We start from the raw sequence: 57671 nt of genomic DNA on the forward strand, positions 1-57671 counted from the left end.
TAGGTTTACCACATAACTTCGGTTCAAGTAATGCTTATCCTGTAGATTCTTTGAGATCTGCGGAGTTCACTAAGCGAATGGGTACGGCTCCATCTCTAATGGATTATGCTCGTTTCAATTACATAGCACAACCGGAAGATAAAGGAGTTGCTTTAATGCCAGAAGTGGGAGTGTATGATAAATACTCAATCGCATGGGGTTATAGACCAATTTTAGATGCAAATAGCCCAGAGGCTGAGTTACCAACTTTAAGAAAGTGGATTGAAGACAAAAATAGCGACCCACTTTATAGATACGGACGTCAAGGTAATAGCAATGATTACACTGCTCAAAGTGAAGACTTAGGTGATGACGCTATGAAAGCGAGTGATTACGGGATCAAAAACCTGAAAATAATCATGAACAACCTTAAAAAATGGACTTATGTACAAGGTTCTGATTATACCGAATTGGAAGAAATGTACGGAGAGGTTCAGTCTCAGTTCAACCGTTACATGGGTCATGTAGGACGTTATGTTGGTGGTGTAAAAGAAGATTACAAAACAGTTGACCAAGAAGGTGCTGTTTATACTCATGCTCCAAAAGCCAAACAAAAAGAAGCTGTTAAGTTCTTAAACGATCAATTGTTCAATACTCCAAAATGGATCCTTGACAATGAAATTTTGAACAGACTTCAAGATGATGGTGCTGTTACTGCCATGAAATCTATGCAAGTGAGAACTTTAAACTCTGTTTTAGAGCCAAGAAAACTTGGTAGAGTTATTGAAAACGAAGCTTTAAACGGAAACGCTGCTTACGGAATGCTTGAATTATTCAGCGATGTAAGAAACGGTATTTGGTCTGAATTGTCAGCTGGTAAGACAATTGATACGTACAGAAGAAACTTGCAAAGTGGCTATATCGACAGAATGGCAACATTAATGAACGATGCTACTCAATCTGATATTTCATCAGTAGCAAGAGCTGAGCTGAAAACTTTACAGTCTAGAATTAAAGCTGCTATTCCAAGAACTTCTGATAGAATGTCTAAAATACATTTAGAAGATGCATTGGAAAAAGTGAATACTATTCTTGATCCAAAGTAACTCAAGAAAAATAACTGATGTGAATAGGGCTGCCTTTTGGTAGCCCTATTTTTTTTTAAAGCAGTCGCTTGTGCTTTATATTGAACTGCATAAGCTCACCATCTCTACGAATAATCAACTTAAGTCGCTCGCCAGGGGTTCGTTTCAAAACTGAAACAACTTCATCCAACTTATAAAAGAATGCAGGGTTATTATTCATTGCAATAATTTCGTCCCCTATCTCCAAGCCCGCTTTATCTGCTGGTGAGTCTGCAATAATATCATTTACATAATATTCATTAAGTCGCTCCCCGAAGGCCATTACATTCATACCAACAGTATTGAATTGAAACCTATCACGAATGTTATTGTTTGGCTTTAAATACATGTACCCTTCGGAGTAGTTGAAGATTACGTGGAATCTAGAGAGCACATCGGAACCAATGGTTCCATATCGGATATCCTCCTTTTCTATTTCACTATCCGGTTTAGACAACCCCCAATCGTCTGGGTAAGAGGTCAACACTTTTTTAAATTTGTATTTACCCAGCCTGATTTTCTTTACCCTACCTATTTTTCCTTTTACAATTCCTGCAAGGCCTCTTCCAATAGTGTGGTCAAGCGTTCTCTCAGGCAAAACAATGTCTTCATTAGAACCCGCATCTAGAAAAAGTGCACTGCTAGCCCCTGTATCAATAAGCAATTTTACAGTGATCGCCTTTTCTCCCTTTTGTTTTACTGTAACATTTACGTACGGACGAAAATTCTCAATTGTGATAGGAATTTTTTTGTATTTCTTAGGTCGTTTAAAGTCCTCTGGATGGGTCAGGTTAATTCTTCTTTCTGCATAATCGATATCCACAACAAAGCGATTGAAGATTTCTGAACCCAGGATTCCATGGGCTTCGACCCCAAGCACATTTTCTATATCCACGAAATTACTTTGAAGGACTAACATAGATTGGTCCTTCCCATGTACTCCAGCAAAATTCACCCTGATGTCATTCGCTACCCAAAGATCCGTAACCTTATTGCCATCCGCAGCATAAATTGGAATTGTTCTGGCATTCATTAAGTTATTTTCCCCAATGATCAGTTTATCAAAAATCATCCCCGATTCGGAACCGGTGTCCAAAATGAAATTGAAGGGGCCTTGCTCATTTATTTTGATCGGAACGATCATCAGATTACTTTCATTTCTGAAAGACAAGGAAACCCTGCTAGCCCCGTTTTCTAGGCCGAAACCAATTGAATTCTGGGCATTGAGATTTGTAATATGGAAGAGAAAGACGGAGAAAAGTATAATTGGCAGATATTTCATATGAGTGGGTGTCTTGTGTTCTGAATGAATCAATTAAATAACACTCTGAAAAACGTAAACCCTTACCAAAGTATAAGAGTTGAGTTTTCTCAATCTCTAAACCACTTTTTATATATTGGTTTTCTATATATAAATTGGAAGTAAACTAAAGGGTATAAAACATAGTTCAGAAGTATGAATGGTGTTGAATATTCAATGTCATCAACAATCAATGATCCCGAATCCATACGCTTAATTATGTGCCTATGCTTCCATTTCCTTATGAAAGTAGGAAGCCTTCTGCCAACATCAACAAATTCAAAGAGCTCCTCAGAGTCGGTTTGATCTACAATTTCACTCACCCACTCTTGTTTGAATATACCAAAATTAAGTGAGAGCGCGACAATATCTCCTGGCTCACAACCATCATATCGGTTTAACTCAACTTTTGGAAAAGGAGGGCTCAAGCTAATAAAGAGCCTTTCATTAAATCCATTCTTTACTTTCGTCAAGTCTTGCTCTACCTTGGTGGAAATTTTGATTTTCATAACCGATTAACTACTCTTTCGTCCAAAAGTTTGTCGCATTCCCTTATTTGGAACTACAGCCTATTCTTCCTATTTTTCATAATATTTACTCTACTCAACCCATTGTAATGTCTCTACTAACGAGATGCTATTCTAAAGCTCCTCTTCTAAGCTGGCTTTTACTTATATTTCTATGTACCCCCTTAGGAGCGCAGCAAAGTGATTTTAATAAAATAAAAACCCCTTTTGTACTTAAGAACTCTTGGACTGACAAGCTAAATGAAAAGCTCAAAGAAGATCGACAAAATCCATCTTCCATGAATGCTAAGAGTTTAGAATATATTCAATCGGTACTGCCTCAAATTGAAGAAGAAAAAGATTATGAATCACTCTCTTATCTTTTGGAGCGAAATGCCGCAATATTATGGATTTTAAGAAGGGATTCTTTGGCCCTAGTTTCCGTGACAAAATCAATTGAGACTGCAAAGAAACATTTACCCACTAATCACTTTTTACTTTCGAGAGCATATTTTAGAAGAGGCTATATAGAGCACAAAATTGCCGACTTCTACGCGGCTGGCTCTGATTTAGATTCTGCTCAAGCCATTTATAAGTCCTCCAATAACTATGATTCTGCTCTTTATCATGATTTAATTGAGTATAAATACTATGCCTACAGTTATGGTGAAATGAATTTAGACACTTTAACTAAGTATTTAGATGAACGAATGGAGGAGCGTTTAAGTAAACCTAAAACAAAGCCTGATGATATTCTATACTTAATGAACGACTATGCGAAAGTGTATATGCAAAAGGGGGATTATGCGCAAGCTTTAGCCTACGCGATTGAAGAGGTGGCCTATTCTAAAGAGAAGTACGATTCGGTACTAAAGTCGCGATATATAGACTCTAGATTTAATTTGGGAAATGTACTTTATAGAATGAAGGACTTCGAAAGAGGCTTAAGGGTGTGTAACGAATTACTTAATGAAACTGAAAACATTACTAAGTTCTTTGGAGTACTTTCTCCTGAAGAAACTCAAAGTGTTAAAGGTAAAATTATTGGAATGAAATCGCTCAGGGCAGCGATTCTCTTGGGGTTAAGAAAATATGAAGAGTCTATTAAAAGTCTACAAGAAATCATTGACACAAATTCTGGAGAGTCTCGGTTCATTATTCAACAAAAAATTAATATTGCCAATGGACTTCTAAGTCTAGAAAAATATGATGAGGCGAAAGCCTTGATCGAAAATATATTGACTGAGCTAAGGCCCACCTTTCCTAATAAGCAGGCTGAATCCCTGTTTAGTGTAGCAGGTTCGTTATATAATGAGCTAGACAAATCTGATCTTTCATTTGACTACTATGATTCTGCCGTAAGAAATAGTATTCCAGAATACTATAAGTCTGACATTCTCAAGTTTCCGGAAATTAAGAATCAAAAAATAACCATTGATGCAATGGCATCCTTACGTGACAAAGCCAGATCACTTATACGGTATTACAACCAAAGCCTACAGGATAGCTTAAGTGTCCTGTTGGCCGCGAGTTCTTATGCTAGTAACACACACAACCTTTTGATGGGCAGTAGGCAAGAGTTAATGAGAACCGAGGGCAAGCTATTTCTATCAGAGAACTTTAAGTCATTGTATGAAGCAGGGATTGAGGCCTCATATTTAATGTTCAATCTGGGGAGTAAAAAAATTGGCTTTGAAAATGCCTCTGAGTTTTTCAGGTTAAGTAAAGCAGTATTGTTCTTGGAGCAATCAGGTGAGTTCGGAAAAATTCAGAATTCAAATGTGCCGCAATACCTAAGGAGTGAATTTTACCAATTAAAAACTGAAATAGAGAGCCTAAATATCACCTTCTATTCCATTCTAGACAAATCTTCGCCTACCAGTGATTCGGTAGGTAGAATCAATAATAGGTTACTCAATGCGAGTGAAAAACTGAAAGAGTTAAAAGACAGTGTTTCTCTCTTTTTGGTTGATCAGTCCGATGACGACAACCTTGTGTTCAAAAATCAGCCGCTTGACAAAATAGGCCGTAATAAGGCTGTAATTGAGTTCTTTGTAGGAGAAAACCAAGTTTTTATACTGGGAAAGTCAGCCAACAAGCAGGTTTTTGAGCGTGTGAATATTGACGAAAGGTTCAAAAATTCCTTTAATGATTTAATCGTAGAGGTTGGTAATAGGCCTCAACTGGCCGATTATGAAAACAATCTTAAGGCTTTTAATACGAACTCCTACTATATCTATAGCCTATTGCTGAAACCGATAATTGATCAGTTTGATGGCGCAATAAACGATCTCACTATTATTCCAGATGAGTATTTGTCACGACTTCCATTTGAAACCCTTATTACTTCTAAAGCCGAAAATCCAAGGTCGTTTAAAAACTTGCCTTATCTCATTAACGACTACACTATTAATTATCAGCTTTCCTCAAATCGGGATTTTGACAAAGCGGTGGCTAAAAAAGCGACAAAAAACCTAATTGGAATAGGTTATAGTCAGGGAGATAATGATTCAGGATTTGCAGCATTACCAGGAACTGATAGAGAAATTAAGTTTCTACAATCTAAAATTGAAGGCGACTATTACCTCGGAAATGAAGGCTCTAAAAGTGTTTTCTTAAAAACAGCAAAAGACTATGATGTGCTTCATTTGGCCATTCATGGAGTAGCCGACAGTACTGGAAAATATGAATCGAAACTGATTTTTAACGGCATTGACAATATCTTAAAAACTGGTGATCTTTATTTGGCTGGACTACAGGCCAGATTGGCCATTCTAAGCGCATGTGAAAGTGGAGTAGGAGAAATTAATAGAGGAGAGGGAGCTTTTAGTATTGCCCGAGGTTTTGCCCTTGTGGGTGTTCCTTCCATTGTAATGAGCCTTTGGAGTGTAAATGATAAAGTCACTTCCGAATTAATGGTAAATACGCATAAGCTGCTAAATGAAAAAATTCCTATTAATATGGCCATTGCTCAAACCAAACGAGACTATCTACAAAATTCTGATAATTACACTGCACACCCATATTATTGGGCCGCATTCATATCATTGGGCTCCCCAATCACTATTGAAGGTAGAAACCCTATCTGGATGAAGATAGTAATCATCGGCTCTATAGTGATCTTAATACTTCTTCTTTTAATGTTTTGGAGAAAGAAAAAAGCAAATCAACCATCTGGCTTTTAGTTTAGACTGAAGGTATAACAAAGAAAAAGCCCAGAGCACGATATGCGCTCTGGGCTTTTCAATTCCTATTTGAGGTAGTCTAATTTCCTCCGTTGGCTTTTTGCATTGGGTTAGAACCAGTGGCTTGGCCTCTGGCACCAGCACCTCCGCCTCTAAACATCTCGAAGCGAGAAGGCTTGTTTACTCTTGGGAAGTAATTGTTGTCTTCATTAGTATCCGCTGTCTCACGTTTAGGGTCAATACGAATCTGAACCACTTCTTTATCTTTCATAAAGGCCTTGGTCACTTTGTCTTCGTTCTTTCTCCAGATGTAAGCAGGAATTCTCTCTATTTCAGTCGTGCCATCAGCGTAAGTCCATTCAATAATGATTGGCATCACTAAGCCTCCTTGGTTAGAAAAATCTATTTGATAGAAGTTCTTGTTACTACCCAACATGGCTCTTTCTTGATCGCTTAACGAAGCACTGAATCTCTGATATGCATTTTTAGCCTCTTCAGTCACTTTAAATTCGTCATAAGAATAATAGAAGTCCTGAAGCCCTTTGTCCTTCTCAGCATAGTAAATCATGCCTTCTTCCTTATTCTTATCCTTTCTGATGTCATAATCCGCTTCTGCTGCTTCTGCCTTCATTCTTGGATATTCAACTGCAGGGTTTTTTGTATCCAATTTGTACCATTGTACATCGTCAATCGCGATATCCGTATTGTCAATAGTGAAGTACCAGCCTCTTATAAACCAATCCAAATCTACTGCCGAAGCATCTTCTAAGGTTCTAAAGAGATCGTCTGGAGTTGGGTGTTTAAATGCCCAACGTTGCGCATACTCTTTAAAGGCAAAGTCGAAAAGCTCACGGCCCATAATGGTTTCTCTCAATATATTTAAGCCTGTAGCCGCTTTCGCGTAAGCATTATTACCAAACCCAATAATGTTTTCTGAGTTGGTCATAATTGGCTCTAATTGATCTTTAGGCAATCCCATATAAGGAGCAATTTTATGTGCTGGCCCTCTTCTTGAAGGATAGTTTTCATCAAACTCTTGCTCGGTGAGGTACTGCATAAAAGTGTTAAGTCCTTCATCCATCCATGTCCACTGACGCTCATCAGAGTTCACAATCATTGGGAAGAAGTTGTGGCCTACTTCGTGAATAATCACACCAATTGCACCCCATTTAGTCGACTCTGGATAAGTGCCATCAGGCAAAGTCCTACCATAGTTAAAGCAAATCATTGGGTACTCCATTCCATTCGAAGCCTCTACTGAAATCGCTACTGGATAAGGATAAGGAATAGTGTATTTAGAGTAAGTTTTTAAAGTATGTGCTACTGCTTTGGTTGAATAGGGAGCATAAATACCATAAGCTTCTTTCGCATAATACGACATCGCCATTGGCTTATCACTTCTGCCTTCAATAGTTACGGCCATCGCATCCCAAACAAATTTTCTAGAAGAAGTCCATGCAAAGTCACGAACGTTTTCAGCTTTGAAATTCCAAGTTTTCTTGCCGGTTGGTTTTCCTTTTTCAGCTGCTTTAGCCTCTGCCAAAGTCACAATTTCAACGGGTTCAACTTCTGATTTTTTTGCTTGCTCCCATCTTTTTCTTTGCTCAGCAGTGAGCACAGTGTTAGGGTTTTGAAGCACACCTGTTGATCCTACAACATGGTCGTTTGGTACCGTCATTTTCACATCGAAATCTCCGAAGGTCAAAGCAAACTCTCCACGTCCTGTGAATTGTTTGTTGTTCCAACCTTGAAAATCAGAATAAACGGCCATTCTCGGGTACCAGCCTGTAATGGTATACATGTAGTTTCCATCTTCAGGGAAATACTCATAACCACCTCTAGCGCCCGACTCATCTCTTGGCGTTGTATTGTACCACCACTTAATTCCAAATGTCATTTTATCACCTGCTTTTAAGGGCGAAGGGAGATCAATTCGCATCATGGTCTCATTGATGGTATAGGTCATGTTTCCACCTTTGGCATCTTTCACTTCGGTAATGTGAAAACCCCAGTCATTATCGTGACCGTTTAACGCTTTAATCTGATCATAGCTCATTCTGTTTCGGATAGCGCTTTCTTCCCACTTATACACGGGGTTATCGGGCTGTCTTACATTCTCGTCTAAAGAAATCCACAGGTACTCAAGTGGGTCAGGAGAGTTGTTGTAATAGGTAATTTTTTCAGAACCTGTCAGTCGCTGATTGGTATCATCCAATTCAGCTTCAATAACGTAATCTGCCTTTTGTTGCCAATATTCATGGCCTGGGGCTCCAGATGCGGTACGGTATACACTTGGGTCACGGAGCATTCGCTCCAATTGCTCAAAACGTTTACCGTGGTTGCTATTGATCACTTGGGCCAAAGATTGGCCTGAAATGAAAACAACCGCTGTTACTACGAAAAGTAATCGTTTCATATTCATTCGTTTGTTTGATTTTTATGATTTACTCGATCCCCTTTTCCTCAAAAGAAGACTTTTCCTATTTGAAAAATAGAAGAAACGGGGATTCAATTTATAAAAGGAATTCTAGAATTGATAGAGATAGTTTAATCTCTTTCCTGTTAAAACAAATAAGGTGCCTACCAAAACTTCATCTCAATCATCATGGTGATTGCAATACCAGCGATGGCCGAAGAAACCACCAAATTCCAATCTCTTCTCGAGACACTAAAAAGGCCGGTAAAGACTGCTGAAATAATCATGAAAAGGGCCACGATTATCACCTGACCCAACTCAAGCCCTATATTAAAGGCCAATAACTGGGTAATGATACTTTCATTTTTACCCAAGAGACTCTTCAAGTAATTTGAAAAACCCAAGCCGTGGATCAAACCAAAAAACAGTGCAAAAAAGTAATTAAGGTTTAATACCGAAGGCTTAACCGAGTTTTGCTTTCGAATAATATTGCTGAAAGCAGTAATGAAAATCGTAACGGGAATTAAAAACTCGATAATATCGGTACGAAAATTGACTAGTTCGAAAGTGCTTAAAGCGAGTGTAATCGAATGACCAATGGTAAAAGCAGTGACTAAAATCAGTACTTTTTTCCAATCTTGCGCCATGTAAATGGCACAAAGCGCGATCACAAAAAGTATGTGGTCGAAACCATAGATGTCGAGGATGTGTTCGTGTCCTAGTTGGAAATAAAGCTTAAACTGATCCATTCTTGTATTTTGATGACTTGCTGACAGATTTTCACTTAGCTTTGCAATAATAAAACTTAATTTTTGAAGCACATACAAATAGCGTAATCCATGCCTCATAAGCTTTTATATACGGTGATAATTGGACTCTTTTGGAATTTACATCCTTTTCATGTGAGTGTGTGTGATATGGAGTACAACAAAGAAGCAAAGGCACTTCAAATCAGCCAACGTATATTTATGGACGATCTCGCCACGGGACTTCAAGGCTTCCATAAAATGGATTACATCGATACCTACAAACCTAAAGATCCAAAAAAGCTAGACAGCTTGATTAACGAATACATTCAGGCCAAGCTTTTTATTACCATTGACGGCAAAAAAGCCAAGCTCGACTATATCGGTAGCGAGTTAGAAGGAGATGCCCGTTGGTGCTATATCGAAGTAAAAAACATAAGCTCCATTTCTGAGTTAGACATTTCGAACGTTGTATTATTTGAGTCCTTTCCAGAGCAAGAAAACATTATTCACCTGAAAGTGAACGAGCAGCTAAAAAGCTATAAACTCAACAAAAAGGAAATTTCACATCTCTTTAAATTTGCCCAATGAAACCTTTAGGTTTTTTATCAATACTACTTTTACTTACCGCTTGTGAGTTTGGAAAAAAGGAAAGCGTAACCACTGCCGAAGTGGTTCAAGCTATTCCGAAAGCTACTTTTGTCAATTACGAGCTCAATAAGATTTCAGAGAAAAAAGGGCCCTGCGTAGCCGATGGAAAGGGGGAGAAATGCTTGAGTATAGAAATTCAGTACCCTACTCTTGATAGCGGAGCCTCTGCCACTGTGCTCGATTCAATCAACCGACAAATACAGCATGACATTTTGAATTACGCTTTTATCAGCGAACCTAAGGATGACTTCAAATTGCTGATTGAGGAAATGAGCCAAGAGTACAAAAAGATTTTGGATGAAAACAAAGACTATAAAACGGGTTGGCTTTTAGAAATTAGCTCTGATATCATTCATCAAGATTCAAGTTTTATCAGTACAGCCACTACAATTTTCACCTTCACGGGTGGTGCGCATCCAAACTCAATGCAGGTGTACCGTAGCTATGATTTAACTACGGGCAAAGTGTTAGAACTAGGTGATATCCTTGTGGAAGGGTATGAGGAAGAATTAAATAAGTTGGCTGAAATTGAATTCAGAATGGACAAGCAAATTCCACCAAGTGAGCCCTTGGATGAGCAAGGCTACTTCTTCGAGGATGGTAAGTTCCAACTCAACACCAACTTTGCTATTATGAACAAAAGCTTATTGTTCTATTACAACGCTTATGAAATTGGGCCATACGCCATGGGCCCCACCGAGCTAGAGCTCAAGTTAACAGACTATGTAAGCCTAATTAAACCCTCTGGAGTAATTGGCGATCTGAAAAATTAATTGTGTTGCACGTAGTGCTCCCACTTTTCGAGTACCGCTTTAAAGTCTTCGGGCAATTCTGAATTGAACTGCTCAAACTGACCCGTTACCGGATGAACAAAACCCAACGATTTGGCATGCAGGGCTTGTCTCGGCATAATTTTAAAGCAGTTGTCTACGAAAGATTTGTACTTAGAAAAACGAGTACCTTTCAATACTTTATCTCCACCGTAAGCGGCATCATTAAAAAGTGGATGCCCAAGGTATTTCAAATGCGCTCGAATTTGGTGCGTTCTTCCTGTTTCCAGATTACACTGAATCAAAGTCACATAACGCAGCCTCTTTAAAATCTTGTAATGCGTTACCGCATGGCGGCCACGGCTTCCATCTTCAATGGCTACGGTGATCCTGCGGTCTTTTTCACTACGACCAAGGTTCACATCAATAGTGCCCATTTCTTCACTGGGTTCGCCCCAAACTAAAGCATAATAAGTACGCTCTATGGAGTGATCGAAAAACTGTTTGGCCAAACCAGCCATGGCTTTTTCGCTTTTAGCGATCACCAATAAGCCAGAAGTATCTTTATCGATTCGGTGTACAAGGCCCGGCCTGCCTTCATTATTCTGCATGGTAGGCAGGTTCTGAAAATGGTAAGTCAGTGCATTTACCAAAGTGCCCGACCAATTGTTATAAGCAGGATGCACCACCATGCCTGCTTCTTTATTTACGATCATCAAGTGATCATCTTCAAAAACGATATTGATTGGAATATCCTCTGCAACAAGTTCGGTGTCGCGCGGAGGTTCTGGTAACGCCACTACGATTTCATCGCCCGGATGTACCTTATAATTAGGTTTTACCGCTTCGCCATTGACGAGTACAAAGCCATCTTTAATGCCTTGTTGCACCTTGTTTCGGGTCACGTTGGGCAGTCTGTCCATCAAGAATTTGTCGATGCGATAAGGCACTTGGCCTTTGTCGGCCACAATTCTATGGTGTTCAAAAAGTTCGTCTTGTTCGTCTATGTCTTCCGCGTAATTCTTCATGTATTCCTATCTGGCTACAAACTTCCGCTATTAAGGCTTATAAAGCAAGGTGGCCTTTGGCCATTAGTTGAACAGTTATTAGGGATGAGGAAATCAGGGAGCTGAAAGTTTATAATTACTCATACCCCGTTCCTTTCAGGTTATACTTCTTTTTGAATTCTTGAATTTCCTCGTAATCTAGACTCTTACCTAAATAGGTTCTTCCAAGTTCTTGAACAAACAAGCCTTGCTGGTAATAATACTCAAGGACTTCAATTATGTCATGAACGTGGTTGCTGTTTAGAATCATAAAATTATAGGAAAGGGTCTCCGCTTTCGTTTGGAGGGTTATCTCATTTTCAATACCTGACATATAGTAGTAAAGTGTGTACCTACTATGTACTTTCTGATCTTTGTAACGATTAAACCCAATCTTCAATGATTGAATTTCGGAAATTGGGAATGACCTACCTAAGAGTGTAATTTGGGATTCTTCCAGAATTATTTCTCCTAAATGTGTACCAAGGACTGGCCTTTCCCCAGTATCTAAATACTGACTAAATAACGCAGACATTCCACCAAAAAAGATCAACCAATTAAAATCCTGCTCTTGAATTAACATGATTAGGTAACCAATAGCAGCTATTAGAATGGAAATAACTCGGCCATAAGTCCTTTTGGATGGTCTTTTCCAATAAGGAGCTTCGTAAATACTGGATTCGAATTTTGCCAATTGCGAATGATTAAAAACGAATATAATCAAAGCGGGCAAACTAATAACCCTCCTTTAGCCTAGAAGGATGCTGAGACACTCGGAAGTTTCAGGGTTTGCCTTTTTCCAACCTAAACAAAGGCACTAATGCCAGTAATGTCTCTGCCTACAATCAGCGAGTTCACTTCTTTGGTACCTTCATAAGTATAGAGTGCTTCGGCATCTGCCACAAAACGGGCAATATTGTACTCCAGCAAAATTCCATTTCCGCCAAAAATCTCACGCGCATGACCGACAATTTCTCGGGTGTGTTTTGTACAGGCTACCTTGGCCAAGGATGCCTGCTGGTCAGTCATGGTGCCTTCATCCTGTAATTTTGAAAGGTGAAAAGCCATGCTCTGAATGGCGGTTAAATCGGTAAGCATTTGCACCAATAAGTCTTGCACCAGCTGGAAACTCGCAATGGGTTTTCCGAATTGGTAACGTTGGGTAGAATATTCTAAAGCACATTCATAAGCACCTCTGGCGCAACCCACCGCCTGCCAAGCCACACCAGCTCGAGTAGCCTTTAATACTTTGGAAGTGTCCTTAAACGAGTTGCATTCTTGCAGTCTGTTTTCTTCGGAAATCTCGCAGTTAGTCAAAGTAATCAGCGCATTCTGAACGGTGCGTAAGGCCATTTTATCTTCTTGTTTTTCGGCCTTAAAACCCTTGGTTCCTTTTTCTACAATAAAGCCTTTTACCTGATTATCGTCCAGATCCCTCGCCCAAATAATGGTCAAGTCAGCGAAAGTAGCATTGCCGATCCATTTCTTTTGACCGTTCAGCAGCCAGCTATCTCCGTCTCTTTTGCAGGTCGTTTCCAGTCCGCCCGCCACAGCCGAACCAACGTTGGGTTCTGTCAAACCAAAGGCGCCAATTTTCTCCATCTTTTGCATGGCTGGCAACCATTTCCATTTTTGTGCTTCACTTCCGCAGAAGTAAATACTGCCCATGGCCAAGCCACTTTGCACCCCAAAAAAGGTGGAAATTGACGTATCAACCCTGGCCATTTCCATCGTAATAAAACCTTCGAGCAAATAACTTCCCATAGGGCTGTCGTAACCTTCATAAGTCAGACCAGCAATGTTGAGTTCTGCCATTTTTGGAATCAGCTCCATCGGAAATCTGGCTTTGTTCCAGCAGTCGTTAGCGATGGGCTTTACATGCTCGTTCATGAATTCACGTACTTTCAGCTGAATTTCTCTTTCTTCTGGAGAAAGAAAACGGCTGAGGTTGTAATAGTCGCCATTGATTTCTGGAGGAACAAATTCCTTATTCTTCGACTTGATGATTTTCATGATTTGGTAAAGCTCGGTTTGATTGAGTTTACCTAGGGCTTCAAGCGTTTCGGAGATATCGAGTTGCGAAACCACTTTACCAAATTTGCGCAGGCTGGAGAAAACAGACATAGTTTATAGTTTAGCTTATAAACTGGGTTTCTGATTTAAGGTTTAGGTAGTTAAAAATACCCGTCACCCTGAACTTGTTTCAGGGTCTGTTTGACCCTTCTTCTAATGTTTTTATTTTGGATTGATATTCAGTTAGGCAGTCTTGGAAAATGGGCAATAGGTTTTTTAATTGTTCCTCCATTGGCTTTTTGGACAAAGCCAGATATCTCTGTTGTGTAAGACTACTTTGAATTTTATCAGATGAACAAATGCAATAATCGTTGGTAAATTCAGGATATTTTTTGGCCATATCTCCTGAGTCAGAAATACATCTATCAATCAAAATTTGTCGACTGCCAGAAGCCCATTCTTTTGTATCTGATTCGGTCAAATTAGTCAGTCCATAATAGACCCCTAAACTAGAGACTATACAGATAAGTACAATTACCCAGTGCTTTCCTGACATGAAATTTTTGTTTTCGATATCTGATTTCACGCTTTTCCTGTTTTCCTGATCAACCGATTTCCTGATCCCTGATCAACTCTTAACTAATTTCCCAATAACTACCCCAATTCCTCTTTCAAAAACTTAGCGGTATAGCCTTTCGTGCTTTTGGCTACTTTTTCGGGCGTGCCTTCGGCTATAATCATTCCACCTTTGTCACCGCCTTCTGGACCTAAGTCAATTACATGGTCTGCGACTTTCACCACATCCATATTGTGTTCAATCACCAAAACCGTATTGCCTTTGTCTACCAATCGGTTCAGTACATCCAGCAAATGCTGAATGTCTTGGAAGTGAAGTCCAGTGGTTGGTTCATCCAAAATATAGAGCGTTTTTCCTGTGTCCTTTTTGGAAAGTTCTGTGGCCAATTTCACGCGTTGCGCTTCACCGCCCGAAAGCGTAGTGGCATGCTGGCCAAGCGAAATGTAGCCCAAACCAACATCGTTCAATGTTTGTATTTTGCGGAGGATTTTCGGCATGTGATCGAAAAATTCTACCGCTTGTTCCACCGTCATATCGAGTACATCAGAAATCGATTTTCCTTTGTAACGCACTTCCAAAGTTTCGCGGTTATAGCGTTTTCCTTTACAGGTTTCGCAAGGCACGTGAACGTTCGGCAGAAAGTCCATTTCAATCAACTTCATTCCAGCACCCTCACAGGTTTCGCAACGGCCACCCTTTACATTGAAAGAGAAACGCCCGGGCTTATAGCCTCTAATTTTCGCTTCTGGCAATTCGGTAAACAGTGAACGAATATCGCTGAAAACGCCAGTATAAGTGGCAGGGTTTGAGCGTGGTGTTCTACCAATTGGTGACTGATCTACTTCAATTACTTTATCAATGTTTTTGATGCCATCGAAGCTATCGTACTCCAAAGGTGTTTTTCTAGAACGGAAGAAATACTGGTTTAGCAGAGGAAAAAGTGTGTCGTGAATCAGGGTTGATTTTCCACTTCCAGAAACGCCTGTAATGCAAATCATTTTACCCAAATCCAGTTTGAGCGTTACGTTTTTAAGGTTGTTTCCTTTCGCGCCCTTAAGCACTAATTTTTCTCCGTTGCCTTCTCTTCTTTCTTTCGGAACCTCAATTTTCTTGATTCCTTTCAAGTAATCGGCCGTGGTGCTGCCTTGCGTTAAAAAGTCATCTGGTACGCCTGCTGCCACTACGTGTCCGCCATGACGACCCGCGCCTGGGCCAATATCGATGATGTAATCCGAAGCCAACATCATGTCTTTGTCATGTTCTACCACGATAATCGTGTTGCCAATATCACGCAAATCCTTCAGCGCTTTGATCAGCTTCACATTGTCTCTTTGATGCAGCCCAATACTCGGCTCATCCATGATATAGAGCACTCCCACTAGCTGTGTGCCAATTTGGGTCGCTAAACGAATCCGCTGTGCTTCCCCGCCAGAAAGGGTTCTGAGCGGTCTGTCCAGCATGAGGTAGTTTAAGCCTACATCGAGCAAGAAGCCGATACGTTTTCTAATTTCCTTAAGTACTTCCGTAGCAATAATTTTCTGCTTATCCGTCAGTCGCTCTTCTAGGTTTTCGAACCATTCCCAAAGGGTATCAATGTCCATTTGAGCCAGTTCAGAAATGTTCTTTTCTGCAATTTTAAAATGCAGTGATTCTTTCTTTAGCCTTGCACCATTACATTCAGGGCAGGTTTTAATCGACATAAAGTCTTCGATCCACCTACGGGTTTTCTCCGTTCCTTCGTCTTTTTGTTTTTCTAGAAAAGAAATTATGCCTTCGAATTTGGTGTTCCATTCCGTGCCCGGATATTTCTTTGAAGTTACTGCCACAGCCACATCATCGCCATACAAAAGCGTATGCATTACCTCCTCAGGAATGTTCTTTATGGGTGTGCTCAGGCTGACTTTGTAACGTTTGAGGATGGCTTCGATTTTCTTGAAAATCCAGATGTCGCGGTAATCGCCAAGGGGTGCAATTCCTCCACGGCTAATGCTCAATTTATCGTCTGGAATTACCGCTTCACGGCTGATTTCTTCTACTTTTCCCAGCCCATTACAGTTAGGACAAGCGCCATAAGGCGAATTGAAAGAAAAGGAATTTGGAGCGGGTTCGTCATAAGACAAGCCACTTTCCGGGTCCATCAAATACTTAGAGAAATGATGGACTTGATCATTCTCATCACTCACCATAATGACACCTTTTCCATGAGTCATGGCGGTTTTTACGCTTTGCGAAATGCGGTAACGGTCTTCTTTCTTAGCGACAATTCGATCGACCACAATTTCAATATCGTGGGTTTTGTAACGGTCCACTTGCATCTTCGGCTCCATGTCCATCACTTCGCCATCGATACGCACTTTGGTGAAACCCATTTTGCGAATCTGTACAAAGAGTTCGCGATAGTGCCCTTTTCTACCTTTGACGACTGGCGCCAAAAGGATCAGTTTCTTTCCTTCGAAATTTTCAATCAGGTGGTCAATCACTTGATCCTCCGACTGACGAATCATTTTTTTGCCTGTGTTATAAGAATAGGCTTCGCTCGCACGGGCATAAAACAAGCGGAGGAAATCGTAAATCTCAGTAAGCGTACCCACGGTAGATCGCGGGTTTTTTGATGTCGTTTTTTGTTCGATGGAGATTACCGGACTAAGGCCGTTGATTTTGTCTACATCGGGCCTTTCCATATCGCCAATAAAAGAACGGGCATAGGCCGAAAAACTCTCCATGTACCTGCGCTGACCTTCAGCATAAATGGTATCGAAAGCCAAGGACGATTTTCCAGAACCAGAAATACCGGTAATTACGACCAGTTTATTTCGCGGAATTACCGTGTCAATGTTCTTGAGGTTGTGTTCTCGCGCCCCGAAAATTTCTATGTATTCATGACCAGAAAGGTCTATTGAAGCGAGATCGATTTTTACGTTTTCCTTGAGTTTTTCCATGGATGTGCTGCCAAAAACAGACAATTGGCAAAGGTCAGGATTTACAGATGGAATTACAACTTAGGGTTGATTATTAATGTTTGGATGAAGGGCTAATTATTAGGTGTATCAACGGCTCACTTTTTTCCAACGTTTGAGATTCACCTTGTTTATATCAACTTCTCGAACCCATTGAAACCAAGGCGTGAAGTCAGATACCATGATAGTTCGCCTTTGATGTGAGTCATAGTTCTCCTCAAGAATGATCTTTCTATCCGAATAGTACTTGTGCTCATATAGAACTCTTTCTAGATCGTTGGAACCTTCACCGAGAAAAACGAAAATCATGGCCGTGACCCAAGTGAAGAAGGCAAATCCAATTCCTAAAATAAAACTAACAAACCAATATCGCTCTTTTCTATTTTTTAAATAGTCTATAAGCACTATGAAAGCCGCAGCTACAGGTGTGCTAAATACAACGAATATTATAAAATCGGTTTCAAAGCTATCATCTCTGAATATAAAAGGGGAGTACTGTCTCAATAATAAATACCCCAACATCAAAGGTATGTAGCACAAACAGAGTTTGAAAACTCTTCTCATTGCCAATTCTCTATCCATCACATCCCCTTCAATTCATAAGTGCCCATAATGGCGAGGTGATCTGAAGTAATTTTGACAGAGTCCAAAGAGCGACAGCCGATACCCTTGGAATGGAAAATGTAGTCAATCGGGATTTGGGCCAAGTAAGGGTTCCAAGCTGGAAAAGTTGGCGTCAGCTTTTTGCGGCTGTCCTGTAACTCGGTGGTCGATTTGAAATTCTTCAATCGGTTGTCCCAAGGCACAGTGTTGAAGTCGCCAAGCACCAGAAACTCACCTTTCTTTTCACTGATGTATTTCTTGGCGATATTCAAGTGTTCGTTGCGCGAATTCCACTTTAATCGAGTGGTTGGCGAACGGGTATGCAAGGCCAAAAAGTTAATTTCCTCCTCATGCATTTTCACCTTTCCGATGATATTGGTGGTGCCGGCCCATTCCACAATTTCAGTATCTATTAATGGATGTTTGCTGAACACCGCAATGCCTTGGCTGGCATCATCATTACTCACCACTTTAGAAAACGGATAATCAATGGCTAGCCCTTTCTTTAATTCGGTTGCCCATTCCGCACTTACTTCTTGAAAAGAAACAAAATCTGGCGAGAGCTGGATCACCCGATCAATCGTGCTTTCGTAGGCTTGATTGGTGGCCAACACATTGAACTGAAGCACTGTCATCTGCTCTTTTCCTTGGTTGATTTGATAGCCCAGACCAATAGGACTATTGATCTTTATCAGCACCAAGAGGTAAATAGAAAAGTTGATGCCCGCCAAGCGGTAATGGTGCCGAATGATCCACAAGATACTTAACAGGCCATAGACCAACATGGCCTGAAACAAAAAGGATTGAAACAGGGTAAGTGTAAAAGTATACGTTGGGATCAGCAGCAAAAGCGCAGGCAATAGGAGCACAGCCGCCAAAGCCCTTTCCTTATTTTTAGGCTGACGCATGAGGCAGTACATTCTTAGCAAGAAGAGCCCGATACGGATTAATATTTTGAGTTTTAACTTATGATGCATGGCTAATGATTTCTTTAGATTTGATATTGTACCAATCAACTTTTCTGGATAAATACATACAGACCCCGAGCACCAAAACGAGGCCAAAACTGCCTACTAAAAGGGCAAAATCTTCGAGTTGAAGGATGATGAAAATGAAGGAATAGATGAGGGTGAAGAAGCCAAACATGACCATTGCCAGCTTCGAGCTTTGTAATATTGATTTAGCGTAGAGCGAAACCATACCCACAATAATGGTCGAGGCGATTAAGTAAGCATTGTTAAACCCAACTTGCTCCGAAAGAGAAAGCAACAAGGTGTAGAAAACGGTCAAAGCCAATCCAACAAGAATGTATTGAACAGGATGAATTCTCTTTTTATTCAGAATTTCAACAAAGAAGAAGGTAATAAAAGTGAGAAACAGAATGAGGATGGCATATTTAGCCGACCGTGTGTTGCGCTGATAATTATCGACTGGCTGATAAAGATCAACGCCAAAGCTAGAATTGCTGATCTGATGTGCCCTTCCTTCCCATTGTTGAGGATAGTTTCGATTTAGGTCGAAGACCGACCATTCCGCAGTAAAACCATTGTCGGTAATGTTATAACTATCGGGTAAAAACTGACCACCAAAGCTTGGGTGTGGCCAAGTGGAAGCCAAACTAATATTCGTGGTTTTGCCAATTGGGTTGAAGGAAAGCGACTCGGTTCCATTGATATTTAAATCGAAGGAAAAGGGAATAGACTTGCTCTCCGAATCAATTGCGACTTTACTATTAACACCAGAACTCAATAAGTCCTGAACAGGAATTCCCGAACCCGCACGATAAGTGTTTTCTCCAAATTGGATCTGAATATCAGATTGGATACCCGCCATGTCGGGAATACCGATAGACACAAAAGCTTCTGACCAAAGAATGCTTTCCTTTTCCACTTGAAAATTGCTGAAGTCCAAGGCCTCAAATTGACCTTCTGCACTAAGTTCAGAATTGTAAACGATGACTTCGTAAATACCCCGTTTCCGTTTTTCAGGGTTCAGTTTACCTTTAACATCCAGCTGCGAGGGAAGAAAATGTGCGTAGTGCTTCGTGGTATAAGGACCATCAACTCCTTTATGAGTTCTGTTAAACGGAATGGTGAGAATTGGCCCAGTGATCTCAACTGGTGCACCCCATTTTTGAGAGACTTCTTCCACCGCTTCAATCTGATTAATTTTCCTTTCGCTGATCAGCGATTTGATCATTGAATTGGGAATTAATAATACGGCAATTAGAAAGCCGATGGACAGCAATTTTATACTTACTGAGGTTTTAATGTTGTTGTTAACTTTTTCGAAAATTGACTCTTGTTTTTCTTCCATGATAATTGAGATTAAAAGTACTTTGCACTTCAAAGTGATAGGATAAAAAAATATTACCCTCTCCCTGTTTGTTCTTTAATTAAAGCCTCCAACGCATCAATATGCACCATAAAAGCCACCTTGCCAGCTTTCGTGGCCACGTATTTCGTATTGGGTTTTCTACCCACAAATGATTTTTGCACTTCTATATATTCTTCTTTTTCCAAGGCCTTTAAATGGCTGGCCAAGTTACCATCCGTTACTTCCAGTATTTCTTTCAGGCGGTTAAAGTCCATCTCTTCGCCTGCTATCAATGCCGACATGATGCCTAACCTCACCCTGTTTTCAAAGGCCTTATTTAATGAATGTATGTTAACTTTCAACGTTCGTATTTAAAGTACATTACCGCACCGTATACAATGTGCATTACGCCAAAACCCAAGGCCCAAATGAGCAATCCATATCCAGGGCTAAGACAAGCCAAAAGCCCAAGACCTGCTTGAATAATTCCCAAATAGCGAATATCTCTAAAGGTATATTTGCTGGCGTTAATCAATGCCATACCGTAAAAGATAAGCGTGGCAGGAGCCATGAGCGAAATAAAGCCACGAGTATACAGAATGATCACGAAAAGGCCACCGATTACCAGCGGAATCATCAGGTTAAGAATTACTCTTTTGGCACTTTCATCCCAAGTTTTAACTCCGTGCTTCTTTGCTTTTTTAGTGGTGAAATACACCCCTGTGCCCACTGCCAAAACAAATACGGCCACTAAATCTACAATCAGCCATGTCAGGTTTTCTGACACTTGGCGCTGACTGAGCAGATCATTATACAGCACAGTACTGCTGTTATAAATCAGCTTATTCGCTATGAATGCACCAATCAACGCATAAATTCCAGCCAAAACCCCCGTTAACCCACTCAGCGAAATAAACCGTGAGGATTTCTCCATAATGGAGCGAATCTCGGAGATGTCTTTCAAGTAATCCTTTTCCATATTAAAAGTACTTTGAAACACAAAGTAAATGATTTGTTTTGATGGTGCAATATTATCTGAAGAAAAAAATGTTCTAGTTTTACAGCAAGAAGTCCAAGCGAGCTTTTGTTGTAGACTTCTGAGGTTCAATCATTCAGGCGCTTAATGAATAAGCATTTTTAACCGAGCATATTTTGACCGATAAAGCATTAATTGACCAAATCAAAAACGGAGACGAACGTGCTTTCGAAAGCCTATTTCGAGAGTACTTCAAAGTGCTTTCCGTTTTCGCCAAGAAATTTCTGAATGACCTGGATGCTGCGCAAGACGTTGTTCAGGAAGTCTTTGTCAAGTTTTATGAGCAGAGAGAAAAATTGGAAGTACATACTTCGCTCAAGGCGCTGCTGTACCAATCGGTGCGCAATCGATGCTTGGACCAGATCCGCAGCACACAAACCCGAAACGTTCATCATGACAATATTCTAGCGGCTTCTTTCGGAACCGATATCGATACTTCTGATTTTATGGAGCAGGCGGAACTGGAACAAATGATTTACAATTCCATTGCCCAGTTGCCCGAACAATGTCAGCTTATTTTTAAGATGAGTCGCTTGGAAGGAAAGAAGAACCAGGAAATAGCCGATGAGCTCGGAATTTCGAAACGCACAGTAGAAACCCAGATCAGCAATGCGCTCAAACGCCTTCGACTCGATCTTTTTGAATACCTAAAAGCATTGATAATCATTGCTTTAGAAATTCTTTCATAAAATTTTCAATCTGGTCTACGTGTGTTTTAGCACCGGGCCGTCATATTACTGAACTCAATGAAAAACAGAAGCACCATAGACGAACACCTGCTGCTTTCCTACTTAAAGGGGGAGGCCACTGAGGCTCAACTTCAGCAAGTGGAAGCTTGGTTGGCGCTCGATAAGGGAAATGCTGCTTTGCTCAATAAATGGAAACAAGCTTGGCAGCATGCGGGTGCCATGGCCGATTTTGCCGCAATTGATGTAGACAAAAATTGGTCGCAAGTGCAAAGCAAGGTTCAACCTAAAAAAACCAAGCAGGTATTCTTGTTGCCAAAAATTTGGCGTGTGGCTGCTGCCATTTTGCTGATTGCTACGGTAGCGTTTCTAGGAAGAGAATTTATGAACAGCTCTGCTGGAGAAATGCAGACCCTAATGGCGGCCAGCCTCAATGGAGAAGCCGCTGTACTTCCAGATGGTTCGCAGGTTTGGCTAAAAGAAGGCTCTTCGATTAGTTTTCCAGAAGAATTTTCTTCCGTGCAAAGAGAAGTGACCTTACAAGGAGAAGGCTTTTTTGACGTGACGCATAATCCTGAACAGCCTTTTATTGTAAAGGCCAAACAGACAGAAACTCGGGTTTTAGGTACCTCATTCAATCTAAATGCTTCGCAAGAAGGGGAAAGAATTGAGCTGGTTTTAATAACAGGAAAAGTAAGGTTTTCTACCCAAGAAGAGGTGGTAGTTTTAACTCCTGGCGATCAGGTAATGATAGATGAAATTGGAAAGCTATCGAAAAAGGAAAATTCAAACGGAAACTTCCTGGCTTGGAAAACAGGCACTTTGACTTTCGAAAATACGTCTATGCATCAAGTAATGGAAGACATTGCCAATGCTTATGGCATCACCTATGAGTTCGAGAATTCAGCCTTTATGAATTGCCCACTGACGACAAGATTCGAAAATGAATCCATAGAAAATGTGTTGCAAGCCATTGAAGCCCTCTTCGATATAGAGATTAATGAAAATAACGGAACCTACATCATTAAAGGAAACGGATGTTAGCGTAGAATCAATTATCAAAACAACATAAACGCTTTGCTTACCAGAGATTGGTCGTTGACGGTGGCAAAACGAAAAAGGTCAAAAACTCAAAAAATAATTCAACAACAGTCAAAAACAAAAATTATGAAAACAACAATTTTATCAATCGCACTTCTATTATTTATTGGCTTTGGTGCATTTGCCCAAGAGCCCGATCAGGAATTCAGAACAATTTTCAACAACAACGGTATCCGTAGCAATGGCGGCTACGGAGGAATTACCACTGGTTATAGCAAAATTGCTGACAGAGATGCCATCTTAATTGGAGGACATGGCGCTTGGCTCATCAATCATCAGTTTGGTTTGGGTTTTGGCGGAACTGCCTTTGCTACCGAACGCAAAACCGACACACAATTGAACAATCGATATTCAATAGCAGGCGGATACGGTGGACTTAGAATGGAAGTTATCCTGATGCCCAAAAGCCCAATTCACCTTTCATTCCCAATCTTAGTTGGTGCTGGTGGGGTTACTTATGTAGAATCAGGCAGAGACTATGACTTTGCACGTGAAGAAGACAGCCAAGCGTTTTTTGTAACCGAGGCTGGAGCAGAGATAGAAATAAACGTAATCAAGTTTATGCGTCTTTCATTTGGTGCGCACTACCGCTATACTTCCGACATCGGCTTGACTTATCTGGATGGTGGCGCACCCATCACTGATAAAGATGCGCTGCGCGGAATGAGTGGAAAAATTAGCCTCAAATTCGGTAAGTTTTAAGAAATTGTTAAACCCAATTATATTTTTAAACTAAAATCCGACCTTTGGTCCAGTAATTTATACTGGGCTTTTGGTTTTTCAAACTGATATCAATTTAAGCATCATGTTCTCTAAGGCTTTCCTCATTTGTTTATTTATGCCTTTTGCGCTTATGGTCATGGGGCAAGAGGGAAATGATGTACTGGCGCGAAAGGTAACTTTGAATATTCGGGAAACCTCAATTGAAGATATTCTGAAGCAGATTGAAACGGAAGATTTTGCCTTCACCTATTCGGCTGAAATATTTGATGTGAAGAAAAGAATTTCCATCAATGTGAAAGACGAAACCATTGGCAGTGTTCTAGATATTTTATTTCGGGGCCAAGGAATGGAATGCCAGCAACTGGGGAATAAATTATTGATTAGGAAGAAACGAGTTCCGAAGGAAACTGTGTCAAAATCTGACACTACAAAAAAAGAAATTGCTTCCGCATTACCCGTTAAGCCTATTGTTCAAAAAGTGGAGCCCTCTGTTGTTGAAAAGGAACGTGAAGAAACCCCGGTAACAGAACCAAAAAACGAAAAGGTAACTCCAATCATTGCAACACAAAGGAGCGACTCAGCCATCGGAAATTCGACTCCCTCCTCCGAAGCCTCGGGCTCAGAATTAGAAAATGCCAGAACTGAGTATTACCAAATAGAAAGAAAGCAAACTGAAGCTATAGTGGCGGCTTACAAAAACCATGAGCTTGCACCATTGCTTTTTGTACCTATTTATGATATACACCCAAGAAGCCTGCTTCCTATCGAATTTAAGGGTGAGATTGCTGCTGAAGAGGCCCCTAAAAAGGTAAAAGAGCCAAAACCAGAAAAACCAGCAAAGGATAATAAGTTTAGAATCAACTTGGCACCATCGGTTGGTTATACTGAAATTGGTAACCGTGATGCAATTCTCCTTGGTGGTCAATTGGCTTATAACCCCAATAAAAGTTTTGGTTTAGGTGTAGCGGGTAAGGCGTTTATTACTAGGGCGGAGCCTGACGCTCATTTGGGTGCAGATTATTCTTATTCTGGTGGTTATGGCGGTTTACTTTTAGAAGCCACACTTTTTCCTAATAAACCCTTCCACCTTTCCTTTCCAGTAATTTTTGGTTTGGGCGAGATAATGTATAATAGCTTACAGCCAATCACCGGATTAAACACAATTGAAGATCGAAGAACAGTTTTTGTGTTCGAACCTGGTGCCTATTTAGAAATGAATGTTATTAAATACTTGCGCATTGGATTTGGCGCTACTTATCGCGATGCCTCAAGTGCAAATTTAAAGTACAGTTCTACAGAGCAACCCATCATGGATAAAAATGGCTTAGACGGATTGAGTATCAATGTCATGTTGAAATTCGGGATTTTCTAATTCATATATTCAAGCAAACTCTCCAAGGGTTTGAAACCCTTGGAGAGTTTATTATTGCTTTATAATTAACTTAAGCTTTCTAGCCAATTCCTTATGACTATGGGCTACATCATAAACGCCCAACTGTTTCAGTTTTTCGCCATGGCCGGGCTGAATGTGACTTCCGCCTAAAAAACCAATAGTGGTTAACCCCGCAGCCAAAGCTGCCTGAACACCAGTATAGCTGTCTTCCACTACAATAATTTCTTCCTTTGGAACTTGAATGGTATCCATCGCCAACCGATACACCAAAGGGCTGGGCTTGGCAAGCGCTACCATTTCAGCCGAAAAGACTCGATTTCCAAAATGATGACTTACCCCAATTTTTTCGAGCGCCTCAACCACATAACCTGCAGCACTATTAGATACTACCGATTTTGAAGAGGAAATGCGATCGAGTAAATCTGATATACCTAAAATTGGTCGAACCCTGGCTTTAATTTGATCATCGAGCAGAGGCACTATGGCCTCTGTTTTCAAACTTGCATTAAGGTAACCTTCCGCTTTAAGTTGATTGATAATATTGGTGAAGGTTTTACCCGTGTGTTCAAGAATAAACTCCTCCACAGAGATGTTCACCTTTTCACTGTTCAACCAATCTACGGTTACCTCGGCCGCAACTATTTCGGTATCAATTAATACTCCATCGCAATCAAAAATGATATGCTTCACAAATTAGAAGTTCGGAGTAAGTAGGTATTTAGAATAGAACTCATCAATAACCGTCACCGCCTCAGTTGGGGTATCAACAATGCTAATTAAGTCTAAATCTTTCGGGCTGATATTTCCCTCTTCTAGCATTGTACCTTTAATCCAGTCGAACAATCCAGACCAAAACTTTCTGCCCACCAGAACAATTGGGAATTTCCCGATTTTATTGGTTTGAATAAGCGTAATGGCTTCGAACATTTCATCTAATGTGCCAAAGCCACCCGGCATAATTACAAAGCCTTGAGAGTATTTTACAAACATCACCTTTCTTACAAAGAAGTAATCGAAGGAAATAAGTTTGTCTGGATCAATGTACATGTTATTGCCTTGCTCATGTGGCAATTCAATATTAAGTCCCACCGATTTTCCTTGTTGCTTTTGTGCACCCTTATTACCTGCTTCCATAATTCCGGGGCCACCACCGGTAATTACCCCATAGCCATGGCGCACTAATTTGGCGGCTATTTCTTCAGCCATTTTATAATATTCGTGGTCTGGTTTGGTTCGGGCTGAACCAAAAATAGAAACACATGGTCCAATCTTGGCCATTTTTTCAAAGCCTTCTACAAATTCGGCCATTACCTTAAAAATCACCCAAGAATCATGGGTTTTAATCTCGTTCCAATCTCTGTCTTCGAACGCCTGTTTAATTTTATCTTCGTTTGTCATTTTCTCTAATTTTTATGGCGCAGCAAATTAATGGGCTTTTCCCAAATTCACCGTCCTTATTTTGTTGATTATTTTATTGAGGTCAAAATGCTTTCTTGCTTATGTAAAAATGGAAGAAGGCTCTTCCACAGTTAAAAAACATGACCACTCTTCAATCTACTTGTTTTTTGCCAAATCTTCTAAAGCATTTTGAAGCTTAACATATTTAAAATCAAAGCCTGTCTTATTTATTTTGTAAGCACTCACTTTGTTTCCTCCTGTTACTACTTGTGCCATTTCGCCTAAAAAAAGACTCAGCGCAAAGGCTGGAACGTGAATCGGCAAATAGAGTTTCCCAAATGCCTTTGCTGCCATTTTGGTAAACACTTTATTGGTTAGTGGCTCAGGAGCAACTGCATTATATGGACCAATCATATTTTCGTCCTCTACAGACTTTCCTAAAATTCTAACCAGATCATCCATGTGTATCCAACTCATGTATTGTTTGCCGCTGGCCAGTGGGGCAGCAATTGGCGGAGACAATAGCTCAGGCAAAGCACCCCCGTCATTACTTAACACCACACCAATTCTAATTTGAACTACACGAATCCCCAGCACTGTAAAGCGGCTGGTGGAATCTTCCCAAGCTTTAACAACATCGGCCAAAAAATCGTGCCCCGCTGGCGAATCTTCTCTTAAACTCACATCGCCAGTGTCCATACCATAATAGCCCACGGCCGATGCGGCTACCAAAGTTCTTACTGAATGATCTGTGCTTTTCAGCTTTTCATACAACAAGTCAGAAGTCTGAGTGCGGCTGTCCAATATTTCTTCTTTTCTTTCCTTCGTCCATCTTTGATCGGCCACGCCAGCACCTGCCAGATGCACTATGGTATCAACGCCATCAAACGCACCTTCTTCTATGTAGTCATTCTTATAGTCCCACTGGAAAACAGGAGGGGTTTCTCCCTTTCCTTTCGAGCGGCTTAATAGGCGCACTTGGTGGTCCTGTTTTTGAAATAGTTTGATCAACTCGGAACCCACAAGACCTGTTCCGCCAGTAATTAAAATGGATTTAGACGTATTCATAATTTAGGCCTTTTTAGTGGGACTGATTTTGAAGTAATATATAGAGTTAACCCGTCATAAACAGAATGGTTTTGTCCAAAACTTGACGCCTCATGAAAAGTGGCTAAAAACCAGTATTACGAACAGTTAATCGTTAAAATCTATCTATTGCGTGTATTGGCTACTTTACGTTACGTCAATGTTAAGTAGGCTGTTCTGAATATAACATTAGTCTCATAAACGTTTAATACAGGTGTAACCTACACTTTACCTCAGTACCCGTTCTTTGTGGTGTGAAATATAGAACAGTACTTATGAGATTATTTTTGTTTTTATTAGTCATGAGTTGCTCATGGATGGCAGCAGCTCAGGAGGTCGGAATTATAGCCGGCAAAATTACAGACAAAGACGCGAACGATGAACCACTTCCCTTTGCCACTGTATTTGTTCAAGGCACGCAAAAAGGTGCAAACACCGATTTCGATGGGCTTTTCAGAATTGATGGTGTAACGCCAGGCACTTATACAGTAGAGGTAAGGTTTGTAGGTTACGAGACTTTAGAATTAGCCAACATCGTTGTAACAGCAGGAAAAGTTACCGAGATCACTGCCTCTATGAGTGCAGGCGCAACTAGCCTAGAAGACGTGGTGGTCACGGCCAAAACGGAAAAGGATTCCGACATCGCCATGATCATGCTTCAAAGAGAGTCGCTGCAAATGCTACAGTCTATTGGAGCAAAAGAGCTTTCAAGAAAGGGAGTAAGCAATGCCGAAGGAGCCGTTACCAAAGTAACTGGCGTAAGTAAGCAGCAAGGTGCTAAAAACGTATTCGTTCGCGGTTTAGGCGACAGGTACAACAGCACATCATTGAACAACCTTCCTCTTCCTTCTGAAGATCCTGAATACAAAAACATAGCATTGAGCTTTTTTACTTCAGACATCATTAACAGCATTGATGTAAACAAAGCATTTGGTGCTAACCTTTATGGCGATGTAGCCGGAGCAAACATCAACATTACTTCAAAGGAATTGGGCAACGAAGACATTTTCCAAATTGGCATTTCTTCTGGCATCAATACTCAAACCATTTCAGAAGACTTTTATAGTGCTAGCGGAACAAGCAGATTAGGGACTGTCGATAATCCAACAACTCCGATTACAGACTTAACCAAATACGATTTTACAAACTCATTTGAGCCCACTAAAATCAACACTCCAATCAACTTCGGTTTATCATTAAATGCTGGAAAGAAGTTTCAAGTGGGAAACAATACCCTAAGCACTTTCTTGGTGGCTTCTCACAGTTCTGACTTCACCTACCAAAATGGTGTGACAAGAGATATTTCCCCAGAAGGTGGTGCGGGTAAAAATTTGACCTTCGAGAAATATGAATACCATGTGTCTCAGGTGTTGATGGGAAATTTCAAATACGAAATAGGCGATAATAACTTTATAGCCTACAATGGAACTTACATTCACGATAACAATCAAAATGTAGGTAACTACAACGGCTTTAATGCCACCATTAACGATAATGACGGAGTAAACGCAAACAAAACATTCATTAGACGACAACAGGAAAACAACAACAGGCTTTACGTAAATCAATTGTTGTCTTACTTTGAGTTGAATGATATAATGTCTTTAGACCTTAGTGGTTCTTACAATATTGTGCAAGGAAATGAGCCTGACAGAAGAACGAACAGTTATTCATTTGATGGCACTAACTACAGAACCGTATCTGGTTCGGCCGCTGCTAACCATAGGTTTTATTCTGAACTAGAAGAAAAAGATGCCGCAATCTTAGGATTACTTTCTATAAAACTAGATTCTGAGCAGTCATTGAATAAGCTTCAATTGGGTGGAAATTTTAGAAGTACAAAAAGAGACTTCTCTGCGCAACAATTCAACTTCAACTTTGCCAGCCCAACTGTAATAGACAGAAATAATCCGGATGCACTGTTCAACCAGCAGTCTATTGACAATAATACCTTTAGCTTGATTACAAGTAATGGTAGTGGGAGCCGTGCATTTATTCCAATTACTTATAGCGGTGACCGTACTATTTATGCTGGTATCGCAAATTACACTCGTGAGTTTAGCTCATCTCTTTTATTGAACCTTGGATTACGATACGAGAATATTGAGCAGGATGTGATTTGGGACACCAACCTTGATCCAAACACTTTTAACAACAACATCAATACCGTATCTGAATCTTACATATTGCCAAGCATCAATGTAAAGTATGATTTTACAGATGACAAAACTTTCAGATTAGCCGCTGGCAAAACATATACACTTCCTCAGTTTAAAGAAGTGGCTCCATTCCTTTATGAAGATGTAAACTTCTCGAGCTTTGGTAATCCATTCTTACATGCTTCCAATAACTACAATATTGACTTGAAATATGATTGGTATTTCACCAACACCGAGTTGGTTTCAGTTACTGGTTTCTACAAAAGAATTGAAGATGCATTGAATAGAGTTCAGGTAAACTCTGCTGCCAACGAACTTTCTTATGTAAACACAGGAAACGCAAACGTTGCAGGTATTGAATTGGAATTTAAAAAATCGTTGATCCAGCAATACGGTGACGACAACAGTATGAAACTATTGAACTTTGGTTTTAATGTTTCATACCTCTATTCAAACCAAAAGTTAGTTGATGTACCTACCGATGCATTAACCGTGAGATTTACAAATACAGAAGATAAACTTGAAGGCGCTTCTCCATTATTGATCAACTCTGACCTTACTTATCAGCTTGAGAAAGATGGTTTAGACTTCTCAACTTCATTAGTGTTGAACTACTTCAGCGATAGAATTTTCTCTTTGGGAACTGCCGGAAGCCAAAACATTATGGAAAAAAGTGTTCCTACTTTGGACTTCGTCACAAGAACAAAACTAGGAGAGCATTTGGGCCTAAATCTGAGTTTAAAAAACTTATTAAACCCAGCATTTAAATTGACCAAAGAACTTAACAACGGTAACGAAACCATCATCAACAGTTACAAAAGAGGCATGAATGTTTCTTTTGGAATAAATTATACATTTTAAAAAAACCTAATCAAAAATTATAATCCATTTTATGAAAACTCTTAAGAATTACTTTGCAATGGCCGCACTATGTGCCGTTATTTTCGGATGCTCTGATGACGATCCAGCTCCAGTTCAAACAAAGGATGGTGTAATCTCATCACAAAGCGATGTTGATCTTGATGCCGCTGATTTAAAAGGAAGCATTACTGCTAACATTACATTATCTGCCAGCCAAGAGTGGAACCTTACGGGCCCTTTAAGTGTAGCGAGCGGAGCTAAGTTAACCATCGAAGCGGGAACAGTGATTAAAGCTTTGGCTGGTGGAACTAACGTTTACATTGCTGTTGAGCAAGGTGCTCAAATTGAAGCCAATGGTACTGCTGCTGCGCCAATCAAAATGACGTCAAGTGCTGCAGCTCCTGCTTCAGGTGACTGGGGTGGTCTTTTACTCATGGGCAGCGCACCTATTTCTGGTGGTGGAACCGCTACTACTGAAGTGGTAGATTACACTTATGGTGGAACTAACGCAACAGACAATTCAGGTACTATTTCTTACCTAATGATTGAATACACTGGCGCTCGTATTAATGGAGACAAAGAATTCAACGGTCTTACGCTTTACGGTGTAGGTTCTGCAACTACGATTAGCAATGTTGCTGTTCTTTACGGAGATGATGATGCTGTTGAATGGTTTGGAGGAACAGTGAGTGTTTCTAACCTTTTGGTAGTAAATGCTAAAGATGATATGTTCGATTGGACTCAAGGTTATACTGGACAGAACAACACTAACTTCTATGGTTTGAGAACTGCTGGTTTTGTTGCTGTAACTGAAGATCCAAGAGGTATCGAAGCTGACGGTAACTTAGATGGTAAATCTCCAGGAGATGCTGGACAGTCTAACCCTAAAATTGATGGGATTACGATCATCCACAATGCTGCAGTTGAAATGTCTGATATGGTAAAAATCAGAAGAGGTTCTGGTGCTACTATCACTAACCTTTATGTTGCTTTAGGCGCTGGTGCAACCGCTGGTGACTTAGTAGATTATTATGACTCTAGAGGTGTTGCTATTGATGCTACTACTGTTTCTGGTACTGCTAACCCTGCAAACGGTTTAAATATCGCTGATATTAAAACTTCAGGAACTACGGATGGTGTTACTTTGACTACTGCAGCAACGACTACAATTACTTCAGGAACAACTTCTGCTGTAAACACTTCAATCTTTGCTTGGACTGGCTTTAGCTTCTAATAATTTAGAAGATTAGCATATATTTCACAACTAAGGCGCTCAGCAATGGGCGTCTTTTTTGGTTTTGGGTTATTGGGGAGTAAGTAGATTGTTAACTAGTTTCCAGTGTGTACCAAGCTTAAATCATGCACTTAAAGTGCATTTCAAAATAGGCACTCACCACAGGTGAGCACCAGTTACAGTAGTGGTCAAGTGAGCCATAGTTCATACAAGACCATCTTCTTTTTACAGCACAAAAAAAGGCCACAATTCACATTGCAGCCTTTGATACTTTTCATTCTGGTTTTTATTCTTGCTTAACCCGTAACCACGATCTTAAACTTATGCAACTCACCATTGACCACCATGGTCAGTAGATGCACTCCTTGGCCGATTCGGCTTGGCCTAATCGCCAGTCTGTCTCCAACTCTTTCTGTCTTTATCTGCACTTCCTTTCCATTCATTTGGTGTATTCGAATGACCCCCAACTCAGCCTTTTGGTCAAGACTTAGGTATAAGGTTTGTCCTTTCTTGATTGGATTAGGGTAAGGCTTTATCTCCATATCAGATTCCTTGTAATATGTTGCCAATATAACCTCAGAAGCATTTTCAATTCCATTCTGGTCGATATCAATCAGGCGGTAATAGTTATTACCATTTATCGGGTTGTTATCCCAAAGCACATAATCCTTAATGCGTTCTGTTGTTCCCGAACCGTCTAAGTATCCTAGGGCTTCAAAATCAACTCCGTTAGCTGACCTCTCTAGTCTAAAGAGACTGTTCTCAACCTCACTTACCGTTGTCCACATTAATACAATTTGGTCTTCTTCAGTAAAGGCTTCAAATGAAAGTAAAGTGATTGGTAAAGCATATTCTTCACCGGAAGCAAGGGTAAAATAAGCGCCATCTGTAAAGTCTGTTTGGAAGTTTACAAAGCCATCTGAATCGACCACAAATGACTGGGAAACAACACTTGCTCCTGTTGAAAAGTCTCCATCTGCATCAATCAACAACACTATTTCTGATTCATCATTGGTGCCAATGTTCTCATCTGGACCAATTAAACCCGATACCTTAAAACGGACGGTTACCGTGCCTACTGTGCCTGTTTCTTGCACCCTCCACTCTCTGTTCAATCTACTCTTTACTTGAAGGGCATCAAATTCTGTATTCTCACGATCATATAGTGAAGCACCATCATGACCCCATACCAAGGCCGATAAATCATTAGAGAAAGAGCTTCCGTTTAATGAATTACTGGATTCTAACCCATCCGTATCTCCATCCAAGCCCATAGCAACAATAGCATTGCTGTTAACACTATTCGATTGCAACTGATTTAAAGAACTCGCATCGTCTCTGGCAATACCGGCTACATTATTTTGAAAGGATGTTGCTTCAGAGGCATCCCAAAAAGGAGTGCCATTTGAAGCAAGATAGTCTCCCTCTCCAGCCTCAAAAGCAGTGGCATCTCCGTCAGTGTCTGAGGAAAGGGTAATGCCATATTTAATTGCCAAATAGCTTTCAATTTTCTGGCGTGTCGCTATCGGAGACAACAACTGATTATACACAATTAATTCCGAAATAAGCCCATTGAAGCCCCTCGTCCCATCTCCTTTGGCTCCAATTTGGAAGTTATTGGAAGTTTCTACTGCATGATCTGCGGTAAAATTAATTTCTCTACCTCCATTAATGAAGACACCTGATCCATTGGCCTGATCTTCATCAAAGACAATGGTTGAAAGGGTAGTGATCGCTGATGAATAAAGTCCAGTAATGTCATCTTCGGTACCAGTACCATTGCTGACGGCTTCGTTTTCATTCGCCCCAGGCCCATCTAATATATAACGATCGAAACTACCGTTGTCTTCGCCCCAAACTGAGCCAGCATCGTTCGCTGCAGGTTGATACACAACTATCACCGCTAAATCAGCATAAGTGCCCGCATTAACGCTTAAGGTAGTATTATAATAGTCAGTCCCGCCTAAGGAATTAGAGGGGTTAAAGTTGATAAGTGATCCACTGTTTGGTGTCCCAGATGATGTTACACTATAGTAATTATTGGAAACATCTCTCCAAGAGGTTCCTCCATTAGTTGCTTTTACCCAAAGCAAGAAATTTGTGTTAACTCCTCCTGGTGAGCCTGATTCTTGATTCGATTCTCGCCAATCTCTTTGAGTGGTTTTCCCTACAGTTGTAATGTTCGGAAATGAATTGGCCGTTTGGTTATTGTAAATATTGGTCGTTGCGTTTGGACCCGTAACATCATCGAAATTATTATCTAAACCATCATTGTCTGTATCAGTGCCACTTGGTGTTGTGTTAGGTAAGTAGCTACCATTAGTATCCCAAGCTTCGATGACATCATTCAAGCCATCATTATCAGAATCTAAATCGATATAATCAGGGTTATCTGCTAGATCTATATTAGCAAGGCTAGTAGGTACACCTGTGACCGACCCACAAGGCGCACAGTCTACATCAAAAGCATTATCAATACCGTCTTCATCTAAATCTGAGCCCACAGGTTTCACAGGAGTGCCTGTGGTGGTTTGAGATTCTATTAAATCCACAATTCCATCACCATCACTGTCAATATCTATTCTGTTTTTCAAGCCATCACTATCAGTATCTGGGTCTGTAAGGGCAGTTCCTCCGTTATTACTATCAAAAGTGTTCGCCCAACCATCACCATCTGTGTCAGTGTTGCTATCTACTCTTCCATCATTATTACTATCCACTCCACCAGCTTCAATGATATCTGGAATACCGTCATTGTCAGAATCTAAATCCAATCTATCTGGAGTTTCATCAGCGTCTGTGTCAATACATGCAGTATAAGATTGAATGGTAGCTTCTATTATTTCAATTCTCCCTCCATTTCTTGAGGTCATTTCAACCTGCACATACCTTGTTTCAGCGCTTAATGTATAAGTGTAACTCGTAACACTACCCCCTCCAGCTATATCCGTATCATCAACAGTGGCAGGATTTACTCCACCACCAAGGTTAGGAGTGGCATTTGGTAATTGCGCAAAACGAAGTGTTTTGTTATTATCGTTGCTCTTCCATAAAGTAAAAACTATATCAACCCCAGCTGGGATACTACTACCTAAATCGACTATAATATATTCGCCTGCCCCGTTTAACTGGATTCCATTATCTGAGGCAAAGTCTTCATCATTAATTAGGGTTAGGCTACCGCCTGTACCGTTGGAGTCTACTACCGCACCAGATGGTGTTGAAGCTTCGTTGGTACAGCCTTCATCAACATCCAAAATACCGTCATTGTCATCATCTATATCCGTGGCATCGGCCACGCCATCAAAATCAGTATCAATCACATTGGCCTCTCGCCAGTCTCTTTCACCTGTCTCTCCCGAAGTGGTTACATCTGGAAAATCATTGGCGTCCTGATTATTGTAAACGTTTGTTGTGGCATTTGGTCCCACCACATCATCATAGGCATTGTCGAGTCCATCACCATCGGTATCTGTTCCTGTTGGGGTTGTATTTGCTGCCTTATCACCATCAGTATCCCAGCCTTCTACGGCATCTAACAAACTATCACCATCAGAATTAAAGTCAAGGTAGTCTGGAGTGCCATCACTATCTGTATCTACAGGAGTGGTTGGGGTACCTCCAGTGGTATCAAAGGCATTGTCAATACCATCTCCATCAGTATCTGTTCCCCCAGGGACAACTGGTGAACCGGTAGTTGCCTGTGACTCGATTAAGTCTACAATACCATCACCATCACTGTCTATGTCTAAGTTGTTTTTAAGGCCATCCCCATCAGTATCTGGATTGGTAAGTGTTGTTCCTCCATTATCACTATCGAAAGTATCGGCCCAACCATCGTCATCTGTATCAGTAGCTGAATCTACTACACCATCGTCATTAGTATCTACTCCCCTTGCCTCAATAATGTCTTCGATTCCGTCATTATCCGAATCAAGGTCTAAATGGTTGTCAACACCATCATTATCAGTATCCAAAAGTGTCAGCGCGGTGCCTGCATTGTCACTATCGAAGGTATCAGCCCATCCATCATTGTCTGTGTCTGTATTACTGTCGACACGCCCATCGTTGTTCGTATCTACACCTCCTGCTTCAATAATATCAGGGATACCGTCATTATCGGAGTCTAAATCTAAGTGGTTGGCAATCCCATCTCCGTCAGTATCACAGGAAAGTTGTGCTTCGTAACCAATGCGAGAAGCGCTCCAAGCTTTTGAATTGTCATACCTCACCGCATCCATTAGGCCAGCATAGTTGCCAGAAATTCCGTTTGGAGCAGCTGAAATTGGCCCTCCAATACCACCGTCATCTCCGTGACTGTCTACTGTACTAAAGCCAGCAGTAGCTGTATTGGCCTTTCCATCAACATACACATAGATTTCTCCATTGTCGAAAATAGCAGCTACATGGTGCCATATATTATCTACAGTTAAAGTGATATCCGAAACAACTGAAACCTCTGAGCCAGCCCCCCCTGTTCTTGTGGTCACAGTTGGTACGCCATCGTCAAGCCATAGCATAAAACCATTTGTCCCCCCACCTTCTTCATACACCACTCTATCACCCGAAAGATTTGTAGGTCTTATCCAAGCAGAGAAGCTAATAGTCGAATAGGCAGACTCCATAAAGGCACCATCTTGGCTATACCTGATTTCATGTGAAGTACCATTGAAGCTGGCTGAATAAGTGCCTTGGATGGCCGTAGTTGAAAAGCCAGGAGCATTTCCAGCTGAGCGCTCATTGTGACCATTCCCAGAGATATCATTTGTATTGTTTTCTAAAGTCCAATAAGCTTCGGGGGTAGCATCAAAGTTAATGGTTGGCGTATCACATGGGGCTTCATCTTTATCCAAAATACCATCATTATCATCATCAATGTCAATGTTATCAATAATTCCATCAAGGTCAGAGTCAAGTGGGTTAGCTTCTCGCCAGTCGCGTTCGCTGGTGACTCCCGAAGTGGTGACATCTGGAAAGTCATTGGCGTCCTGATTATTGTAAACGTTTGTTGTGGCATTTGGACCCGCCACATCATCATAGGCATTATCCAGCCCATCCCCATCGGTATCTGTTCCTGTTGGGGTTGTATTTGCTACCTTGTCACCATCGGTATCCCAGCCTTCTAAAGCATCTAAGAAGCTATCTCCATCAGAATTCAAGTCAAGGTAGTCTGGAGTGCCATCTCCATCGGTATCAACCGGTGTAATAGGAGTGCCTCCATTGTCAGCATCAAAGGCGTTATCAATTCCATCGCCATCGGTATCTGTTCCCACAGGAACAACTGGTGAGCCGGTAGTTGCCTGTGACTCAATTAAGTCCACAATACCATCTCCATCACTGTCTATATCTAAGTTATTTTTAATCCCATCTCCATCGGTATCTAAGCTACATAAAGTATAAGACTGAATGGTAGCTTCTATTATTTCAATTCTTCCTGCATTTCTTGAGGTCATTTCAACTTGTACATACCTTGTGTCAGAGCTTAAAGTATATGTGTAACTCGTAACACTACCCCCTCCGGCTATATCCGTATCGTCAACAGTAGCAGGGTTTACTCCACCACCAAGGTTAGGAGTGGTATTTGATAGCTGCGCAAAACGAAGCGTTTTGTTATTGTCGTTGTTCTTCCATAACGTAAAAACTACATCAACCCCGGATGGGATACTACTACCTAAATCGACTATAATATATTCGCCCGCTCCATTTATGGCAATCCCGTTATCTGCCGCAAAGTCTTCATCATTAATTAGGGTTAGGCTACCGCCTGTACCGTTAGAGGCAACTACCGCACCAGATGGTGTTGAAGCATTATTGGTACAGCCCTCATCCGTGTCCAAAATACCATCATTGTCATCATCAAAGTCGTCTGCATCATCAACACCATCTCCATCAGTATCTAGCGCCACAGCTACAGTACTAGCCTTATAGTGTTTTTTTGTATCAACAATTGAATAGACTTCTCTGTCCTCCGAGATATCAATAAGCCCATCATTATTACAATCTAATTCGAGGATGGTAGATATATCGTCAAAAGCTTCAATGCCTTCATCCTCACATATCGTATCATTAATGCCTTTCGAATTGATCTGCACATCACTACTTGAATCTATATAGTTAGGTACACCATTAACTACATAATAATTATCAGGCACTTGGCTGTTAACAGTTATTCCAAACCCGAAATAAAGAAATAGGAAGAAAATTAATCTAGAGCGGATTCTGGAGAAGGATGCAAACCGGGCTTGATTCTGAACCGATGGACAGCGTAAGGCGTAAGTAACACTCTTTGAGAGGGAGCTCAGCAGATAGAGCCAAAAAGATTCACATGATAAAAGTAAAAATGTAGCACTAAATGAAGATTCAGGCTTAATTCCTGATCTGTCCAAACATGAAACCTCATCTATTTTTCCTGACTCTTTTCGTTCAGGAATAATGCTTTTCAACTTAGCCTATCTTTTAGGTGAATATTTCGACTGTATAAATGATGGCTACCACATTTAGTGGCCGCTTTATGTGAGGTAAAGGTAAAGCTAGCGAAAGCATTGCCCGTAACAAAGAATAGTACTCAGTCTTTTGCCAATCGTCCTAATTGCAATAATTAATAGACAGAGGATCTCTTAAAGCTTATCAATAATGTGCTTGATAGCTTTATACCACCGCTTTGTAGTTGCAGTTGAAAGTCCTAAATGAAATCCTTTCAAAACTCGTACTCGCGACATCTCTAGTTCGCTTTACGGACTAGTCTTTTAGTAACATTTAGGTTTATGAAATGGGTAAACGCTAGCCTATACCCTACAGTAAAAATTAAAAGCAAATGACTCGAATTAATTTTTCACCAAGATTTTAAGCGTATGTAGTTGACCATTCACCATTATGGTAAGAAGGTGAACCCCTTCACCGATTCGGCCCGGAATAATCGCCAGCCTATCAATTGTTCTTTCCGTTTTGATAGGAACCTCGATACCGTCCATTTGGTAAATTTTCACCCCACTCAATACCGCTTCTTCTTCAAGGTTTATGTAAAAAGTCTCTCCGTTTTTGATTGGATTAGGGTAAGGTTTTATCTCTATATCAGATTCCTTGTAATAACTTACCATTATAATCTCAGAAGTATTTTCAATTCCATTCTGGTCGATATCAATCAGACGGTAATAGTTATTCCCATTTATCGGGTTGTTATCCCTAAGCACATAATCATTGATGCTCTCTGTTGTTCCTGAACCGTCTAAGTATCCTAGGGCTTCAAAATCAATTCCATTAGCCGACTTCTCTAACCTAAAGAGACTATTTTCAACCTCACTTAACGTTGTCCACATTAATACAATTTGGTCTTCCTCAGCAACGGCCTCAAAAGAAAGTAAAGTGATTGGTAAGGCATATTGTTCAGCAGAAGCAAGGGTAAAATAAGCACCATCTGTAAAGTCTGCTTGGAAGTTTACAAAGCCATCTGAATCCACTTCAAAGGATTGGAAAACAACACTTGCTCCTGAAGAAAAATCTCCATCACCATCCACCAACAACACGATTTCGGATTCATCATTCGCTCCAACCACATCACCAGGACCAATTAAACCCGATACTTTGAAGCGAACGGTAACAGTCCCTACAGTACCAGTTTCCTGAATTCTCCACTCTCTGTTCAATCGACTTTTTACTTGAAGGGCATCAAATTCTGTATTCTCACGATCATATAGTGCGGCACCATCATGACCCCATACCAAGGCCGATAAATCATTAGAGAAAGAGCTTCCGTTTAATGAATTACTGGCTTCTAAACCATCAGTATCTCCATCTAAGCCCATCGCAACTATAGCATTGCTGTTAACACTATTCGATTGCAACTGGTTTAAAGAACTCGCATCGTCTCTGGCAATACCGGCTACATTATTTTGAAAGGATGTTGCTTCAGAGGCATCCCAAAAAGGAGTACCATTTGAAGCAAGATAGTCTCCCTCTCCAGCCTCAAAAGCAGTGGCATCTCCGTCAGTGTCTGAGGAAAGGGTAATGCCATATTTAATCGCCAAATAGCTTTCAATTTTCTGGCGTGTCGCTATCGGAGACAACAACTGATTATACACAATTACTTCCGAAATAAGCCCATTGAACCTTCTCGTTGCATCTCCTTTGGCTCCAATTTGGAATTTGTTGGAGGTTTCTGATCCATGATCAGCTGTAAAATTAATTTCTCTACCTCCATTGATGAATACACCCGATCCATTGCCCTGATCTTCATCAAAGATAACACTTGAAAGAGTAGTGGTCATTGATGAATAAAGTCCAGTAATGTCATCTTCTGTGCCAGTACCATTGCTGACGGCTTCGTTTTCATTCGCCCCAGGCCCATCTAATATATAACGATCGAAACTACCGTTGTCTTCGCCCCAAACTGAGCCAGCATCGTTCGCTGCAGGTTGATACACAACTATCACCGCTAAATCAGCATAAGTATCTGCATTAACACTTAGGGTAGTATTATAATAGTCAGTGGCATCAAAGTAATTAGAAGGGTTAAAGTTGATAAGTGTTCCAGTATTTGGTGTGCCAAATTTTGTAACCGTCACATAGTTATTGGAAACATCTCGCCATGAAGTTCCTCCCTTGTCTGCTTTTACCCAAAGCAAGAAATTTGTGTTAACTCCTCCTGGTGAGCCTGATTCTTGATTCGATTCTCGCCAATCTCTTTGGGTGGTTTTCCCGGCAGTTGTAATGTTCGGAAATGAGTTGGCCGTTTGGTTATTGAAAATATTGGTCGTTGCGTTTGGCCCCGTAACATCATCAAAATTATCATCTAAACCATCGTTATCATCATCATCTCCATTAGGCGTAATATCTGGCAAGTAATCACCGTCAGTATCCCAAGCTTCGATAACGTCATTTAACCCATCATTGTCAGAGTCTATATCAATATAATCAGGATTGTCCATTTCATCTGTATTGGCAAGGGTAGTAGGCACACCTGTGACCGAGCCACAAGGCGCACAGTTTACATCAAAAGCATCATCAATCCCGTCACCATCAAGATCAGAGTCTACGGGTTTTACTGGAGTTCCTGTAGTAGCCTGAGATTCAATAAGGTCGACTATGCCATCGCCATCACTGTCAATATCTATTCTGTTTTTTAATTCATCACCATCAGTATCTGGGTCTGTTAACGGTGTTCCGGATGTTTCAATATTATCATAAGTATTTTCCCAGCCATTAGCTCCAAATGTTGAACCATCAACTCTTCCGTCATTGTTGGAATCTACTCCACCTCCTTCTACGATATCTGGGATACCATCATTGTCTGAGTCTAAATCTAAATGATTAGCAATGCCATCATTGTCTGAGTCTGTTCCTGTACATGGAATAGTGAAGCTGGCATAACTTACATTGTCAACCCTTAGGTCTCCTCTATCTCTATTATAAGTAATTCTAATATGTGTTGCATCGGTAGTAAGTAGATATAGCTTATTTTGATAGGCTTCCCCTTGATCAAATGGGTATTCAATACTATTCACATAGTTAACTCCATCCGTTGATTCACTGACAGTCATTGTATTATCATTGCGGTCATCGGTTTCACGGGCTCGAACGGTAATTCCTGTCCCAGCCAACACCGTGCTTCCTCCTCGAAGCTCCACTTCTATCTGCTCTCCATTCGAATTAAATCTGGCATATGTACTATTGACTCCATCAATGGCGTCACCAACGTCATCAACGCTACCCACAGTTTGTGAAGCCGATGAAGCGTTTGTACCTGTAACCGTAACATCGGTACAGTTTTCGTCAACATCAAGGACCCCGTCATTGTCATCATCTATATCATCTTCATCAGCCACGCCATCCAAATCAGAATCAATGATATTTTCTTCACGCCAATCCCTTTCGCTAGTCTCACCCGAAGTAGTAACATTTGGAAAATCATTGGCATCCTGATTATTATACACATTTGTCGTTGCATTTGGCCCCACTACATCATCATAGGCATTGTCGAGTCCATCACCATCAGTATCTGTTCCTGATGGGGTTGTATTTGCCGCCAAATTGCCATCTGTATCCCAGCCTTCTAAAGCATCTGAGAAACTATCTCCATCTGAATTAAAATCTATATAGTCAGGTTTACCGTCACCGTCTGTATCCACTGGCGTAGTAGGTGTGCCTCCAGTAATATCAAAGGCATTATCAATCCCATCACTGTCCGTATCTGTTCCCCCAGGAACAACTGGCGAACCTGTAGTTGCCTGAGACTCAATTAAGTCTACAATACCATCTCCATCACTGTCTATATCCAAGTTGTTTTTAATCCCATCTCCATCGGTATCTGGGTTGCTCAATGCTGTCCCTCCATTATCACTATCGAATGTATTGGCCCAGCCATCTTCATCGATATCAGTGGCTGTGTCTACTACACCATCGTTATTAGTGTCTACTCCTCCGGTTTCAATAATATCAGGTATACCATCGTTGTCTGAATCTAAGTCTAAATGGTTATCTATTCCGTCATTGTCTGTATCAAGTAGCGTATGGGCTGTTCCTCCATTATCACTATCAAATGTATTGGCCCAACCGTCATTGTCGGTATCTGTAACATTATCTACACGCCCATCATTATTCGCATCTACACCCCCAGCTTCAACAATATCAGGGATACCATCATTGTCTGAATCGATATCTAGACTGTCATTAATTCCATCTCCATCGGTATCTCCAGTTTCATCAGTATCAAGGATACCATCGTTATCATCATCAATATCATTGGTATCGATAATTCCATCGAAATCGGTATCGGCAGCGTTCACTTCTCTCCAATCCCTTTCAATATTTCCTCCAGTAGTTACATCAGGAAAATCATAAGCATCCTGATTATTATAAACATTGGTAGTACTATTTTTTCCAGCTACAAGGTCATAGGCATCATCTAAGCCATCACCATCGGTATCTGTTCCCGATTTAATGATATTGGCGACAAGGTTACCATCAGTATCCCATCCTTCTAGCGCATCTGAAAAAGTATCACCATCTGAATTGAAATCTTTAAAATCTGGAATTAAATCACCGTCTGTGTCTACTGGTGTTGTAGTTGGCACACCTGTGATTGCACCGCATGGTGCACAATCACTATCAAATGCATCGTCTAATCCGTCTGAATCGGTATCTACTCCCACTGGAACTACAGGGGTGCCTGTTGTGGCTTGAGATTCAATCAAATCTACAATACCATCGCCATCAGCATCAATGTCTAGGTGATCCGCAATACCATCAGAGTCTGTGTCTATTCCAGTACATTTAATGGTGAAGCCTTCGTAACTTACATTGTCTACCCTCAGATCTCCTCTACTCCTTGCATAGGTAATCCTAATATGGGTTGCGTCTGTAAGAAGTTCATACTCCTTCGTTTCATATATGTCGTCATCGTCAAAAGAATATTCAATTTCGGTATCAAAATTAACACCATCCGAAGATTTACTGACGGTCATTTGGTTCGCTGCTCGACTGTCGGTTTTCTGAGCTCTAATGGATATAGTATTTCCAGCCGGAACGATACCCGACCCCGTTCTAAGAACAATATCCATGGTAGCTCCGTCATCTCTAAATCGTGCATAACTACCGTTTACGCCATCAATGCCATTTGAAGTGTTCTCAACCCTAGCCACTTTTTGAGACGCTGAAAAGCCATTACCTGCTGTGACAATTACATCGGTACAGCCTTCATCCGTATCTAAAATACCATCATTATCATCATCAATGTCATCTACATCATCAATACCATCTGCATCGGTATCTATTGGTGCAGCTATTCCATTACTGTCTCTAAAGTCGTATTCTGAATCTCCATCGCTGTCTTGTAGTGCAACATCCGAAGCGCAGGAGGTAACTCCACTGCCATAATTGATATATAAAGTTGGATTCACTTCTGCTGTTCTAGTATCTGCATCTGGTGGGCCGGTAATAATAATCACAATAGCATTTCCATTTGACCAGCCGCCTTGATTTACTATTTCCTGAATAATAGATGATATATCTACCGTTCTTTGAGCGGCACCAGCTTCACCAATGGTATTCCAATTTGCTGGACTCCAAGTTTTATTAGCTGTTGTTCTGCTCCTGGCACTCACATTATTTGACCCTGTGGTAAAAGTAACTGGGTTTGCAGCCAATTGACCTTCAATGGTAAGGTTAACTGTGCCCGTTGTAACTTCGTCAGTCTCGAACTGTATATAAGCTGAATTGATAGATGCTCCTTGAGTAACGGCAACGTTAGGAAAATAAACACCCACAATTTGATTTGAGTTTTCCGTTACCAATTCCAAATCGGAGCTAACAATGTCAACGGTGCTTCCTTGCTGTTCGGCATGACTCGAAGAAACAGACGTAATGGATGATCCATAGCACTCTTGGTCGAAAGCATCGTCTAGGCCATTACCGTTGGTATCTAAACCCGTATTGGCAACATCTGCTACACCATCCTTATTAAAATCGTTGCCCTCAATAAAGTCGGAAAGAGAATCGTTATCTGAGTTTCTGTCAACATAGTCGTCCAAACCTGCGGCATCAGTATCCACTGGGTCGATTGGAGAATTTCCAGCGTCTACATCCCAAAAATTGAGAATTCCATCTCCATCGGTATCAGTAAAAGTATTAGGAAATTGATAATCATCAGTGCCATAACCTTCTCTAGTGTCATCAATGCCATCAGCATCGGAATCTATGTCTATATAGTTAGGAAGTAGGGGTAAACCATTGGTGTTTTCATAAGCAAAATCGGTATTAGGCAATACGAACACTGAGCCTTCTATTGCGTCATGAAAGCCATTTCCATTTGTATCTAGAAAACTGTCTATTTTACCATTTCCATTGGCATCTGTATGATTGGCCTCTGTTACGTCTAAAATTCCATCATTGTCAGAGTCTAGGTCTAAATAGTTCTTTACGCCATCATTATCTGAGTCTGGTCTGGCTAAGGCCGTACCACCATTTGAGCTATCAAAAGTATTGGCCCAACCGTCAGTATCGGTATCGGTATCATCATCTACGCGGCCATCATTATTAGAGTCTACTCCTCCCGCTTCAACAATATCAGGAATACCATCATTGTCTGAATCTAAGTCAAGTCTATCATCTATTCCATCTCCGTCAGTATCTCCTGTTTCATCTGTATCCAAAATACCATCGTTATCATCATCAATGTCTGTACCGTCCGCAATTCCGTCAAAGTCAGCATCGAGTATATTTGCTTCTCTCCAGTCTCTTTGAGTTGTTTGGGCAGCCGTGGATACATCTGGAAAATCATTCGCGTCCTGAGTATTATAAACATTTGTGGTTGCATTTGGCCCTGTTATCAAATCATAGGCGTTGTCTAAGCCATCCCCATCGCTATCCAAACCAGCGGGTACTGTATTGGCCACTTGGTCATTATCCGTGTCCCAACCTTCCAATGCATCAGAGAAACTATCTCCATCGGAATTGAAGTCAATGTAGTCGGGGATTGTATCAGCATCAGTGTCAACTGGAGTAATTGTAGTGCCACCATTATCGGCATCAAATGCATTATCTATACCGTCTCCATCTGTATCAGTACCCACAGGAATAATTGGTGTACCTGTTGTTGCCTGAGATTCAATGAGGTCTACAATTCCATCACCATCACTATCAATGTCTAGAAAGTTCTTTTTACCATCTGAATCTGTATCCGGGTTGGTCAACGCTACTCCACCATTGTCACTATCGAAAGTGTTGGCCCAGCCATCTTCGTCAGTGTCAGTAGCTGAATCTACCACACCATCGTTATTAGTATCTACTCCTCCAGCTTCTCTAATGTCTGGAATACCGTCATTATCGCTATCGAGATCCAAATAGTTTTTAATCCCATCATTATCGGTATCAGGGTTCAGTAATGCAGTTCCACCATTATTATTGTCAAAAGTATTGGCCCAACCGTCATTGTCGGTATCAGTATCATTATCTACTCTGCCATCATTGTTAGTATCAACTCCACCAGCCTCAATAATATCAGGTATACCATCATTGTCTGAATCCAAGTCAAGCCTGTCATCTATACCGTCTCCGTCAGTGTCTCCTATTTCATTTGAATCTAAAATACCATCATTGTCATCATCAATATCCGAGTTATCGGGAATACCGTCAAAATCAGCATCATCGGCATTCGTTTCTCTCCAATCTCTTTCACTATCTCCTGAGGTAGTTACATCAGGAAATGAGAATGCTGTTTGACTATTAGTCGGGTTTGTAGTTCTATTTGGCCCTATCACATCATCGAAGGCATCGTCCAGTCCATCACCATCTGAATCGCTACCAGAGGGAACCGTATTTGCAGTAAGATCACCGTTGGTATCCCAAGCCTCGAGTAAATCGGAAAAATCATCATTGTCTGAATTTAGATCCAAATAATCTGGGGTGAGGTCACCATCTTTATCAAAAGGTGTTGTTGGACTCCCTGCATTGTCTGTATCAAAAGTATTATCGAGGCCATCTAAATCTGTGTCTGTTCCTGAAGGAACCTTGGGGCTAATAGTAGTCGCCTGGGATTCAATGAGGTCTACAACTCCGTCTCCATCACTATCAATATCTAAAAAGTTCTTTTTACCATCGGAGTCAGTATCCGGGTTCGTTAATGCCGTTCCCCCATTGACACTATCAAAAGTATCTGCCCATCCATTATTATTGGTATCGGTATTATCATCTACTCTGCCGTCATTATTAGTATCTACACCACCCGCTTCTTTAATATCTGGAATACCATCATTATCTGAGTCTAAATCCAGGTTATTCGGGATACCATCTAAATCAAAATCTTCAATTCCTTCATCAACATCTTTAATCCCATCATCATCATCATCAATGTCAATGGAATTGATTTGCCCATCACCATCTGAATCAACCGCATTATCTTCCCGCCAGTCTCTTTCAGAGGTTAAGCCAGAAGTAGTAGCATTTGGGAAATCCAACGCGTCTTCGTTGTTATAAATATTTGTAGTGCTGTTCGGACCAAACACATTGTCGAAAGCATTGTCTAGCCCGTCTAAATCAGAGTCTATTCCAGTAGGTACAGTATTGGCTACATAATCACCGTTGGTATCCCAAGCTTCCAGAACATCCAGAAAACCATCATTATCTGAATCAGTATCCAAGTAATCTGGTATTCCGTCTGAATCAATATCCTCTAGGTCGCTAATTGGTGTTCCCCCATTGTCATCATCAAATGCATTGTCTATACCATCTCCATCTGTGTCTGATCCCGTTGGGATAATTGGGCTGCCCGTTGTCGCTTGTGATTCAATTAAGTCTACCACCCCATCATTATCACTATCGAGATCCAACAGGTTTTTGATACCATCACCATCAGAATCTGGATTGGTTAAGGCTGTTCCACCATTATCAGAATCAAAGGTGTTGGCCCAGCCATCGTTATCAGTATCAGTAGCAACATCCACCTCACCATCGTCATTCGTATCCACTCCTCCGGCCTCAATAATATCCAAAATACCATCGTTATCGGAATCAAGGTCTAGACTGTTTGGAACACCATCGCCATCGGTATCTGTTGCTTCTCCTTCATCAACATCTTTAATACCGTCATTGTCATCATCAATGTCTGTAGAGTTCGGAATTCCATCTCCGTCAGTATCTAATGCCAATCCTTCAAAGTCCCTGAAATCATATTCATTATCAGCATCTGTGTCAGGTAGGCTAACATCTGAACGACAAACCACACCTGAACATGCGCTATCAAATCGATCATCTAGCCCATTACCGTTTGCATCTAAACCTGTGTTAGTTTCATCAGCCACACCGTTATTATTGGCATCATTCCCTTCAATAAAGTCAGACTCAGGGTCGTTGTCTGAATTCGTGTCTACATAATCTGGGTTACCATCGGTATCGGTATCAACAGGTGTTATTGGGCTTTTACCATTTGAAATATCCCAGAAATCTAAAACTCCATCCTCATCATCATCTCCAAAAAGTGTCGGAAATCTATACCCAGCTGTGCTTAGGCCTTCTCTAGTATCATCAATGCCATCAGCATCTGAATCAATATCAATGTAATTGGGTCTTTGGGTTAAGCTATTGCTATTTTCATAGAACAGGTCTGTATTGGTAACGGCCAACGGACTACTTTCCAGCGCATCTGCATACCCATTGTTATTCGCATCTACAATACCATCTACCTGTCCATCATTATCAGAGTCTACGGTAGCTCCTGCTTCGCGAAGGTCAAGAATACCGTCATTATCTGAGTCTAAATCTAAAATATCTCGAAATCCATCGTTATCAGAGTCAGGGTTTGTAGCAAGCATTACTCCACTTTCTGCAGAAGTTTCTCTAGTATCTACTATCCCGTTAGCGCCCACTGCGCCAGAGAGATTACCTTGAGAAGCTACATATTCAGCAGGTCTTATTCCCCCGTTCGCTTCAATGGCATCAGGAATACCATCGTCATCTGAATCTCTATCTCTGTAATTAGGAATACCGTCATCATCATAATCTTCAGAACCCTCAATATTATCTCGGATACCATCATTATCAGAATCAAGATCACATTTGTCTAAAATACCGTCTCCATCAGAATCAAGCTCCCCTTCAAAAAAATCTGTTAAGCCGTCTCCATCACAATCACTCCCCGTTCCTAAACCAAAATCATTACCTGTATCGCTTTCACCAAAATCAACCCCGTTAGTAAAGGTGATGGTTTCTATGTTATCCGTAGTTAGCGAGTAACCAGAGGGGTAAGAAGCTGCCTGTGTTGTTGCGAGTAGTGTTCCTGTGGTTAAATAATGGAAAGTATAGTCCCCATTATTATCGGTTAAGATACTCTGAATTCTAGTGTCTTCTGGGTCAACTTGACCGTCTCCATTTTGATCAAGATAAATATAGACACGCACATTTGCCAAGCCAGTTTCTCCACCGTCTTTTACCCCATCTAGGTCATCGTCTTCATAAACAGTTCCTGTTATTTCGTTCGCATTGGCCACCAATGCGGCCAATGACTCCACATCTCCACCTCCATCAAAATCTCTGAAGTTGGTCATGGCACCAGTCGACTTATTGATTAGGCTAAGGCGGTTATCACTGTCCCCTTCAGAGCCGTAAAGGCCTCCATCATTATTAAAGGCTAAACCTTCTATATCGTCCTCTGCTAAAGTGGCCACAAGTATAAACTCACCCGTAGTTTTATTCACCTTGAATAAAACATCATTTGAGCCATTATTATTTGAAACACCATAAATTTCACCACTAATGGGATCAACGGCAATGTCATCTACATCTACATCAATCCCTTCTCCCGTTATTTCTAAGTAATCTACCCCTGGCCCAAAAGCATCTGGTACAAAATGTCCCGTGGTCAAATTAATTTGGAAGAGTAAATCTGGCCCCGAATTTCGCTCAACAGCCCACATAATAAGCGTTTGCCCATCAAGCATCAGCCCGTCAACATCATTCAGTGTCTGGGCACCAGCAGAGCCATCTGCGGTACCACCATCATCAATTTCATCAATTAATGTAAACGCACCTGTAGTTCTATTCAGTGTACCAAAGTCTCCTCCGTTGGCAGCATATAAGGTTTGGGAGCCAGGGATAGGATAGTAGGCTAAGGCTTCGATATCAGATACCCCGGTCGATCCTATTTCAACTACTGCTCCTGTATTTCTATTAATCGTATAGAGTTTATTATCATCATCAGATACGTAGTAGAAGATATTCGAATTTTGTGCGTTAAGTGTTGCGCCTAAGCCAAAATAAACGAAGATGAAGAAGATTAACCTATAACTTATTCTAAAAAGTGATCCACTAGTGAATAGACGAACAAGGCCCTTTATCAGGGCGTTTAGAAGGAAAAAACAATATTTAAATATTAACGGCAAAAATGCAGCATTAATTGAAGATTCAGGATTTGTTCCTGATCTGTATGAATATGAAACCTCAACTATTTCTCCTGACCCTTTTCGGTCATGAATAACATTTTTCACCTTAGCCCGGTATTTATATGGCACTAATTCAATCGAATAGTTTCGACCGCTTATGTAATGGCTTCGGAAGAGGTAAAAAAATAAAAACCCTTAACGGGTCATTATTTTAACAGGTAAAGATAGTGAAAATATAAGTAGCAACAAGTATTTCGCATACACTTATCTGCCGCTTGTAACATTTACGATGAATAAGCCATTCATCGTAAATGTTACCGTAGTTTTTTAATTTGAAATTAAAGACAGCGTCTAAAACTCTAGTGATTAATAGGAATCTTCTTTAAGAGCTTTTCTATGATATGTTCAGTAGTAATACCATCTGCTTCGGCCTCATAGTTAAGGATAATCCTGTGGTTTAGAACATCCATACCAATCGCCTTTATGTCCTCTGGCAAAACATAATCGCGGCCATTCATAAAGGCATGCGCTTTAGACGCCAAGTTTAGGTTAATACTTGCCCTTGGTGAAGCACCAAACTGCATATAATAGGCCTCCTCAGTCAACCCAAAGTCTTTCGGGTTTCTGGTAGCAAAAACCAACTCGATAATGTATTTCTCTAATGATTCAGAAATAGAAACTTGGTTTACCTCGTTTCGGATGCTGAAAATATCTTCTTTGGTCAAAAGCGTTTCAAGTTCAGGTTTAAATGCCATGTTTGCCATTCTACGCATTACTTCTAACTCTTCGTCTTTAGATGGATAGTCTACCTTTACCTTCAACATAAAGCGGTCAATCTGCGCTTCTGGCAAACTGTAAGTTCCTTCTTGGTCTACAGGGTTTTGCGTGGCCAATACCAAGAATGGTCTGTCCAGCTTAAAGCTTGTCTCACCAATGGTTACCGTTTTTTCCTGCATGGCCTCAAGCAATGCCGACTGCACCTTGGCTGGAGCACGGTTAATTTCATCGGCCAACACCACGTTTGTAAAAATAGGCCCCTTCTTAACTTCAAATTCCGCTTTTTTCTGATTGTAAATCATGGTTCCGATCAAATCGGCAGGAAGAAGGTCTGGGGTAAACTGTACTCTTTGGAAGTCCAAATGAAGTACTTCTGCAAGTGTATTTACAGTGAGTGTTTTTGCAATACCAGGAACTCCCTCTAAAAGAATATGCCCATTGGTAAATAAGCCAATCATTAGTCGGTTCACCATATATTCCTGGCCGACAACGATCTTACTTACTTCCGATGCAACTTTACTTATTTTTTCTTGGTGTATTTTAGCCAATTCTGCTGATACCGCTTCCATTGTAAACTTATTTGTTAAAGGGCTCTAAATTAGAAATTTTGATCAATTACTGGGGTCAATACTCAAATGAGATGATAAAGTTTTCCAGCGTTGGTAGAATGAGGCGAATATCGGTCTTTTCTCACTTTATAAAAGAGATTTCACTTTCCTTTTAACAATAATTAACCTGTGCGAAAAAAAAGTTTGAGATGAAAACTCATTTCTATCCAATAACTCCCTCATTTTTTACTAAGCCTTTCAAATACGGCTTTCTGTGACTGACATTTCCTCAAATGTCAGTTGGCTTCATATAGTTATATTTCACACAAAACCCTGGCCTTCTTTTTCGCCCATCAAATTGTGTTATTCTAAGTATCCTAAATTTGAAAAAAGTTGCTTTTTGGTAATTATACGCATACTTTAGTCTCAGTTAGACTCTCTTTCACCTATCACACTGGACACCAACTAAAATGCTGATTACGGACAGTAAAAAGTGGTTTATTAGAATAATTATATTATTTGCATCCGTTTTTGGTGCTGCCCAAAGTACCTTTGCTCAAGGGCCCACAATAAATGGTGTAATCATTAATAGCTGTGTTGGCGAAATAAGTTTATCCGTATCATCCGAGATAAGTGCGTTGCCTTTAACTTTTGTTTGGCAAGACTCTGGAGGAGCCACCGTGGGTGGAAATTCTTTCCTACTCAATGGTGTAGGAGCGGACGATTATCGAGTTACCGTAACAGACAAAAACGGCAAAACGATTACAGCGGTCTATACCATTACTGATCCTCCTGATTTGGTAGGCTCGGTTGTGGTAAATGATGTGAGCTGTAAAGAAGGCTCAGATGCACAAGTGGTGGTAAGCATGGCCAACGGAAACCCAGATTATTCTTGGGTACTCACCAATAGTGGAGGTGGCACTGTCGGTACAGGGAATGCTACTGGAACCACAATTACAATTACTGGACTCGGTGTAGATAACTATAAACTGGTGGTAACCGATGAAGATGGCTGCGATGGAACCATTACCTTTTCAGTAACAGAGCCTGCCAATTTCTTAGGTGGTTCTTTGGTCTCAAAAACTGATGCTACTTGCAGCGACTCAGCCAATGGGAGCTTACAAGTGACAGGAACAGGCGGCTGGGGGAATTATACCTATGCTTGGTATACCGAACCAGGAGCGACCTACCTTGGAGCTGGGGCGACAATCAACAGCTTACTTCCTGGAGACTATAAGGTTTACATTACTGACGACAAGGGCTGTGTGGTTGAAAGAACCTATACCATCGACTCCCCAGACCCAATTGCCATTACCTCTTCAATCACCGATGCCTCTTGTAATTCAGGAAATGACGGAGCCATCAATATTTCGGTAACTGGGGGGAATGGAACATATACCTACAGCTGGAGCAATGGACCAACTTCCGAAGACATTTCAGGTTTAACAGCAGGCAGCTATACGATTACCGTAACCGATGGTAATGGTTGCGGCTTTTCAAAAACTCTTACCGTAGGAGAGCCGAATGCCTTGGCCATTAACCCAACCATTACCGATGTTAAGTGTTTTGGTGATAATACTGGAAGGATAAAAACAAACCCTTCTGGTGGAACTGCTCCTTATACTTATTCGTGGTCGACCGGCCAAACAGTGAAAACCATAAGTAATCAAACCGCTGGCAGTTATACCCTCACCGTAACCGATAAAAATGGATGCACAGTATCTGGAACTTATACCATAAAACAGCCATCAGCAGCTCTTTCTGTTCAGTCCATCACCAATAATTCTCCTTCTTGTTTTGGAGAAAGTGACGGAAGCCTTAATGTGGTAATGCAGGGCGGAACCGCTCCTTACAGCTATGTTTGGTCTAGTGGTTCAAATACCGCTGCTGCTTCTGGCTTAGCTTCTGGCAACTATACCATAACCGTAACCGATGCAAACGGCTGCACCTATACCAATAACTACACGGTCACCGATCCTCCAAAAGTTATCGTTACCCCCACACTCAACGAACCCTCTTGTAATGGGCAGGCAGACGGAAGTATCACCGTACTTGCCAGTAACGGAACTGGCCCATATACTTATAACTGGAATACTGGAGCTTCTGGCGCAACACTGAATAATATACCTGCTGGAACCTATACCGTAACAGTAAAAGACGATGGTACATCATGCACAGTAACTCAAAGTGTAACCTTAGGTGAGCCTTCATTAATTGTGGCTAATGCCGTAGTTACAGATATCAGTTGCAACGGCCAAGTAGATGGAAGTATCACTTTAACACCATCAGGAGGTACGGGTGGATATACTTACTTGTGGAATACAGGCTCAACATCGAATACCATTTCGGGGCTCACTGCTGGCAGCTACTCTGTAACCATTACCGATGACAGCGGTTGCTCTATAAACAAATCCTTCACAATCGTAGAACCCGATCCACTCACCTCTACTGTGGTGAAACAGGATGTTTTGTGTAAAGGCCAATCTACCGGCTCCATTGATCTTACGCCTGCCGATGGAACAGCCCCTTATTCCTTCGTATGGTCGAATGGAGCAGTAACTGAAGATTTAGTAAACGTACCCGCAGGGGATTATTCCGTAACCATAAGTGATGCATCAGGCTGCTCCATTGTTAAAGCCATTACCATTGATGAGCCAGCTCAAGTATTGGTTTTAAGTGGGACAGCCACCAATGTGACTTGCAATGGTGGATCTAACGGTAAAATTGATTTTACAGTAACTGGCGGAGTTGCTCCATATGCGTACGTATGGAATACTGGGGCAGTTTCTCAAGATTTAAACAACATTGCCCCTGGCGTGTATACCGTGAAGGTAACCGATGCGAATGGCTGTATCAAATTTGATTCATTTACCATTTCTGAGCCAGCAGCACTTGCTGTAAGCCCCTCTAAAACGGATATTACTTGCAATGGTGCTAATGATGGAATTATCAATCTTAATGTAAGCGGAGGAACAGCACCTTATATCTATATATGGAATGATGGAAGTATACAAAAAAACAGAACAGGGCTTACCAATGGCAACTATACCGTTACGGTTACTGACGACAATGGCTGCCAGAACACACAAGTTATAACCATTTCCGAACCAGCCATTTTAAGTGCTACAAGTGTAAAACAAGATGTACTATGTTTTGGTAATGCCACCGGAGTAGCCAACATCACCGTTTCTGGCGGAACTTTACCTTATTCATACTCTTGGTCAAATGGGGCGATAACGGAAGACCTAAATGGAGTAGTGGCGGGGAGCTATACTGCTACCATTACCGATGCAAATGGCTGTGTTATTACAGAGGTTGTTCAAATTAATCAGCCAGCCGCTGCCTTAACTTTTACCCCAACAGTGGGACAAATTACTTGCAACGGTGCCACTGATGGCGCTATTAGTCTGAGTGTATCAGGCGGAACCGCCCCATACACATACAACTGGTCAAACGGAAGCACGAGCCAAAACCTAAGTAATCTATCCCCTGGAACATACAGTGTCACCATCAGCGATACCAATAACTGTCAAGTAACAGGTTCTTATGACATCACTGATCCGCCCATTCTCAATCTTTCAGGAACCACAACTGACATTAGCTGTTTTGGAGCGGATGACGGTAAAATCAATATTACAGTTAGTGGAGGTGAAGCGCCCTACACATTTGTATGGTCGAATGGAGATAATACTGAAGATGTCAGTGGGCTGGCTCCCGGATCCCACACCGTTCAAATTGTTGACAACCGTGGTTGCTCTACTTCCAAAAGCTTTACGCTAAGTCAACCTACGGCACTCAATATTGCTTATACCAATACAGATGTTAACTGTTTTGGAGGAAACAATGCCGCTATAGACCTCACCGTAACTGGAGGAACGGCACCTTATTCCTATAGCTGGGATAGCGGCCAAACTCAAGCCGATATCCAAGATTTAATAGCAGGTACTTATACCGTTACCGTTACCGATGGAAATGGTTGTGAATCCGTAAAAAGCGTTACTATCAATCAACCTGCATCGGCCCTATCCATTACAAATACCGTTACCAACCTTAGCTGTTATGGATCGAATAATGGGTCAATTGCTTTAGTTCCTTCGGGAGGAACCGCCCCTTACACTTACAGCTGGAGCAATGGAAAAACCACCCGCGATATTTTTGGCCTTACTCCTGGCGCCTACCAAGTCACCGTAACCGATGCCAATGGTTGTTCTCTTCAGGAAACCTTCAATATTACAATGCCAAGTGCATTAAATGTAACCGCCTCCACATCAAATCTGACATGCAACGGAACACTAAATGGAACAATCGACTTAACGGTAACAGGCGGAACTGCACCTTACACTTATGCTTGGAACAATGGAGCAACAACACAAGACCTCACCAACATTTCGGGAGGCACTTATCAAGTTACGATCACCGATGCCAACAGCTGTTCATTAAATAGAACTTATACCATTACTGAACCTCTGGCCTTAGTTGCCACTATTACAAAGCAAGATGTGACCTGTTTTGGGCAAGGTGATGGAGATATTGACGTGAGCATTTCTGGTGGTAATGCTCCTTATACTTACTCTTGGAGCAACGGAGCCATTACAAAAGATTTGGCCAATATTTCGGGTGGCACCTATACCTTAACCGTTACCGATAATAAGGGCTGCCAAACCGTGAAGACTGTGGTTATTGATGAGCCTACCTCTGCGCTTGCCGCTACAGGAACCTCTACAGATGTCTCTTGTTTTGGGGGAAATGACGGAGCCGTAGATTTAACAGTTACTGGTGGAACAGCACCTTATACCTATGCTTGGAATAATGGAAAAACCACCCAAGATGTCTCTGGCTTAACTGCAGGAAATTATCAAGTCGTAGTTACAGACGCTAGAAGTTGTACCGTCTCTGTTACATTTACCATCGGTGCTCCAAGCCAAGTTCAGGCTACTGCTTCCGTTACAAATATTACATGCAATGGCGCTGATAACGGAGCGATTGATTTAAGCGCTTCGGGAGGAACTGCCCCATATACTTTCTTATGGTCGAATGGCGCTACGTCTGAAGACCTTTCGTCACAAACACTTGGTAATTATTCGGTACAAATCACCGATGCCAACGGCTGTTCCATTTCCAAAAGCTTCCAAATTACTGAGCCTGCCGCAATGCAGCTCACCTTCACTAAAACCGATGTGCTTTGCTTTGCCAACACAACTGGGGCAATCAACATCACCGTTACCGGAGGAGTTGGGGGTTATACTTACGCTTGGTCAAATGGTGCCACTTCGGAAGATCTTTCAAGCCTAGCGGCCGGTAATTATTCGGTCACCGTAACGGACGTAAATGGTTGTTCGGTAACTCAAAATATCCAAATCACTCAGCCAATAGCCGCGCTTTCGGTCTCAGAAACAAATACCAATTTAACCTGCTTTGGAGCCAATGATGGCACCATCGACTTAACGGTTGCAGGTGGAACGGCTCCTTACACTTACGCATGGAGTAATAGCAAAACTACCCAAGATCTTGTTGGGTTGGCTGCTGGAACATACAATGTGACCATCACCGATGCGAATGGCTGTTCGGTGCAAAAAAGCTACAACATCACCGCTCCTGATGCATTAACCTCTACCAGCTCCTCTCAAAACATCAGCAGTAATGGCCTTACAGATGGCTCCATTGATTTAACTGTCACTGGCGGAACCGCTCCATATGCGTATTCTTGGAGTAATGGAGCCACAACAGAAGACCTGTCCAGTTTAGCAGTAGGCAGCTATCAGGTACAAGTGACCGATGCAAAAGGATGTAGCGTTTCACGAAGCTTCAACATTACCCAAACCTTGCCACTAACGCTTAACTACACCGCCAATAACGTGTCATGTTTTGAGGCGGGCGATGGCGATATTACTACCCAAGTATCTGGTGGCACCTCACCCTACACCTACCTCTGGAGCAATGGCGCTACTACCAAAGACATTTCATCCTTAGCTGGAGGCAATTATACATTGACAGTCACTGATGCCAAGGGTTACAAAACCACAAAAAACGTTACGATTTTAGCACCTTCTTCCGCGCTAAATGCTACAGCAACAATTACCGATGTAGGTTGCAATGGTCTACCAAATGCAAGAATCGACTTAACCGTTACTGGAGGAACAGCACCATACAATTACCTCTGGAGCAACGGTGCAGTACAAAGAGATCTAGTCAACGTTTTTGCTGGAAATTATAACGTGAAGGTGACCGATAAAAATGGCTGTTCTTTCTCGGCTTCTTATTCTATTACCCAGCCAAACGCAATAACCGCTGACTTAGCGATAACCAATACTACCTGTTTTGGAGATGCTGATGGAAGCGTTATCGTTACTCCAAGTGGTGGAACGGCACCTTACACCTACGTATGGAGTAGTGGTGCTACAAGTAAAGATTTAATCAATGTGGCTGGGGGAACCTATAACCTCACCATCACCGATGCCAATAACTGCTCAAGCACTTCTTCGGTAGAAATTGGTGACTCTAGAAGCCTAAATGTCAGTGTTCAGAAAACAGATGTGCTATGCAAAGGAGAATCCAATGGAACGATTGTCCTCAATGTAAAAGGAGGTAGTGGTACGTACAGCTATGTGTGGGA

General features: G+C 41.2%; 31 protein-coding genes (2 of these 31 cut by a window edge). 11 read left to right on the forward strand and 20 right to left on the reverse strand.

Annotated elements, in window-relative coordinates; genetic code table 11:
• Positions 1-1085, forward strand: the 3' portion of a protein-coding gene (locus AWN68_RS01840) for a zinc-dependent metalloprotease (RefSeq protein WP_068410622.1). It extends 1396 nt beyond the left edge of the window; only the last 1085 of its 2481 coding nucleotides appear in the window; its start codon lies off the left edge, out of view; its stop codon occupies positions 1083-1085.
• Positions 1086-1140: 55 nt separating this feature from the next.
• Here the strand turns inward: AWN68_RS01840 and AWN68_RS01845 are convergent, their stop codons facing one another.
• Both AWN68_RS01845 and AWN68_RS01850 read right to left on the reverse strand, forming a co-directional pair.
• The gene (locus AWN68_RS01845) at positions 1141-2385 is read right to left on the reverse strand and encodes an aspartyl protease family protein (RefSeq protein ID WP_068410625.1); all 1245 of its coding nucleotides are present in this window, start codon (positions 2383-2385) and stop codon (positions 1141-1143) included.
• Between the two features lie 89 nt (positions 2386-2474).
• Entirely contained in the window at positions 2475-2912 is a 438-nt protein-coding gene (locus AWN68_RS01850) for an SRPBCC family protein (RefSeq protein ID WP_068410628.1), read from the reverse strand.
• A 107-nt stretch (positions 2913-3019) separates the two neighbouring features.
• On the opposite strand from AWN68_RS01850, the gene AWN68_RS01855 reads away from it, so the two are divergent.
• On the forward strand, positions 3020-6094 hold the full coding sequence (locus AWN68_RS01855; protein ID WP_068410631.1) for a CHAT domain-containing protein: 3075 nt from the start codon (positions 3020-3022) through the stop codon (positions 6092-6094).
• A gap of 79 nt (positions 6095-6173) precedes the next feature.
• Here AWN68_RS01855 and AWN68_RS01860 read toward each other — a convergent pair whose 3' ends face one another.
• Both AWN68_RS01860 and AWN68_RS01865 read right to left on the reverse strand, forming a co-directional pair.
• On the reverse strand, positions 6174-8510 hold the full coding sequence (locus tag AWN68_RS01860) for a M1 family metallopeptidase (protein ID WP_068411460.1): 2337 nt from the start codon (positions 8508-8510) through the stop codon (positions 6174-6176).
• A 164-nt stretch (positions 8511-8674) separates the two neighbouring features.
• Complete coding sequence (locus AWN68_RS01865) at positions 8675-9259, reverse strand: HupE/UreJ family protein (protein ID WP_068411464.1); 585 nt, start codon at positions 9257-9259, stop codon at positions 8675-8677.
• 90 nt (positions 9260-9349) lie between these two features.
• On the opposite strand from AWN68_RS01865, the gene AWN68_RS01870 reads away from it, so the two are divergent.
• A complete protein-coding gene (locus AWN68_RS01870) occupies positions 9350-9847 on the forward strand; it encodes a DUF6702 family protein (protein WP_068410633.1) in 498 nt (165 codons plus the stop codon).
• Positions 9844-10680, forward strand: a complete 837-nt coding sequence (locus AWN68_RS01875) for a DUF3298 and DUF4163 domain-containing protein (RefSeq protein ID WP_068410636.1) — start codon at positions 9844-9846, stop codon at positions 10678-10680. Before AWN68_RS01870 ends, AWN68_RS01875 begins: the two co-directional genes overlap by 4 nt.
• Here the strand turns inward: AWN68_RS01875 and AWN68_RS01880 are convergent.
• From AWN68_RS01880 to AWN68_RS01925, 10 genes are all read right to left on the reverse strand, one after another.
• Positions 10677-11705: an RluA family pseudouridine synthase gene (locus tag AWN68_RS01880; protein ID WP_068410639.1), complete on the reverse strand. Its 1029-nt coding sequence runs from the start codon at positions 11703-11705 to the stop codon at positions 10677-10679. The genes AWN68_RS01875 and AWN68_RS01880 overlap by 4 nt on opposite strands.
• Before the next feature lie 115 nt (positions 11706-11820).
• Entirely contained in the window at positions 11821-12417 is a 597-nt protein-coding gene (locus tag AWN68_RS01885; RefSeq protein ID WP_068410643.1) for a hypothetical protein, read from the reverse strand.
• 110 nt (positions 12418-12527) lie between these two features.
• Positions 12528-13847 carry an acyl-CoA dehydrogenase family protein gene (locus AWN68_RS01890; RefSeq protein WP_068410647.1) on the reverse strand — a complete coding sequence of 440 codons (1320 nt, stop codon included), beginning with the start codon at positions 13845-13847 and terminating at the stop codon, positions 12528-12530.
• A 79-nt stretch (positions 13848-13926) separates the two neighbouring features.
• Positions 13927-14322, reverse strand: coding sequence for a hypothetical protein (locus tag AWN68_RS01895; protein WP_172796021.1), 396 nt, complete (start codon positions 14320-14322; stop codon positions 13927-13929).
• Positions 14323-14390: 68 nt separating this feature from the next.
• A complete protein-coding gene (gene uvrA / locus AWN68_RS01900) occupies positions 14391-17252 on the reverse strand; it encodes an excinuclease ABC subunit UvrA (RefSeq protein WP_068410653.1) in 2862 nt (953 codons plus the stop codon).
• 108 nt (positions 17253-17360) lie between these two features.
• Complete coding sequence (locus tag AWN68_RS01905) at positions 17361-17834, reverse strand: hypothetical protein (RefSeq protein ID WP_157716032.1); 474 nt, start codon at positions 17832-17834, stop codon at positions 17361-17363.
• A gap of 17 nt (positions 17835-17851) precedes the next feature.
• Positions 17852-18850, reverse strand: coding sequence for an endonuclease/exonuclease/phosphatase family protein (locus AWN68_RS01910; RefSeq protein WP_084362724.1), 999 nt, complete (start codon positions 18848-18850; stop codon positions 17852-17854).
• A complete protein-coding gene (gene creD, locus AWN68_RS01915; RefSeq protein ID WP_068410662.1) occupies positions 18840-20189 on the reverse strand; it encodes a cell envelope integrity protein CreD in 1350 nt (449 codons plus the stop codon). The genes AWN68_RS01910 and creD overlap by 11 nt, the downstream gene beginning before the upstream one ends.
• 53 nt (positions 20190-20242) lie before the next feature.
• Positions 20243-20551: a winged helix-turn-helix domain-containing protein gene (locus AWN68_RS01920; protein WP_084362725.1), complete on the reverse strand. Its 309-nt coding sequence runs from the start codon at positions 20549-20551 to the stop codon at positions 20243-20245.
• Positions 20548-21168 (reverse strand): hypothetical protein, encoded by a 621-nt coding sequence (locus AWN68_RS01925; RefSeq protein WP_068410669.1) that lies wholly within the window; start codon positions 21166-21168, stop codon positions 20548-20550. The genes AWN68_RS01920 and AWN68_RS01925 overlap by 4 nt, the downstream gene beginning before the upstream one ends.
• A 173-nt stretch (positions 21169-21341) precedes the next feature.
• Here AWN68_RS01925 and AWN68_RS01930 point away from each other — a divergent pair, with 173 nt between their 5' ends.
• The 4 genes from AWN68_RS01930 (at position 21342) to AWN68_RS01945 (ending at position 25107) form a co-directional block, all read left to right on the forward strand.
• Positions 21342-21914: an RNA polymerase sigma-70 factor gene (locus tag AWN68_RS01930; protein WP_068410672.1), complete on the forward strand. Its 573-nt coding sequence runs from the start codon at positions 21342-21344 to the stop codon at positions 21912-21914.
• A 57-nt stretch (positions 21915-21971) separates the two neighbouring features.
• Positions 21972-22955 (forward strand): FecR family protein, encoded by a 984-nt coding sequence (locus AWN68_RS01935; RefSeq protein ID WP_068410675.1) that lies wholly within the window; start codon positions 21972-21974, stop codon positions 22953-22955.
• A 123-nt stretch (positions 22956-23078) separates the two neighbouring features.
• Positions 23079-23714 (forward strand): hypothetical protein, encoded by a 636-nt coding sequence (locus AWN68_RS01940; protein ID WP_157716033.1) that lies wholly within the window; start codon positions 23079-23081, stop codon positions 23712-23714.
• A gap of 103 nt (positions 23715-23817) precedes the next feature.
• Positions 23818-25107 carry an STN domain-containing protein gene (locus AWN68_RS01945; protein WP_068410681.1) on the forward strand — a complete coding sequence of 430 codons (1290 nt, stop codon included), beginning with the start codon at positions 23818-23820 and terminating at the stop codon, positions 25105-25107.
• Between the two features lie 51 nt (positions 25108-25158).
• On the opposite strand, the gene AWN68_RS01950 is transcribed toward AWN68_RS01945, so the two are convergent.
• From AWN68_RS01950 to AWN68_RS01960, 3 genes are all read right to left on the reverse strand, one after another.
• Positions 25159-25818 (reverse strand): HAD family hydrolase, encoded by a 660-nt coding sequence (locus AWN68_RS01950; protein ID WP_068410684.1) that lies wholly within the window; start codon positions 25816-25818, stop codon positions 25159-25161.
• A 3-nt stretch (positions 25819-25821) separates the two neighbouring features.
• Entirely contained in the window at positions 25822-26526 is a 705-nt protein-coding gene (locus AWN68_RS01955) for an LOG family protein (protein ID WP_068410687.1), read from the reverse strand.
• Positions 26527-26682: 156 nt separating this feature from the next.
• Entirely contained in the window at positions 26683-27594 is a 912-nt protein-coding gene (locus tag AWN68_RS01960) for a TIGR01777 family oxidoreductase (RefSeq protein ID WP_068410690.1), read from the reverse strand.
• A 293-nt stretch (positions 27595-27887) separates the two neighbouring features.
• Here AWN68_RS01960 and AWN68_RS01965 point away from each other — a divergent pair, with 293 nt between their 5' ends.
• Positions 27888-30632 carry a TonB-dependent receptor gene (locus AWN68_RS01965; RefSeq protein WP_084362727.1) on the forward strand — a complete coding sequence of 915 codons (2745 nt, stop codon included), beginning with the start codon at positions 27888-27890 and terminating at the stop codon, positions 30630-30632.
• Positions 30633-30663: 31 nt separating this feature from the next.
• Positions 30664-31866 carry a hypothetical protein gene (locus AWN68_RS01970; protein ID WP_068410696.1) on the forward strand — a complete coding sequence of 401 codons (1203 nt, stop codon included), beginning with the start codon at positions 30664-30666 and terminating at the stop codon, positions 31864-31866.
• Between the two features lie 296 nt (positions 31867-32162).
• Here AWN68_RS01970 and AWN68_RS01975 read toward each other — a convergent pair whose 3' ends face one another.
• The 3 genes from AWN68_RS01975 to AWN68_RS01985 all read right to left on the reverse strand — a co-directional run bounded on the left by AWN68_RS01975 (position 32163) and on the right by AWN68_RS01985 (position 51049).
• A complete protein-coding gene (locus tag AWN68_RS01975; protein WP_157716034.1) occupies positions 32163-38309 on the reverse strand; it encodes a beta strand repeat-containing protein in 6147 nt (2048 codons plus the stop codon).
• Between the two features lie 381 nt (positions 38310-38690).
• Positions 38691-49838 carry a T9SS type A sorting domain-containing protein gene (locus tag AWN68_RS01980; protein ID WP_068410702.1) on the reverse strand — a complete coding sequence of 3716 codons (11148 nt, stop codon included), beginning with the start codon at positions 49836-49838 and terminating at the stop codon, positions 38691-38693.
• Positions 49839-50092: 254 nt separating this feature from the next.
• Positions 50093-51049, reverse strand: a complete 957-nt coding sequence (locus AWN68_RS01985; protein ID WP_068411467.1) for an AAA family ATPase — start codon at positions 51047-51049, stop codon at positions 50093-50095.
• 479 nt (positions 51050-51528) lie between these two features.
• Between AWN68_RS01985 and AWN68_RS18890 the strand changes: the two genes are divergently transcribed.
• Positions 51529-57671: the 5' portion of a PKD domain-containing protein gene (locus AWN68_RS18890; RefSeq protein WP_068410704.1), read on the forward strand. The gene runs 2032 nt beyond the window's last position; the window shows 6143 of its 8175 coding nt (coding positions 1-6143); the start codon lies at positions 51529-51531; its stop codon lies off the right edge, out of view.

This window comes from Roseivirga echinicomitans, from assembly GCF_001592935.1.
In the GTDB taxonomy this organism is placed as follows: Bacteria; Bacteroidota; Bacteroidia; order Cytophagales; family Cyclobacteriaceae; genus Roseivirga; species Roseivirga echinicomitans.

Excerpts from the sequence above, each read along its gene's own strand:
- AWN68_RS01845 (WP_068410625.1), bottom strand. The coding sequence starts at position 2,385 with ATGAAATATCTGCCAATTATACTTTTCTCCGTCTTTCTCTTCCATATT.
- AWN68_RS01850 (WP_068410628.1), bottom strand. The coding sequence starts at position 2,912 with ATGAAAATCAAAATTTCCACCAAGGTAGAGCAAGACTTGACGAAAGTA.
- AWN68_RS01855 (WP_068410631.1), top strand. The coding sequence starts at position 3,020 with ATGTCTCTACTAACGAGATGCTATTCTAAAGCTCCTCTTCTAAGCTGG.
- AWN68_RS01860 (WP_068411460.1), bottom strand. The coding sequence starts at position 8,510 with ATGAAACGATTACTTTTCGTAGTAACAGCGGTTGTTTTCATTTCAGGC.
- AWN68_RS01865 (WP_068411464.1), bottom strand. The coding sequence starts at position 9,259 with ATGGATCAGTTTAAGCTTTATTTCCAACTAGGACACGAACACATCCTC.
- AWN68_RS01870 (WP_068410633.1), top strand. The coding sequence starts at position 9,350 with ATGCCTCATAAGCTTTTATATACGGTGATAATTGGACTCTTTTGGAAT.
- AWN68_RS01875 (WP_068410636.1), top strand. The coding sequence starts at position 9,844 with ATGAAACCTTTAGGTTTTTTATCAATACTACTTTTACTTACCGCTTGT.
- AWN68_RS01880 (WP_068410639.1), bottom strand. The coding sequence starts at position 11,705 with ATGAAGAATTACGCGGAAGACATAGACGAACAAGACGAACTTTTTGAA.
- AWN68_RS01890 (WP_068410647.1), bottom strand. The coding sequence starts at position 13,847 with ATGTCTGTTTTCTCCAGCCTGCGCAAATTTGGTAAAGTGGTTTCGCAA.
- uvrA (WP_068410653.1), bottom strand. The coding sequence starts at position 17,252 with ATGGAAAAACTCAAGGAAAACGTAAAAATCGATCTCGCTTCAATAGAC.
- AWN68_RS01905 (WP_157716032.1), bottom strand. The coding sequence starts at position 17,834 with ATGAGAAGAGTTTTCAAACTCTGTTTGTGCTACATACCTTTGATGTTG.
- AWN68_RS01910 (WP_084362724.1), bottom strand. The coding sequence starts at position 18,850 with ATGCATCATAAGTTAAAACTCAAAATATTAATCCGTATCGGGCTCTTC.
- creD (WP_068410662.1), bottom strand. The coding sequence starts at position 20,189 with ATGGAAGAAAAACAAGAGTCAATTTTCGAAAAAGTTAACAACAACATT.
- AWN68_RS01925 (WP_068410669.1), bottom strand. The coding sequence starts at position 21,168 with ATGGAAAAGGATTACTTGAAAGACATCTCCGAGATTCGCTCCATTATG.
- AWN68_RS01935 (WP_068410675.1), top strand. The coding sequence starts at position 21,972 with ATGAAAAACAGAAGCACCATAGACGAACACCTGCTGCTTTCCTACTTA.
- AWN68_RS01940 (WP_157716033.1), top strand. The coding sequence starts at position 23,079 with ATGAAAACAACAATTTTATCAATCGCACTTCTATTATTTATTGGCTTT.
- AWN68_RS01945 (WP_068410681.1), top strand. The coding sequence starts at position 23,818 with ATGTTCTCTAAGGCTTTCCTCATTTGTTTATTTATGCCTTTTGCGCTT.
- AWN68_RS01955 (WP_068410687.1), bottom strand. The coding sequence starts at position 26,526 with ATGACAAACGAAGATAAAATTAAACAGGCGTTCGAAGACAGAGATTGG.
- AWN68_RS01960 (WP_068410690.1), bottom strand. The coding sequence starts at position 27,594 with ATGAATACGTCTAAATCCATTTTAATTACTGGCGGAACAGGTCTTGTG.
- AWN68_RS01965 (WP_084362727.1), top strand. The coding sequence starts at position 27,888 with ATGAGATTATTTTTGTTTTTATTAGTCATGAGTTGCTCATGGATGGCA.
- AWN68_RS01970 (WP_068410696.1), top strand. The coding sequence starts at position 30,664 with ATGAAAACTCTTAAGAATTACTTTGCAATGGCCGCACTATGTGCCGTT.